Source organism: Brucella sp. NBRC 14130, assembly GCF_040371715.1.
In the GTDB taxonomy this organism is placed as follows: Bacteria; Pseudomonadota; Alphaproteobacteria; order Rhizobiales; family Rhizobiaceae; genus Brucella; species Brucella intermedia.
Genome location: NZ_BAABTE010000001.1, coordinates 338,765 through 392,409 on the forward strand (window position 1 = coordinate 338,765; position 53,645 = coordinate 392,409).

Below are 53,645 nucleotides of genomic sequence, written 5' to 3' on the forward strand. Positions count from 1 at the left end.
CTCGCGAGCCGCGTTCCTTGACGATGCTCGAGTCCTTCGCGGGCCCTTGCAGACGGCTATATTCGCCAAACAGGCTGGTATCGATCTTGTCGGTTGCCTTCCACGTGATGGCACCGCCGACACCAGCGGACTTGAAGCCGCTACCCGGATTATATTCTGAAAGTCCCGACGCTGCCGCTTCCTCGGCATCCACGCCGTAATAAGTCTTGAAATAATCCTTGGACGCGAAGGTCGCACGTGGACCGCCCGACACACGAACGGTCGGCGTAACGTCATAGAACGCATCGGCAGCGATATCGCCTACGACGCCCTTATGCGCACGAATACCTTGACGCACTTCGCCGCGCACGCGCAGCCAATCGGTTGGATAAACGTCAACAAACGCGCCCGCCTCACCGCCAAACTTTGTGTCTTTCAGGCCATGGATATCGTCATCGCGTTCGAAGAGAAGCTTGCCTGCAAGCCCCACGCGGAAACGATCATTGTCGATCAAGGCGAAGGATACGTTGTCATTTCGTGACGAGAAACGCGTCGCTTCTCCCTGTCGACCCAGCGAGATCAACGGCTGTGCGGAAAAGCGATATTTGTTGGAACCCTCGAACTTTGGAGCAACGAGACCAGCCGCACCGACCTTGAGATACCAGTCACCGGACCAAAAATGCTTGCGGGCTGGCTGCGCGGTTTCCGCAGCATAAATATCGGGCTGCTGCACGTCTGCTGAAAACGCAAACGGGCTGCTCATCAGGAATGCGGCACCTGCAACAAGTGCCCGAGGAACAATACGTGCCACATTAAACTCCAACAAAAAGCGCCCCAGTTAGTTTTGAGGCATTTTTCTCTTTTGGTCGAGAATAAGTAAAATTTGATTTAAATTTTAAGTGGAAAAAGCAACCACAAATTCGCTTCACGCGAAAGAAAGCAAGCGATCCAGTTCAGACAGCGGCTTCGCCCCCGCAAGAAGAGCTCGTGCCTCGGCATCGTCCCGCTTCATCTGATCGATAAGCGGATCAAGGCCATCGAACTTTATCTCGCCCCGCAGGAACCCGAAGAACGATACACAAGCGGTCTCGCCATATAGATCGTCTGAAAAATCGAAGAGAAACGTTTCAAGTAGCGGAGAACCATCGCTGTCGACAGTGGGACGCCGACCGAAACTTGCAACACCGTCGTGAAGGTCGCCGTTCGCACGCCGGAACCTGACGGCATAAATTCCATGCTTCAAGCCCGCCTGGGCATCGATTTGCATATTGGCAGTAGGAAACCCTAGCGTTCGCCCGAGCTTCTTGCCGTGGATGACTTCACCGCAGACCATATAGCGATAACCGAGAAGTCCCGCCGCCTGAGCGACATCGCCTTCGCAAAGCAGATTTCTTATGCGGGTCGACGAGACAAGATTATCGCCTTCATCCGTAAAGGCATCGACAAGCGTAACCGTAAACCCGGCAGTTTCTCCCGCCTTCTGAAGGAATTCCGGTGTTCCACGCCGTCCCTTACCGAAGTGAAAATCATACCCCGTGACCACACAGCTTGCGTGCAATCGTTCGACGAGAATGTGCTCGACGAAATCTTCCGCCGACCGGGAGGAAAACTCAACGGTGAAGGGCTGCTCAACGACAGCATCAAACCCCATGAGACGTAGGATTTCGGCCTTTCTGGGTGCTGCTGTCAAACGATCGATCGGCGCATCCGGCTTGAAAAAGCTGCGTGGGTGCGGCTCGAAAGTCAAAACAACGGCCGGCAAGCCACGTTTTTCGGCAATCTCCAGCGCGCGTTCGAGAACGGCCTGATGACCGCGGTGAACTCCGTCGAAATTGCCGATTGCCACCACACAATTGTGCAGGTGTCCCGGCAGGGAATCCGTTCCAGAAAGGCGCTGAAAGCTGGATTTGGTCATTTTGATCTGGTCTTTGACTGGTCGTAGGAGGTTGCTCTCATTCAAACAAGAGCATTCAGCGCAGCAACCGGGCGGTTGCCATGCTTCTGGAGAAACGCCTCCATTCGGGCAATGTCAACGGTGCCGTCGGTCGTATAGTCTGCTGCATGAACTCCACCGGAGATGTAAAGCACATCCAACCCGAAATCCGCAGCCCCCTTAACATCGGTGAGAACCCCGTCACCAATCCCAAGAATTTGGCTTTTCTCGACTTTCGTGCCGCGAATTTCTTCGGCAAACCGCAAAGCGGCCTCATAAATGGGGCGATGTGGTTTTCCGGCTATGAGGGTTCGCCCGCCAAGCTGACCATATTCGCGCGCGAGAGCGCCAGCGCACCAGATCAGCCGCGAACCACGTTCAACCATGATATCCGGATTGGCACAGATGAACGGAAGATTGCGCGAGCGCAACCGGACGAGCAATTCCTTGTAGTCGTCCGGCGTTTCGCTTTCGTCATCGTAAAGCCCGGTACAGACGACGCCCGAAGCTTCAAATTCTTCGACCAGTTCGACATCGAGACCGTCATAGATGGTCAGTTCGCGCTCGCAGCCGATGTGAAACACCTTGCGCGGACCTTCTGCAATCAGATCGCGGGTTACATCACCGGACGTGACTACGCGATCATATGTATCCGAGGGCACACCAAGGCCAAGCATCTGCTTTTCAACATCGGGATGCGGCCTTGGAGAATTGGTTACAAGAATGACCGTAACACCCTTGGCGCGTGCGCGTTTCAGTGCCTCGATTGCAGGCGGATAAGCGGCCACGCCGTTGTGTACCACACCCCATACATCGCAGAAGAGCACATCGTACTGGTCGGTCAGATCGTCGAGGCGTTCAAGCTGCTTCATGGTTTCCTCTTGATAATTCGTCTGTAAGGCGAGAACCGCTAGGGCCGTTTGATGGATTGCCAGCGCTCCATCTAGCGTAGCCAACCACATCTGTCACGGCCTTTAGGCCCGAATCCGACAGCTAAAGCGCGTCCAATTATCCCAGGGGATTCTTCATCGTTCATTTACCCTGCTTCGTGACCGACTGTTAGAAAGATGCTGGTAGGAGCAAGCACAACTTTCCATTTCATCAATTGCGAACACAACCGTCGGCGGGGGCCAAAATGAAGAACTGGATCACGAAAGCCGGCAGGCTTCAGGCGCGCGTTTTTCGCTGTTTGCCTCAATTGACCATCCTGCGCTTCGGGAAAGACGAGCGCGGGAATTTCGCCATGATCGCGGCTTTGGTGCTCGTCCCCCTGCTTCTGGCCGGCATGGTTGCGGTTGACACCGCAAACCTCATGCGCGTGCGCAACAACGTGCAGGCTTCGCTGGATGCCGCCGCTTTGGCTGTAGGCAAGAGGTTCTCCACGGGCGAAAGCCATACGGTCGTACAGGACTACGGTGCCCGAATTTTTTACGCCAACGTCACCGCGCTGAGCGCAGACGCAATCAATTTCCAGATTGCCTTTCCCCAGGACAAGACGACGGACCAGCAAGTACAGGCCACTGCCGCATTCACCTACAAATCCCTATTTGGCGTCGTCGCCTCCCGCCTTACAGGCGACAATTGGGATAAACACCAATATACGCTCACAGCGTCTGTCCGGCTCAAGAACACCATCGAAGTCGCTCTCGTCCTCGACAACTCCAAATCAATGGATGAAACAAGAAGCGGATCGTCAAAAAAACGCATCGATCTTCTAAAGGATGCCGCCTCGCAACTTGTGGAGACGATGGCCTCACAATCCGCGCTCATAACCTATGTCGAAAAACCAGTGCAATTTTCACTGGTTCCTTTCGCCGGTTCTGTGAATGTCGGCCCACAATATCTCAATGCGGCCTGGATGGACCCGGAAGGCAAATCTTCCGTCAATCTTGAAAATTTCACCCTGCCCGTCACGATCGACGCTAGCCGCAAGATAGAAGAAAAGCCCGCGGGCAGCGGACGATATTACAAAGTGGGAACCGGCTGGGGAGACCGTAACAACAAACCTTTTTCACGGGCGGAGCTTTATGCTGACCTCACACGGAGATCAAGCGAGCCGTGGCTCGCCTGGCAGGGGTGCGTCGAATCTCGTCCCGGACCTTTTGCGCTGGATGTAACGCCACCTTCTGACAATAATCCAGATACGTTGTTTGTGCCAATGTTCGGTCCGGCTGAATATTACAACGTGGATAGCAGGGGAAATGTAATTTCCACAGTTTTGAACAGCTGGTGGCAAGATGATATGTCTCTTGCCTACTCACCCCGACAAAGCGACTTGAAAAAATACTATCTGCGCGATTCCCTCGACAAGATCTATCGGAAGGGAAGATCGGAAGGCGGTGGCCCTAACTATAGCTGCACAACATTACCCCTCACGCCTTTGACTGACGTTACAACCGAACAAGGGATGAAAACGGTCCAGACGGCAATCAAGGCAATGGTGCCGAACGGCGGTACGAATGTCCCCGAAGCCATGGCCTGGGGCTGGCGAACCATCGTCCAGGGCGCCCCGTTCACAGAAGCCCGGGCCTCAACGGAACGAGGCAATGACAAGGTGGTGATCGTACTCACCGATGGTGCCAATACTTATTACAAATATGACGGCCTGGCTGGCTCAGGGCCCGACCGTGCCGGAAACCTGTCCTATTACTCGACACATGGCTATACCGCCCGCATAACCAAAAAATATAGCCAGAGCCGCCTCTTTCAGGAAAGCGGCGTTTCAGTTTCCCAAAACAACACGACATACACCAAGGCTTTGAATGCCCGCTTTGCCAAACTCTGCGACAACGCCAAAGCCGCCAATATCATTGTCATGACGGTCGCGCTCGATCTCAACGAAGCAAACAGCACGGAGAAAGCACAAATAGACTTGTTGAGATCGTGCTCTTCAAACTCACGCGTGCGCATGGAAGGCGGCAAACCGGCTAAACTCTTCTGGAATTCGACCGGCGGCGAACTGAGCGAGACCTTTCGGCAGATTGGCGATGAACTGTCAAACTTGCGTCTCGTCGATTGATAACAGCAAAAGCATCACCATATGCGGGTATCGGCTACGACTGCCCATGGCGGTTCTGCGTTAAGGATGGTGCAAATTAACCATCATTCGCCTGTCAAATTCCTCAGGCAATCTTGACAAGATCAGACGCGCCTTCTATCTCAGAACCACGTTAGCACTCTCACACGGTGAGTGCTAACAAGCGCGGATCGGTTCGATCCGTTATCAGGGTTCAACGTCTATAACACCAAGGGTTATACCATGGCTGATATCAAGTTCCGCCCGCTTCATGACCGCGTCGTCGTTCGTCGCGTTGAATCGGAAGCCAAGACCGCTGGCGGCATCATCATCCCTGACACCGCCAAGGAAAAGCCGCAGGAAGGCGAAATCGTCGCTGTTGGCGCTGGCGCTCGTGACGAAGCAGGCAAGCTGATTGCTCTGGAAGTCAAGGCTGGCGACAAGGTTCTGTTCGGCAAGTGGTCGGGCACCGAAGTCAAGATCGGCGGCGAAGACCTGCTGATCATGAAGGAATCCGATATTTTGGGTATCGTTGGCTAATCAAGCCTCGGGCGGTTTCGCCCTTACCTGAAACCAATTCACCATAATCTGACCGGGACAATTCCCAGGAGAGTAAAATGGCTGCTAAAGACGTAAAATTCGGCCGCACTGCGCGCGAAAAGATGCTGCGCGGCGTCGATATCCTCGCTGACGCTGTTAAGGTAACGCTCGGCCCGAAGGGTCGTAACGTTGTTATCGACAAGTCCTTCGGCGCTCCGCGCATCACCAAGGACGGTGTATCGGTCGCCAAGGAAATCGAACTGGAAGACAAGTTCGAAAACATGGGCGCACAGATGCTGCGCGAAGTGGCTTCCAAGACCAACGACACCGCTGGCGACGGCACGACGACCGCTACCGTTCTGGGCCAGGCTATCGTTCAGGAAGGCGCAAAGGCTGTTGCTGCCGGCATGAACCCGATGGACCTGAAGCGCGGCATCGATCTCGCAGTTTCGGAAGTCGTTGCTGAACTTCTCGGCAAGGCCAAGAAGATCAACACCTCGGAAGAAGTTGCCCAGGTTGGCACGATCTCCGCTAACGGCGAAGCCGAAATCGGCAAGATGATCGCCGAAGCGATGCAGAAGGTCGGCAATGAAGGCGTGATCACGGTTGAAGAAGCCAAGACCGCTGAAACCGAACTCGAAGTCGTCGAAGGCATGCAGTTCGACCGCGGCTACCTGTCGCCTTACTTCGTCACCAACCCTGAAAAGATGGTTGCTGACCTCGAAGACGCATACATCCTTCTGCACGAAAAGAAGCTCTCGAACCTCCAGGCTCTTCTGCCGGTTCTGGAAGCTGTCGTTCAGACCTCGAAGCCGCTCGTCATCATCGCTGAAGACGTCGAAGGCGAAGCTCTTGCAACGCTCGTCGTCAACAAGCTGCGCGGCGGCCTGAAGATTGCTGCTGTCAAGGCTCCTGGCTTCGGCGACCGCCGCAAGGCAATGCTCGAAGACATCGCGATCCTCACGGGTGGTCAGGTTATCTCCGAAGACCTCGGCATCAAGCTCGAAACCGTCACGCTCGACATGCTCGGCCGCGCCAAGAAGGTCTCGATTTCGAAGGAAAACACCACGATCGTCGACGGTGCAGGCCAGAAGGCTGAAATCGACGCTCGCGTTGGCCAGATCAAGCAGCAGATCGAAGAAACCTCTTCGGACTACGACCGTGAAAAGCTTCAGGAACGTCTTGCCAAGCTCGCTGGTGGCGTTGCCGTCATCCGCGTCGGCGGTGCAACCGAAGTTGAAGTGAAGGAAAAGAAGGACCGCGTTGACGACGCGCTGAACGCAACCCGCGCTGCGGTTGAAGAAGGCATCGTTGCTGGCGGTGGTACCGCACTCCTCCGCGCTTCGGCCAAGATTTCTGCCAAGGGCATCAATGCCGACCAGGAAGCCGGCATCAACATCGTTCGTCGCGCTCTGCAGGCTCCGGCTCGCCAGATCACGACCAATGCCGGTGAAGAAGCTTCGGTCATCGTTGGCAAGATCCTTGAAAATGCCTCTGAAACCTATGGCTACAACACTGCCTCCGGTGAATTTGGCGACCTGATCAAGGCTGGCGTTGTCGATCCGGTCAAGGTTGTCCGCACCGCCCTGCAGAATGCAGCATCGGTTGCCGGTCTCCTGATCACGACCGAAGCCATGATCGCCGAACTGCCGAAGAAGGATGCAGCTCCGGCTGGCATGCCTGGCGGAATGGGCGGTATGGGCGGCATGGATTTCTAAGAAATCCACGTCCTCGTTTCGATGGAATGTGAGAAAGGCGGCCCTTGGCCGCCTTTCTTTTTACGTGACGTAACTATTTGTGATTTATGAAAAATTTACTTTGCTTGCGCTTTGCCGCCGCGAAGCGGTTATTTCAGAAACTTCTGATTGACACTCTACCACCAATCATGATCAATCCGAGATGACATAGAGACGGACTTCCTGTTTGCCCCCGCACTATGGAAGTCCTGTCTCAGGCAACAGGAAAGACAGGCTTCGGCCTGTCTTTCCACTTGCTCTCCTTCACAAGTCCAGCCTCTATTCTGCAGCGTCGCTCTGCGTCTTCACCGATGTGAGGGCGTCATATCGGGCGCGCGCCATCACCACTTTTGCTTCATTGGCTATTGCCCATTCACCCAGCGCACGCACAGGCCTCAACAGGTCACGCCCCATTTCCGTCAGTTCATACTCGACCTTGGGCGGAATTGTCGGAAAGATGGTACGATTGACGAAACCGTCCCGTTCCAGATTGCGCAGGGTGGTTGTCAGCATCTTCTGGGAAATGCCCTCGACGGTTCGGCGCAATTCATTGAAACGCATCGGGCGATTGCCGAGATAACTCACCACGAGCACAGTCCATTTATCGCCAACACGCGACAAAATCTCCGTTACGGTCCTGCATGCATTGGTTTCCTTGAAGTCACCGGGTTTCATAAAAGTGCCTCCTTGCGTGGGAATTTGGTCACTTATATAGCGTCGGTCTCCAATGGTTACCACTGCAATAAAGGTGTCATCAATGTCCAAGCTCAAAGTCGCCGTTATCATCGGCAGCACACGTGAACAACGTTTTGCGCCCGTTCCAGCCCAGTGGATTGCCAGGCTCGTTGCCGAGCGGCCGGAACTGGACGTGGAAGTTCTCGATGTCGCGGATTATCCGATGGGTTTCTATGGCGACACGTCCACCACGACCGCTCAGGCAGAAACAGCCGACAAATGGAAAACGAAACTGCGGGAGTTCGACGCCTACGTTCTTACGGCCGCTGAGTATAATCACGCGCCGACCGCCGTTCTGAAGAATGCCATCGACTACGGCGACTGGATACAGAAGCCCATGGGCTTCGTTGGCTACGGAGGCGTGGGCGGCGCTCGCGCTGTCGAGCAACTGCGGATGATCGCCGTCGAAATGTCCTCCATGTCCGTCAAAACGGGCGTCCACATCCTCTTCCCCGACTATCTTGCGGTCGTGAAAGGCGAGAACAAGCTGGATGATTTCCCTCATCTGGCGGAAGCGGCCAAGAATATGCTGGACCAGTTGATCTGGTGGGGCAAGGCACTAAAGGTCGCTCGCGGCTGATAAGGAACAAGGCAAGCCGGAACACGGAATTCCGGCTTGCCGCGGGCATCGTGTGCCCTATGATTATTTCCGATTACAACGGAGTGATAATCATATGCGCAAGGAACTTCCCATCGCCACGGCGCCGAAAGATGGCCGAAAGATAACAGTCGTCTGGACCGACGACGACGACCAGCGCAACGAGTCGATCGCACAGTATCGAACACTTGCCCAACTGCAGGCCGGGGGCGGTCAATGGGATGAGGCGGATACCGGGTGGTGGACGTTCACCGACAGCAAAACCCAGCGTAAGATTGAACCGACCGCCTGGATATCCGAAATGGATGACGACGAAGACAGCGATACTTGACAGTGCCGACGGTCAATAAAAATTGACTTTTTTCGTCATATTTTATCAAATGATTGCGCTTTAAAGTTTCACGAAGAAACATGAGCCGCCACCAAATGGCGGTGTTATATTCGTTGTGCACGGCTCGGTTCCGAGTCCACGTCAGCCGGAGACCAGAAATGACCGCTACTCGTACCGAAACAGATACTTTCGGACCGATTGATGTTCCTGCCGACCGCTACTGGGGAGCTCAGACCCAGCGTTCGCTGCAAAATTTCAAAATCGGTGGAGAGCGCATGCCGCTGCCATTGGTTCATGCGCTGGGTGTCGTCAAGCGGGCGGCAGCGGAAACCAATATTGCACTGGGAAAGCTCGATCCGGTTCTTGGTCAGGTGATCGCGGTGGCCGCCTCGGAGGTGATCGAAGGTAAACTTGACGATCATTTCCCATTGGTCGTCTGGCAGACCGGTTCGGGCACTCAATCAAACATGAATGCCAATGAGGTCATTTCAAACCGGGCTATCGAGCTCCTCGGTGGTGAAATGGGGTCGAAAAAGCCGGTCCATCCCAACGACCACGTTAATATGAGCCAATCGTCCAATGACAGCTTCCCGACAGCGATCCATATCGCCACAGCAGTTGAAGCGGTCCATCGGCTCTATCCGGCGCTGGAACATCTGACCAACGCGCTCAAGATCAAGGAAGAAGCGTTCAAGGATATTATCAAGATCGGCCGAACGCATACGCAAGATGCAACCCCGGTCACACTCGGACAGGAATTTTCCGGTTATCGTGCTGCATTGGAATATGCGCGCCACCGTATAGAACAATCGCTTGCAGACGTCTTTCTGCTCGCCCAGGGCGGGACAGCAGTCGGGACGGGGCTGAATGCACCAATCGGCTTCGACACAGGCTTTGCTGAAGCCGTGAGTGAAATAACTGGCCTTCCCTTCAAGACGGCGCCGAACAAATTCGAAGCCCTTGCCAGCCACGGTGCGATTCTTGACTTCCACGGCAGCTTGAACGCCTTGGCGGCGGATCTCTTCAAGATCGCGAATGATATTCGTTTCCTTGGCTCCGGGCCGCGCTCTGGCCTCGGTGAACTGTCACTGCCGGAGAATGAACCGGGATCCTCCATCATGCCGGGCAAGGTTAACCCGACCCAGGCCGAAGCTTTGACGATGGTGGCAACACAGGTGTTCGGCAACCAGGCGACAATTACGGTTGCTGCCAGCCAGGGGCACTTTGAACTCAATGTGTTCAAGCCGGTGATCGCATATAATGTCCTGCAGTCGATCCGCATCCTAAGCGACGTGATGGTGTCGTTCGCCGATCATTGTGTGGATGGAATCGAGCCAAACCTGAGCCGCATCAAGGAACTATTGGATCGTTCGCTGATGCTCGTCACTGCGCTTGCTCCAGCTATCGGTTATGACAATGCGGCCAAGATCGCCAAGACCGCACACAAGAATGGAACGACCTTGCGGGAAGAAGCGCTGGCGAGCGGTCTCGTGTCGGAAGAGGATTATGAGCGCCTGGTGCGCGCAGAGAGAATGATTGCGCCGGAGTGAATTGGTATTCATACTGTAAACAAACTGTCGAGGATTAGACGGCTTTCCTTGACAGTCCGCAGTCGTTAATTGATGGCCCAGTTCAACAGGAGATAGCCCCGCATGTCCTCTATCACCCCGCAGTCCAACGGCGTTGTTACGCTCGTCGCCCGCATCTTTCTCTCGATTCTTTTCATCATTGCCGGCTACGGCAAACTGACCGCCATTGCCGGCACCGCAGGTTACTTCGCTGGCCTCGGCCTTCCGCTTCCCACCGTTACGGCTGTTGTCGTCGGTCTGGTTGAATTTGTAGGCGGGCTCGCAATTCTCTTTGGCTTTCAGACTCGCATTGCTGCGGCCGTTGTCGGCCTCTTCACCATCGGTGCGACGCTCGTTGCCCATATGGACTTCTCGCAGGGCATGAACGCCATGATGGCGCAGAAGAACCTCGCAATTGCTGGCGGCCTGTTCATTCTTGCCCTGCACGGCGCTGGCGCCCTCTCGATCGACGCCAAGCGCGGCTGATCGACATTCTCATCGCAATAAAATGAAAAACCGCGCCATCAAAATGGTGCGGTTTTTCTTATTTCAAAATCGTGTTGCGAAGAACTAGAGCGCATCCCGAAAAGTGGGAACCGGCTTTCGGATAAGAGGCGCGATAAAACAAACAGAGAGAGCATTTCCAACGATTTATGAAAAACAGGAAATGCTATAACTGGTCAATCCTTTACGGATGCGCGTCGCAACGTCCGTGACGCGTGCGTTCTCCCGGCTTCGGCGTGCCGATACGAGGCACGCTTGCGAGCGCAGGATAATGCCGTCTTCAAGAACCTTCAGCCTATTGGCCCGCAACGTGGAGCCAGTCGACGTAATATCGACGATCATATCGGCTGAGCCCGCAGCCGGAGCGCCTTCAGTCGCACCAAAGCTTTCTACAATGCGGTAAACCTGAATGCCGTGTTTCTGCGAAAAGAACTGCTGCGTCAGCCGCCAGTATTTGGTGGCGATACGAAGGCGGCGACCGTGGCGCTGGCGGAAATCTGCCGCCACATCGTCCAGATCGGCCATGCTGGTCACATCACGCCAGACTTCCGGTACGGCCACGACAACATCAGCGTGACCGAAACCCAGTTCGGCTTCGATAGCCACGCGCTCTTCCGAGTGCGCCAGCGTCTCACGAACGAGGTCCTCGCCAGTCACGCCAAGATCCACGCTGCCATATCCCAGCTCACGGGCAATTTCAGAAGCGGAAAGGAACAGAATATCCAGATCAGGCTCGCCCTCGACACGGGCGCGATAATTGCGCGAGTCATCCGGCAGGATCACCTTGTAGCCAGCTCTTTCAAGCACAGCGAGCGTCTGCTCCTTCAACCGCCCCTTGGACGGCAATGCCAGCGTCACACTCATTTTTTCTCTCCCGCCAGCATCTGCAACCGGTCGAGCCAAATGGAAAAGCCGACGCCGGGAATGTTTTCAGAGGCGCCAAGCATGGTCAGAAGCCGGTCGTAGCGGCCACCACCGGCAAGAATGCCATCTTTCTCGACGCCCGCAGCCCGGATTTCGTAAACGAGACCGGTATAGTAATCGAGTGGGCGCCCGAAGGACGCATCATAGACAATGTCTCTGGTGGCAATGCCTGCATTCGCAATGGCGTCACTGCGTGCTTCGAATTTCTGCAGCACCGCAGCCAGATCCAGAGCGTGTTCCGAAGCGAATGCTCGCAGGGTAATGGCTGCGGAATCGAGCGAGACGCGCATTTCAAGAAACTGCTTCAGAAGATCGAGCGCCGATGCCGGGAGGCGCGTAGCCGCCAGGTCTTCCTTTTCGATCAACCGCCGCGCGATCTCAGCAGGGGAACGACCGGCACCGGGCGAAATTCCAGCTTCGAGCATTTCTGCTTCCAGCATGCGCGCAAGCCCGGATTCGTCGCCTTCCGCCACAAGAACCGCAAGCGTTTCCGGTAATGGATCGCGTCGCTGTGCGCCCGTCAGTTCAGCGAGCACCTGCCCCATCGAACCCGCATCGCCGAAGGAACGCAACAGTTTCTTGCGCCATCCTTGCGGCAGGCCCAGCGCTTTCAGCATGCCGGCAAAGACCGACTGGTCTCCCAGAACAATCTCAAGCGCAGCTTCGGGAGCGGCCGCGCGAACGCAGGCCAGCGCATCAGCGATGGAACGGGCATCGGACGTCGCTTCGTCGGAAGCCCCCAGATCCTCTATACCGGCTTGAAGAAATTCGGCTGCCCCGTCACGACGCTGACGGAACACTTCGCCGAGATAGGCGTAACGCTTGGGCGTGGCTGCGTTAAGCTCGATGTGATTGCGGCAAACAGGAATGGTAAATTCCGGTCGCAGGCACAGACTGTCGCCGTTTTCGTTTTCGGTCAGAAAAATACGGCGGCGCAAATCCTCGCCCGCCATATCCAGAAATGGATCAGCCGGCTGAATCAGCGGAATTTCGACAAGTTCGGCTTCACGCGCATCGAGGGCCGCGCGAAGAGAACTGAGAATACCGGGCGAGTTTGATCCAGCCATGGCTTTCGTCACTTCGACTGTTCGGCGCGATCCCGCGCCTGACTGGTAAGGATTTCGCGGACTGCCTCGACAAGCCCTTCTTCCTTGACCGTGATCTGCGCCGGGCGGCTCTCGCGCCAGGTCACATTGTCTTCGATCTCAGCAGACAGGCGCTTGCCCTCAACCAGATCCTTGATCTGCACCTCACCGGCCTCGCGTTCCTGCGAGCCCTGAATGATGACGCAGGGAGCCTCGCGGCGATCCGCATATTTCATCTGCGCCTTCATGCCGGAGCCGCCGACATACATTTCGGCGCGAATGCCCGCCTGACGCAGATCGGAAACCATCTTCTGATAGCGGCCAAGGCTTTGTGAGTCCTTGTCCATGACCAGAACAACCACGGGACCGACGACATCGGAAACGTCCAGCTTGCCCAGATTCTTCAAAGCCGTCATCAGACGCGAAACACCGATGGAGAAGCCCGTTGCCGGCACCGGCTCACCACGGAAGCGCGACACCAGACCGTCATAACGCCCCCCGCCGCCTACGGAACCGAACACGACCTTCTGGCCGTCTTCGTTGGTCACGTCGAACAGAAGCTCGGCTTCGAAAACCGGGCCCGTGTAGTATTCGAGCCCGCGCACGACAGACGGGTCGATCTTCACGCGGCCATCATAGCCGCCCGCCGAGAACAACGCCTGCATGTCGGCAAGTTCTGTCACGCCTTCTTCACCCTTGGCGTTACCCGCCACAACCATGTGGAGATTGGCAATCGTATCAGCCCCGGTCGCGCCGCCGGCAGCAGTGAATGACAAGATTTTTTCAATCGAGGCGTCAGGGAGTTCAGCACCCTTGGTGAAATCGCCGCTTTCATCGAGACGCCCCTTGCCGAGCAGAAGGCGAACACCTTCCGGGCCGAACTTGTCGAGCTTGTCGATAGCGCGCAGCACATTGAGACGCTTGGAGGCACTGCCCTCGCCTTGCAGCCCGATAGCGTCCAGCACGCCGTCGAGCACCTTGCGGTTGTTGACGCGGATCACATAATCTCCGCGGCGAATGCCCAGACGTTCCAGCGTGTCGGCCATCATCATGCACATTTCGGCATCAGCCGAGACATTCGGTGCGCCGACCGTATCGGCGTCGAACTGCATGAACTGGCGGAACCGACCCGGACCCGGCTTCTCGTTGCGGAACACCCAGCCATTGCGGTAGCTGCGATAAGGCTTTGGCAGCGACTCAAAATTTTCAGCGACGTAACGCGCAAGCGGCGCGGTCAAATCATAGCGCAGCGACAGCCATTGGTCGTCATCATCCAGAAACGAGAACACGCCTTCGTTCGGACGGTCCTGATCCGGCAGGAATTTTCCGAGCGCATCCGTATATTCCACAAGCGGCGTTTCCACCGGCTCAAAGCCATAGAGGTCGTAAACTTCGCGGATGGTCGCCATCATCTTTTCGGCGGCGCGCAAATCATCCGGCACCCGATCGACAAACCCGCGCGGCAACCGCGCCTTCATCTTGTCCGCTTTATCGGCCATTTTTCCCGCCTGATCGCTGATTTGTACATATATGCCGATTGGAGCCGGCACCAATTCTGTTGCCGGTTTCCTAACCGATCAAGTCCGTTGCGGCAAGTGCGGGGAATATGTTCAGCGTGTCGCAATGGCGACTGCAGCTCCCGCCATCATCCCAGCGCTGGTCCTGTTGGCAATCCGCATCATGCGCGGGCTGCGAAGAAACCGCCGGGCCTGCGCTGCGAGCACCACCCATGCGGTATCGACCGCCGCAAGAACGACAAACATGACCAGCAACAGTTCGGCCCAGCCAACCAGCGAGACATGGGTGATGTCGACCACCGTCGGCAGGATGGCAAGGTAGAAAACCATGATCTTCGGATTGCCGAGCGTGATTGCCATTGCGCTAAGGAAGAGCTTTCCGGCCTCCCCCTGACGGGGAATGGCATTCTCATCTGCGACTTCGTCAACTGGCGCGACCCACATCTTCCACGAAAGATAGATCAGATAGGCCACGCCGACATATTTGAGGATGAGAAACGCTGTGTGGAACGTGTTGGCCAGTGCGGCCAGTCCCCAGACGGCCAATGAAAGCCAGATAGCATCACCGAGCCACAGACCGAACATGAATGGAAAGACGCCCTTGTGACCGCGGCTGATGACACGTGCCACCAACGCTCCGACATTCGGCCCGGGCGTCCCCGCCGCAACAACCAGAATGCCGGCAAATGCCAACAACGACACCAGATCCATGACCATCTCCCATCTTCAAAGGTGGATGTTTCTCGCAGAAATGAGGATGCTTAGCAATTGGCCGCCTTAACTGGGTCTTTTGAAACTCTGTCGCAATTTTTCAATGTGCGCTCGGCAATGACAACCTTCAATGTGGTCGTTCACCAGCCCCATGGCCTGCATGAAGGCGTAGACCGTGGTTGGCCCGACAAATGACCAGCCGCGCTTTTTCAGATCCTTGGATATGCGAATAGATGTCTCGGTCTTTGGATTGGCGATCAGGGTCGGATAGTCCACGACAACGGGGCGATCTTTTGCACCCGGCTCGAAAGACCAGAAATAAGCTGCCAACGACCCTTTTTCTGCAACCAGTTCAATTGCGCGTTTGGCATTATTGATCGTCGATTCAATCTTGCCTCGGTGGCGCACAATGCCTTTGTCCGCCAAAAGGCGCTCCACGTCCGCCTGCCCGTACCGTGCAACCCGATGGAAATCAAAGCCATCGAAAGCAGCGCGAAAATTCTCCCGCTTTCGCAAGATTGTCAGCCACGACAACCCGGACTGGAAACCTTCGAGACAGATTTTCTCAAAAAGTCGAAAATCGTTTGAAACAGGAACGCCCCATTCATTGTCATGGTAGGCAAGATAGTCAGGTAACTCGCCCGGCCAGAAGCAACGTGTCATTCCATCGGCACCGACAATCAGACCGGTTCTTGCCTCGGCAACATCATTCATTGCTCTGCCTCCCAAGTTTTATCGATAATTAATTATGTCGCGCAACTTGCCACTAACCACAACTTTAATTGGAATGGGCGCCAGGCGAAACACGCGGCCGAAATTTACCTTTACGATTCCATTCCGGCGCACAATCCCCACACGAGCATGAGGGCCGCTCTCCTGACAACCGATGTCAGGAGCTGCAAGGGGCAACTGCGCCATAAAGAGTTTCCGGCGCAAAGAGACGGATTTGGATCATGAAACCACGTCATCTTCTTTTAATCGGATCGCTTGCGGCGATTGCCGTTTCCATTGTCAGCACTAGCATGGCGTTTGCCAATGACCGCTATGCCACCCTCCCGCCGGTACGCGTGAGCCCTGATCTTTCCGCTCCGTGGGTTGCCCAGTTGCATGGGCAACCTGCCCGCATCAAAGCCGTGCCGCAAAATCTGCAGCCAGCACCGCGCGTTGCCAACAGACAAAAGCAGAGAGCGAAATCGAACTATCGCCAGGTTTCATACCAACGCCCGGCTGCAAACCCTGCCACCACGGTGCGAAAGCACCAGATCGACCCGGCTTATCTGCCGCAGACTGTTTCCTATTCGGGAAAAGAAAAGCCGGGCACGATCGTCATCGATACAGGCAAGCGCTTCCTTTATCTCGTGCAGTCGGACGGCAAAGCCATGCGCTATGGTGTCGGTGTCGGAAAGCAGGGATTCAGCTGGAAAGGTTCCCAGCGCATCAGCCGCAAGGCTGAATGGCCTACCTGGACACCCCCGAAGGAAATGATCGCCCGCGAGCGCAAGAAGGGACGCATCCTGCCCGCGCGCATGGAAGGGGGGATCAATAATCCTCTTGGTGCGCGCGCCCTATATCTCGGCGCCACGCTCTATCGGATCCACGGGACCAATCAACCCTGGACCATCGGCAAGGCCATGTCTTCGGGCTGTATTCGAATGCGCAACGAAGATGTGACCGATCTTTACGAACGTGTGCCGGTCGGCGCGAAGGTCGTTGTCCGTTAGAACAACCGTCATTTTCAAGCTTCTCGCGACCGCCTTTTCACCGGGGCGGTCGCATTGTTTTCATAAATCTGAAACGACCAAATTTTCTGCACAGAAAGAATGATCGCAGATTTGGAAACATGATTGAAAGGGCTTTTCCTTTTCCCGCGAACACCCATATGCTGACCATGGCAAAGTCCAGAAAGATACGAAAAGGACTGCCACATGGCAGTCCGTGCCGGGGGAAGACCCGGCACGCAGGTCAAATAGCATTCCAGCGCATCGAAGGATCAATCCTGCGCCGGGTGCTTCGAGGGAAAGGATAAAACATGACCGTACCGATGGTTAAACTGAACGACGGAAATCACATCCCGCAGCTCGGTTACGGTGTCTGGCAAGTGGGCAACGACGAGGCGGTCGCCGCTGTCAGCGAAGCATTGAAAGCAGGATATCGCCATATCGATACCGCTGCCATTTATGGCAATGAAGAGGGCGTCGGCAAGGCGATCAAGAATTCCGGCATCGCGCGCGGCGACATTTTTCTCACCACGAAACTGTGGAATAGCGAGCAAGGCTATGAATCGACGCTGAAAGCGTTCGACACGAGCCTGAAAAAGCTCGACACGGATTATGTGGATCTCTATCTCATCCATTGGCCGACGCCTTCAAAAGACCTCTTCATGGAAACATGGCGTGCGTTTGTGAAGCTGAAAGAAGAGGGTCGAGCGAAATCCATTGGCGTGTCCAATTTCCGCACAGCCGACCTCGAACGCGTCATCAAGGAAAGCGGCGTAACGCCGGTTCTCAACCAGATTGAATTGCACCCGCAATTCCAGCAGGACGAGTTGCGTCTGTTCCACGGCAAGCACAACATCGCAACGGAAGCATGGAGCCCGCTCGGGCAAGGTAAGATACTGGAAGATGCCACGCTGAAGGCCATCGCTGAAAAGCATGGCAAGTCGGTTGCGCAAATCATCCTGCGCTGGCACATCGAGACCGGCAATATCGTCATTCCGAAGTCCGTGACACCCGCCCGCATCAAGGAAAACTTCGATATTTTCGATTTCCGCCTCAACGGAACCGATCATGATGCGATTACGAAGCTGGATAAGGCCGACGGCCGGATAGGCCCGAACCCGAGTACATTCTCGGCTGGCTGAACGGGCGAAAAAACCGGGCGATTGCCCGGTTTTTTTATGCAGAGATCTGCGACAATCCTTGCGGCTTCGGGCCACCATAGGCCCAGTCAATCAACTCTACCGTGTGAACGATGGGCAGTTTGCTGCCCGTAGCAATCTGCGTCATGCAGCCGATATTGCCGGTGGCGATAAGATCGGCCCCCGTCGCCTCGATATTTCTTACCTTGCGGTCCCGAAGTTTTACGGCAATCTCCGGCTGCAGGATGTTATAGGTGCCCGCCGACCCGCAGCAAAGATGCCCCTCGAGCGGCTCTTTCACCTTGAAACCTGCCCTTGAAAGCAGGTCTTTGGGTTGGCGTGTAATTTTCTGCCCGTGCTGCATGGAACAGGCAGAATGATAGGCCACCGTCAAGGCTTGGGATACGTCCGGTTCCGGCAATTCGATGCCGGCGAGATATTCGGTGATGTCCTTGGCCAGTGACGACACGCGCGCAGCTTTCTCCTTATAAGCAGGGTCCAGCCGAAGCATGTAACCATAATCCTTGATGGTCGTCCCGCAACCCGAAGCCGTGACAATGATTGCATCAAGCCCGCCTGCTTCCAGTTCGCGGGTCCAGATATCCACATTATGACGTGCCTGCTCAAGCGCCTGCTCTTCGCGCCCCATATGATGGACCAGCGAACCGCAGCATCCCTCCCCCTTCGGCGTCACCACCTCGATGCCGAAACGGTTCAGAAGACGCAAGGTCGCAGCATTGATGCCCGGATTGAGTACCGGCTGCGCACAACCATTGAGGATTGCCACGCGGCCACGCTTCTCCCCTTTGGCAGCACTGATGGCTTCGACCCTGGAAGTCTCGGGCAAATTCCGCGGTGCGAGATCGAGCATTGCCGCCACCGGTCGCAAAGTCTGGCTTTTGCGCAGCAGCGGCGCGAAAGGCTTGCCGAGCTTTGCAAACTTCAGCGCGGCGCGGAAGCGGCCCGGATAGGGCAGAACCTGCGCCAGCACCCCACGCAGGAAGCGGTTCATGAACGGGCGTTTATACGTTTTTTCGATATGCGCGCGCGCATGATCGACCAGGTGCATATAATTGACGCCCGACGGGCAGGTTGTCATGCAGGACAGGCAGGAGAGGCATCGGTCCACATGGCGCACGATTTCCTCATCCGCCGGACGGCCATTTTCCAGCATATCCTTGATCAGATAGATGCGCCCACGCGGACTGTCGAGTTCGTTGCCAAGCGTCACATAGGTCGGGCATGTGGCGGTACAGAATCCGCAATGCACGCATTTGCGCAGGATTTTTTCCGCTTCACTGACACCGGGATCGCGCAATTGCTCGGGGCTGAAATGGGTCTGCATGGTTTCAAGCTCCGGCCTGACGGGGATGCATACGCCCCGGATTGAGGATATTTTCTGGATCGAACTGATGCTTCAGCCGCTGCGAAAGTGCGGCAAGTGCGGCCGGTTGAGGTTCAAACACTTCAACGCTTGAACGAACACTCTCCGGCGCACGTACAAGCGTCGCGTGGCCACCACCATATTTGGCAATGAGTTGACGCAGTGTTTGCGCTTCGGGATCGGCTTCCATCCGCATCCAGATCAAACCGCCCTGCCAGTCGTAGAAGGCATCGACCCCGGCATAGCGACGGAACTCGTCCACCATGCACCAACCCAGCATCGGAGCCATCGAAACCCGCCACACAGCGCGATTGTCTCCCGCATTGGCATAAGGCAGGACATCACGCACCTCGCGCCAAAGCTGGTGCGACTGCGCTTCATTGAGCACGTCAACCACCCCGCCGAGCAACGCCTGCAACTGGCGGCTGCGATGCTCAACCGAAGGCGCAAAGCCTTCGAGCCGCAATACAGTTGCCGCCTCCCAGCCCAGCTTGCCATCCAGAAAGCGATTGGCAACCGTCGGCGGCAGATGCGCTGCGGAAGCGACTTCCTCCCGCGACCCCATGGCCATCGCCATCGCGCGCACCGCCTGTTCATCAGTCAGACCACGCACGGCAAGCGTTGCCGCTGTTTCCGGTTTCGGCAGAACTTTGAACGTTACCTCGGTGGCAACGCCCAGCGTGCCCCAGGAATTGGCCATCCCCTTGGACAGGTCATAACCGGTCACGTTCTTGACCACCCGTCCGCCGGATTTGAACAATTCGCCGCGTCCGGACACCACACGCACACCGAGCACATGATCGCGCGCAGCACCTGCCTTAAGACGGCGTGGACCCGAAAGGTTGGCGGCAAGCGCACCACCGATCGTACCACGGCCACTTTCACCCGACAGCAGCGGGCCGTAGTCCATCGGCTCGAAATGAAAACACTGGTCGTTGTCGGACAGAAGTTTTTCGATCACGGCCATCGGTGTTCCTGCCTTGGCGGAAAGCACCAGTTCGTCCGGTTCGTACAAGGTCACGCCCTTAAGTTCAGACACATCCAGCACATGACCTGCATCGACCCGATGGCCAATGCCACGCTTTGAACCGTGGCCAATAATCTCCAGCGGCGTAGAACCGGCCAAAGCTTCTTGCACCGCGTCAACAACGCCCGCTTCGTCCTGCGGCTTGAGAATAGTTCTATCACTCATGAACCAGACCTCAGATCAGAATCGCGGAATGTCAGGGAAAGCCAGTTCCCCACGATGTACATGCATACGGCCAAGTTCGGCACAGCGACGCAATTGCGGAAAGACCTTGCCGGGATTGAGCAGATGCTTGGCATCAAAGGCACATTTGACCCGCATCTGCTGGTCGAGATCGATTTCGTTGAACATTTCCGGCATCAAATCGCGCTTTTCTATGCCGACCCCATGTTCGCCGGTGAGAACGCCGCCGACTTTCACACATAGCCGCAAAATATCGGCACCGAAATTCTCCGCGGCTTCCAGCTCGCCCGGAATATTCGCGTCGTAAAGGATCAACGGGTGCAGATTGCCGTCGCCCGCATGGAACACATTGGCGACACGCAGTCCGTATTTCTCCGACAGGTCGCGCATACCCGACAGCACTCGCGGTAGTTCCTTGCGCGGGATCGTGCCGTCCATGCACAGATAATCCGGCGAGATGCGCCCCACTGCCGGAAACGCCGCCTTGCGCCCTGCCCAGAAAGCCAGACGCTGCTCTTCCGACTGAGACAGGATACAGGTTGTCGAGCCATTTCTGAGCGCCAGCGCTTCGACCCGCCCAATCAGATAGTCCACCTCAACGGGCGGCCCATCCAATTCGACGATCAACAAGGCTTCGACGTCAAGCGGATAGCCCACCCGCACAAAATCTTCTGCGGCTTTGATGGCTGGTCTGTCCATCATCTCCATGCCGCCCGGAATGATGCCTGCGCCGATGATATCGGCCACGCACTGCCCGGCCTGTTCGCTGGAGGGAAAGCCAACCATCACCGCCCGCGCTGTTTCGGGCTTTTGCAGGATGCGTACCGTAATTTCGGTCACGACGCCGAGCAGCCCTTCCGAACCGGTCATCAGGCCGAGGAGATCGTAGCCCTCGCTATCGAGATGCTTGCCACCGAGCCGGATTACCTCGCCCGTAATCAACACCATTTCGATCCCGAGCACGTTGTTGGCCGTGAGCCCGTATTTGAGGCAATGCACTCCACCGGCATTTTCCGCGACGTTTCCGCCGATGGAGCAGGCAATCTGCGATGATGGATCGGGCGCGTAATAAAAGCCCTCATGTTCGACGGCCTTGGTGATACCGAGATTGGTCACGCCGGGCTGCACCACGGCGACACGGTTAGGATAGTCGATTTCCAGAATGCGGTTGAAGCGTGACATGACCAGAAGCACGGCATCCTGCAACGGCATGGAGCCACCGGAGAGCGAAGTCCCCGCCCCTCTCGGCACGACACGAACATTGTTATCGTGACAATAGCGCAGAACCCGCGCAACCTGATCGACGGTTTCAGGGAGCACGACGACCAGCGGCAGCGAGCGATGTGCCGTCAGACCGTCGCTCTCGAACACACGCATCGCATTGATCGCATCGACAACACCTTCGCCGGGCACTATGCCGCGCAGGTCCGCGACGATCTGCTCACGCTTTTGCATGACGGACGCGTCCGGCTCCGGCATTATGAGTCCGCTCATATTCTCCTCCACCACTTATGCGGTCAAAGTGCACTCCACACCATTTTCGTCAAGTGGTAAATCATTTTTACCACTTTAGCCGATGGTTAAACAGTTTCCACGCCGCGGCATAATTACTTGCCTAGTTTCCCAGCGCTCGGCTAGATGCTTTTAAAACCCAAAGCTTTAGCAAATGCAGCAGGAAGTGGGATAGCAGAGCATGATGAGCAGTCTGGCAGATATGGAAATCTTTGCCCGCGTCGTGGCAACGGGCAGCATGTCAGCCGCCGCTCGTGATCTGGGCCTTTCCCCAGCGGTGGTTTCAAAACGCCTCGGACGTCTGGAAGAGCGGCTCGGAACCCGCCTGCTTCAACGTACGACGCGCCAGATCGCACTTACCGAGGCCGGTCAGGGCTATCATGAGCGCGTTCTCGCCATTCTCTCCAACATCGAGGAAGCGGAAGCCTTTGTCGCCCGCCGTTCCGCCGACGCACGGGGTACATTGAAAATTTCGGCCCCGACGACTTTCGGTCGCATGCATATTGCGCCTTATCTCGTGCCCTTCATGCGCGCCAATGCCGATCTCACCGTCAATATGCAGCTCACCGACGAAATGGTGGACATTGTGGGGGATGGTTACGATCTTGCTATCCGGATCGCGGAACTTTCCGATTCAACACTCGTCGCACGTCGCCTAGCGCCCGTGCGCCGCATTCTCGTTGCATCGCCCGGCTATATCGCAGAACGCGGCACGCCACAGACGATTGAGGACCTGCAAGACCACATCTGCCTTGCCCCGCACAACAACGACCCCTGGCGGCTGGAAGGCCCCAAAGGGCCGATCGTCATCCGTCCGGTCGGGCCCTTGCAGACCAATTCCAGCGAAATGGTAAGGGAGGCAGTGCTCGCGGGCCTTGGTATCGCGCAGCGCTCAACCTGGGACATCGGGCCAGAACTTGCGGCCGGAAAGCTGGTACAGGTTCTGCCCGACTATGCCGCTTCTCGCAACGTAGCAATTCATGCCGTCTATCCATCGAAACAGTTTCTTCCAGCAAAGGTCCGGCTGTTCATCGACTACCTTGCCGATCTTTATGGCCCCGTTCCCTATTGGGAGAGCGGGACATCCCACCACGAAGCAGCAAAAAAATAGACCAGCTTTCATTCGTCGGTTAATAAGCCACGTGCTTTATATCAGCGTGCCAGCATATAAAGCTGACTAAGCTTTTGATTCAAAAGACTTAGCTCCCTCCGCACTCCGTTATTCAAGCGAATCGGATGCCCTCCTCCTGCTATCCTGATTTTCTGGGAAAAATGATGAACACACCTGTACGCTTCATTCTTGCAATTATCGTCGCCGGGATCGTTGGCTGCGGCTTCATGTTTTATGACAAATCGCGTGGCGCCGAATGGGTCGTTTCCCCTCAGCAGATCGAACAGGCTAAAGCCGAAGGCAAACCCGGTGTGGAAAGCCGTCCCGGCACCGTGACCGTACTGCCCATCCGTAGCGAGACCGCAGACGCACTTCCATTCAAATGGGCGATGTATGGCGTGGTCGCAGGACTTTTCGTCCTCGTAGCAACACGCAAGCGCAATAAAGCCTGATCATTTTTCGATGACAAAGCACGAAAGCCCGGTTGTCTTATGAACCGGGCTTTCAATTCCAATATATTCCGTTGCCGGATATGGGGCTAACGGCTACTTTGCCGCCGTTACAGAGAGGCTTCAGAGGGCATGGCGGAAACGGTTTTTTCACGCATACAGGCAAGCCGCACAGCAGATGATGTTGTGCACCAGATCGAAACGCTTATCCTCGAAGGCGTTCTGCGTGGCGGCGACCGGCTTCCCGGTGAACGCGAGCTGGCGCGCCAGTTCGATATTTCGCGCCCAATCCTGCGCGACGCTCTAAAGAGACTTGAGACCGCAGAACTTCTGATTTCCCGCCATGGAGGAGGTACGTTCGTTGCTGATGTGATCGGGCAGGTATTCAGCGCGCCTGTCGTGAAGCTGTTTGCCGATCACCGCAAGGCGACAGCGGACTATCTCGAATATCGTCGCGAAATCGAAAGCATTGCCGCCGAATATGCCGCGCTTCGAGCCACACCGGCAGACAAGGCGCTTTTGACCGAAATCATGGAAGCCATGGAAAAGGCTCATGGCGCTAGTGATTTCGACACGGAAGCGCGCCTAGACGTTGAACTGCACAATGCCATTGGCGAAGCCGCTCATAACATCGTTCTCCTGCACACCTTGCGGTCATGCTATCAACTGCTGAAGGATGGCGTTTTTTACAATCGCAGCCTTATCTACAGCTATCCCGGCGTCGCCGACATGTTTTTGTCGCAGCATCGCGCCATTTACGATGCAGTGATGGCCGGCAATCCGCAAGCGGCCCGGGAAGCGGTTCAAAAACACATCCGTTTCGTGGAGCAGGCGACACATGATCGCGAGCTTCACGAAGAACGCGAACGTGTCTCGCGCCTGCGCTACCGGCAGCGGGCCGGCGTGAAGACAGCCAAAGACGTGAAGGATGATAACGGCGAATGAGTGTTGTTTTCAAAGATGCGAAAGGGCCTGACGGTATCCGCCTTTATGCAATTGGCGACATACATGGCCGCCTGGACTTGCTTCTGGATATGCATGGGCTGATCCGTGCCGACCTTGATCGCCGGCCCGTTCACGACTGGCGCATCATTCATCTGGGTGACTATATCGATCGCGGTCCGAAATCGAAGGAGGTGCTGGATTTCCTGATCGATGCGTCGGAACGGGACGAGCGCGTGATTTCGCTGCTTGGCAATCACGACGACGGTTTTCTCACTTATCTGGCAACGGGGGACATCGCCGGGATATTCGCGCTGCATGGCGGCATTGACACCGCTCGGTCCTACGGTGTGGAAATTGATTTTAACGATGCGGTTTCAGCCCGCCATGGTCATGCCGCGCTCGTCAAAGCCGTTCCGCAAAGTCATATAGATTTCATCCGCACCATGCCCCGCTCGGTCGGTTTTGGCGATTTCTTCTTCTGCCACGCCGGCATCAATCCCGCTGTGCCGCTCGATGCACAAGATCCCGAAGAGCTGATCTGGATTCGCACAGCCTTCCTGAAATGGACTGAACCATTCGAAAAAGTCGTCGTCCACGGACATACCCCACAAAGCGCCATCGACATTCAACCCAACAGGGTCAATCTCGACACCTATGCGTGGAAAAGCGGACAGCTTTCGGCCATCGTGATCGATGGCGCGGAAAAGCGTTTTATCGAAGCGAGATAATGCACTTAGGGCGCATCCCGAAAACTGTGAAACGGCTTTCGGAAAAGACGCGCGTCAAAAAGAGATAAAACGCCGACCTGATCCAATCAGATCGAAACGCGATCTAGTGCGCGCTCGAAATGCCGTACCCGTCGGTCGACATAGCATTGTCGCCTGCGTCGACGGTGAATATGCCGACTGCCATGAACACAATCGCGGAAACCATCAGAACGGTGAGAAGAGCGGCATGCTTGGCGGTCATATTCGGAAACTCTTTCGACGGGGCCGGACAAAGTTCGTTAGACGAGCCGCCACTTGCGAGCATGGCGATCAGCCTTGCCCATTCGGTCGCTGCCCGGGGAGACGGCGTTCAGTTACACCCGAAAAAAGTTACCCGCAACTGAACGGTTCCAGCCGGATCACCGCTTTTTTCGGGGAAGCACTGTTTGGCTGAACGGTGTGGCAAAGCGGCAACGCAAAACTGCGACTTAAGGTTAAAAGGCAGTTACGATGCGTCTAGATTTGGCTAACCCAAGCTTTTGCTAATACAGCGCCTGCAGCATCTGCCTTTATCCCCAATGTCTCTGCAAGGACTGGGTACTGCTCAGTCCACTGAGGTGCGAAGCCTGATATCAAGCCGCCAAGCTGATCGTTCCACTCTGCCACAAGCTTTGTGTCTGCCTCGAAATGGAACTGCGTACCGTAGACCGCACGCCCGATGCGATAGGCCTGATGAGGTGTCATATCGCTGGTGGCCATGTGGATGGCATTCCCGGGAAGCGAAAACGTGTCGCGGTGCCAGTGAAAGATTGGAAAGGCCTCACCCGCCGCGGACAGGACTGGATCGCTTTTACCCTCTTCCGTGAGCTGAACCTCCCGCCAGCCGAACTCCATGGGTCGATCCAGAATGTTCTCGCCGCCATATGCGCGAGCTATGAGCTGGCTGCCCAGACAAATGCCGAGAACGGCCTTATCGCTGCGGCCAAACTTGCGTATCAGTTCAAGCAAATGCGGGAAATAAGGACATTCGTCATCGGCGAGCGCATTCTGTTCGCCACCCAGAACGATCAGGGCCCGATATCCATCGTCGGCCGCCGGTAGCGCATCCCCATCGTAGGGATGACGCAGATCGATGGAAAAACCCGCATCTGTCAGTATGGGTTCAATCTGCCCCAACCCGGAGCCTTGGTAGTTTTGAACGACCAGTACACCCATGAGAATCCCCCACCGACTTTCACATTCGGTAACATGGAAATGACCCGGACAACAGCGGGGTCATCGATCAGTTCACTATCGACACGCTGACTGTCCGGCCCGCAACAAGGTGTACACCATCAGGCACGTCTTCAAGCTTCACACGCACCGGAACGCGTTGCGCCAGCCGGACCCAGTTGAATGTTGGCGAAACATTCGCCAGCAGGCTGGATGAGTCGCTGCGCTCGCGATCCTCGATACCTCCCGCAATACCTTCGACCTTCCCCTTGAGCTGAACCTTGCTGCCCATGATATCGATCACCACCGGATCGCCTACCTGGATACGTTCGAGCTTGTTTTCCTCAAAATAACCGGAGACGTAGTAGGAATCCGTGTCAACGAGAGCCGTCACAGCCGAACCTGCGGAAACATAGTCACCCGGTTGAAGCGAGAAGTTGGTCACCACGCCGTTTACGGGCGCTTTCACCGATGAACGGTCCAGATTGAGCGCTGCAAGATCGCGATCCAGCTGCGCCTGCCGATAGGCAGCTTCTGCCTGCTGAGCCGTCGTTTCAATCTGTTCCAGTTTCTGACGCGTCACGGTCGTATCGTTAAGCTGGCGATAGCGAACCAGATCGCGGTTGGCCATGTCGAGCGCCGCCTTGCTGCTATCGATCTTGGCTTCCGCCGTTTGCAGGGCGAGCTTGTAACGGGCCTGATCGATGCGGAAGATCACATCGCCACGGTGGACCGCTTCATTATCATGAACGAGCACTTCGCCAACCAGTCCAGAAACATCCGGCGCAACACGCACAACATCCGCACGAATCTTGCCGTCGCGCGTCCAAGGCGCGTTCATGTAATAGTCCCACAAATGCCAGCCAAGAAGCCCCGCCATCGTGACCATGACGAGGGTTACAAACACACGGCCTGAATGTGCAAAGAGCTTTTTCATAGCGGTCCATTGAGAATGACGGCTGCTGAGCCGAGAATGCAAAAATACATGGCAGCATCGAACAGGGGCCGGTGCCATACGAAACGGTAGAAGCGGGCGCGCGCCAGAAGGCGTTGCATAATCGTGTTTGCGAAATAGGCTCCGAGCGCCAGCACGCCGAGGGTCGGAATGTAAATTCCGTAAATGTCGAGTTCAGGTTGCATCACAAATCACATTGTTGTTCTAGGCTGCTTGCGGAAGTTCCATCAGCGGACGCGGCGGCAAGGCAAAAGGCGGCGCTTTCGGGAAAAGGTTGAAGCGCAGGGCGACCAGCGCCATTCTTGTGCGCTTGGCATTTGCCGGCGATCCGCTTTCGATGATGGTCGTGATCGCTTCGTCGATGGAGACGAGCAGATTTCTGTCGATCTCATCAGCCTCCTGCGGCTTGCTGGCCAAGGCTCTGTAATGCGCACCGACACCGTCCAGCACCGCATCAACAGCCGCCCGGCAGTTTTCGGGCAGCTTGGAACGATATTGCTGAAGATCGATCGTGTTCATGCCGTTTCGCAGGTCGCGCAGCAAATCGACCTTCGCGACATCAGCCGCCGCAACCAGCGCCAGGCGAGGTGTCATCATGCCGATGCGGTCGATCATGCGGAGCAGCAGGCGGTTCATGCGCTGGCGGCGATGTCGTCCCGGGCGGCGTTCGGCGGCAAGCGCGATGTCGTTCCAGCCCGCCTTGATCAGGCGGCGAACGCTCCATTCCGCCCCCACCGATCGTACAATCGAAGTTACCGCCGCGGCGATCACGATCCCCAGAACCGTGGCCAGATTGGCGTTGGCAAAACTCACAAAATCGTGGGTCAGATGGCCCTGCAGCATGAGCATGTTCGGCAGATTTACGCAAAGAACCATTCCCAGCAAAAATTGCGACGGAATGGCAAGCAGCAGGCCTGCCGGAATGAGGAAAAGCCCCAGCACCAGAACCAGCGGGAAGAAGCCGTCCACAAGCGGCAGAAGCGCGAATTCAAAAATGAAAGCAGCCGCAATGACGATCAGAAGCAGCCAGTTGAACTTGCGCATGACTGGCACAGGATCGTCCATCGTTGCGAAGATGCAGCAGAAGATGCCCGCCATCATGGCTGCGGCGCTGCCTTGGGACCAGCCGCTGGCGATCCAGAAAGCGGTTGCCACGCAGGTGGCCAGAAAAGCCGAAAAGCCTGACAGAAGCGCCATGCCGTAGTCGCGATGCATGGGGCGAGCTTTCAGATGGGCGTCATAACGGCGCCACCGTAGCGAATGCCGCGAACCCGACAGGATATCCTGACGCAGTGTGATACAATCGCTCCATATCTGGACCAGATCGCGAACGCGCGCAGCCACGTTGAAAGGCAGCAATTCGCCCCAGCTTGTCGCATCTTTCCCGTGCCGGTCAATGTCTTCGATCAGCCGTAACAGGACGGCGCGGCGTTCCTCCGTCAGGTTCTCGCCGCTTTCTATCCAGTCGCAAGCTTCGTCCAGGAGCTTTTGCACCGCCGGATGCCAGAGCTTCTCGTTTTCACCGGGCTTCAGCGCCAGCACGTCGTGCAGGCTTGATATGATCGGAAGAACCGCCACCATGCGCTGCTGCAACACATGAAGCAGCGCACCGACATTCCTGATCGACGAGGTGTCATAGGCAACATGCGTGGTCAGATTGCGCAGCTCCAGCGCATCGGCCGCCAAACGCTGCCGATCCCGAAGGAATTCGGGCGTCGCGCCTTCCCCCCGCAAGCTCGCGAGCGCGAGCTTTGAACCATCCCGCAGCCAGTTATCGATACGACTGACGAGCACCGGACCGCTATGGCGCGGAAAAACGAGACGATTGACGACAGCGGCACAAATGATGCCGATCGCGATTTCCTCCACTCGTCCCACGGCGTAGTCGAAGGTGGTTTCCGGCACGGAAACAACGGCAAAGCTGGCGATTGCCACCGTATAACCGGCAAGCATGAACAGATAGCTGCGCGGTGTGCCGTCAAGCAGGCTGATTGCAAGGCAAAGCCCCATCCAGAGGCCGATGGCCAATGTCAGAATTTCAGGCGAATTGACGAGATGCGGCACGAACAGAATGGTCACCGCGCCGCCAATAATCGTACCGATGAGGCGATAGAACCCCTTGGACGTGGTGGCCCCAGACAAGGGATGCGCCACGATATAGACCGCCGCAATGGACCAGTAAGGATTGGGCAGATTGGCCACCAAACCGATCCACAGCGCAAGCATGCCCGCAGCGAAAGTCTTCAATGAAAAGACTACATCCCAAAATTTGGGGTTTGTTTCGGCTGGTTTCGTCATGGCTTGTGGGGGCACCGGTTGAACGCACTGCGTCTTTCCGGTCAGACGGCCGATCAGAAAGACTATGTTTGAAATTTCTCATTCAGCTTGCGCAAGACTTCCATGGCGACATCGACCGCATCGGAGTCGAAATCGCCGAGGAAAAGAGCGCGAAGACGGGCAGCAGACTTTTCCACCTTGGCGGCAAGAGCGCGGCCATCCCCTGTCAGTTGGATGAGCTTGACGCGACGATCGGCATCATCGGCAATCCGCTGGATCAGGCCATCCTTTTCCAGCTCATCGACGACCCGGACAATCGTGGCGCCCTCAATACCGACCCTTTCGGCCAGTACACCTTGAGGAATACGATCTCCATGCCGCAAGAGGGTCATCAGCGGTATGGCTTTCGCGTCGGAAAGACCATGTTCCGCCATCGCCGCATCGAAAGCTTTCCGCCATCCTCTGGCAGTACTGGCAAGAAGCGGCGCGAATTCGACCCACGCTTGTTTCATCACATCAATTCCATTCAAATAGATAGCTTCATACCTATATGGATACAATCTAGTTAAATGCAACTTCCCTGATATTTCCCATCAATTGTTTGTGTAGGAATGCTCATCGATTGCCTCGACATGCGTCGCCAAAGCGCTTGACCGCCGCCCCTGCCCTCTGCCATCGATGCTGACATGCGCGCAAATTACAAAATGCAGAGACTGTACGTCGAAAACGACCTCCAATCTGGCAGCCAGATCGAGGTTGCCTCGCAGGCCGCACATTATCTTACCCATGTCCTGCGATTGAAGGAGGGGGATGAAATCCTCGCCTTCAACGGACGTGACGGTGAATGGAAATCACGACTGAGGCCGGAAGGTAAAAAGCGGCTTTTTCTCGAACCTTTCGATCAAACGCGTCCGCAGCCCCCAGCAAGTGACCTGATCTATTGCTTCGCCCCGCTGAAACAGGGACGGCTGGATTATATGGTGCAAAAAGCAGTGGAGATGGGTGCGGGCGTTCTGCAACCGGTCATTACACAGCACACTCAGGTACCGAAACTCGGAACCGACCGTATCAGGGTCAATGCGATAGAAGCCGCGGAACAGTGCGGCGTTCTTTCCTTGCCGGCATGCCGCGAAACCATTCGCTTTGACCGATTCATCGAGCAGTGGGACGAAACCCGTCACCTGATCTTCTGCGATGAAGGACACGAATCGGACGATCCGCTGACCATCTTGCAAGCCATGAAGCCCGGCCCTGCCGCATTGCTGATCGGTCCGGAAGGTGGTTTTTCCGAAGACGAGCGCCAGACACTCCGAAGGCTCCCATACGTGACGGCTATTCCCCTCGGCCCACGAATCCTGCGCGCCGATACCGCTGCCGTCGCAGCCATGGCTTTGGTGCAATCCGTGCTCGGAGACTGGCGCAATGCAGGATGACATTCTCGAAACCCGATGTTCAATGGAATTGACTTGCGTGATTTGACAAATTTGTCCAATCACGCTGAAACGCGAAAAATCGACTAGGGACAGACTGCATGGCGCGCGATACGACGGACGAAACGGCACTGACGGGCGTTGAACAACTGGCAGGTTATCTGGCTGGCGGATGCAAGCCCAAAGACGCCTGGCGCATCGGCACCGAGCATGAAAAATTTCCATTCTATACAGCCGACAACAGTCCGGTTCCCTATGAGGGTCCGCGCGGTATCAAAGCCATCCTCGAAGGCATGCAGGCCAAGCTTGGCTGGGAGCCCATCATCGATGAAGGCAACATCATCGGTCTGGTAGAACCAACCGGACAGGGTGCGATTTCGCTTGAGCCCGGTGGCCAATTTGAGCTTTCCGGGGCACCACTTTCCACCATTCATCAGACATGCCGTGAGGTGAATGCACATCTTTCCCAGGTTCGCGAAATTGCAGAGCCGCTCGGCATCCGCTTTCTTGGCGTTGGCGGCAGCCCGAAATGGACCTTGGCCGAAACGCCCATCATGCCGAAATCGCGCTACAAGATCATGACCAACTACATGCCGAAAGTGGGGCATGAAGGTCTGGACATGATGTACCGCACTTCAACCATTCAGGTGAATCTGGATTTCAGTTCCGAACGGGACATGCGCCGCAAGATGCAGGTATCCATGAAGCTGCAATCTGTGGCGACAGCACTTTTCGCCAGTTCTCCATTCACGGAAGGCAAGCCGAACCGCCTGCTGTCCTGGCGTTCGAATATCTGGCGCGATACCGACAATCAGCGTTCGGGCGTTCTGCCTTTCGTCTTTTCGGAAAATTTTGGTTTTGCTGACTATGTCGAATGGGCGCTTGATGTTCCGATGTATTTCATCCTGCGCGACGGTCATTATCATGACTGCACGCATGTCACGTTCCGGCAGTTCATGAATGGAGCGCTGAAAGGCGAAGTAAGTGACCCGCTACCCAACATGGGCGACTGGACCAACCACCTTTCCACTCTTTTCCCGGAAGTGCGCCTGAAGCGCTTCCTGGAGATGCGCGGAGCCGATGGTGGCCCCTGGCGCCGCATCTGCGCACTTCCCGCCTACTGGGTCGGCCTGCTCTACGACGAAGAAGCTTTGACGGCGGCCGAGCTTCTGACCAAGGACTGGACCTACGAAGAAGTTCTCGCGCTGCGCAACGAAGTTCCAGCCAAGGCACTGAATACAACCTTCCGCGGCAAGCCGCTGGAACAGGTCGCACGCGAAACTCTGAAAATTTCCAGGCTCGGCCTTTTGAACCGCAACAAGCTCAACAGCGATGGCCATGACGAAACGCATTTCCTCGCACCGCTTGAGGAAATCGTTGCGGCTGGCATCACAGACGCCGAGCGCATGCTGAAAGCATATAACAGTGTATGGGCAGGGTCGGTCGACCCAATCTTTCTGGAATATGCCTACTGAGCGTAGGCCTCGACCACATCCATTAAAAAAGGGCGCGTTATTCGCGCCCTTTTTTTCAGCTCACAACCTGCTGGCCTTTGCTGGGATCCGGTATCACGACGATTGTGCTGCCATCGCGCACATTGTTGTAAAGATCGATTACATCCTGATTGAGCATACGGATGCACCCGGACGATACCGCCTTGCCGATGCTCCAGGCTTCCGGTGATCCGTGAATGCGATAAAGCGTGTCCCGCCCATCCTTGTGAATGTACATCGCTCGTGCGCCAAGCGGGTTCTTGATCCCCGGAGGCATTCCGCCATTGGCGATGCTGTAAGGCTCCAGGGCGGGTTGACGCGCGACCATCTCATCCGGCGGCGTCCAGCGCGGCCATTGGCGCTTGTAAGCGATCTTTGCGCGTCCCGCCCAGGCAAAACCATCGCGCCCGACCCCAATACCATAGCGCATGGCCCGGCCATTACCGAGAACATGGTAGAGATACTTGTTCGGCGTATCGACGATAACAGTGCCTTTCACTTCATCGGTTGGATAATCGACCTCCTGCCGCCAGAATTTGGGATCGACCTTGCTCGTATCGACGGCCGGGATCGGGAATTGTTCGTCAGGCAACGCCTGGTACATCAGCGGTACCGGTCGCGACGGCGCAGGTTGAGGCAGTTTTTTAACCGGTTGAGACGGCTCTGGCACCGTCGAGACACAGCCCGACAATGCAAAGGCGCTGGCGCCTATGAGAAAGCCGCGACGGCTGAAAGCAGCCTTCGCGAAGCCATTTGTAAGGTCGTCCTGGGATTTTTTACGCGACATCCTGAATCTCTAGCAATGACAGATGCGCGAGAAAAAGATGCTCAAGCTTAAGTCAGCCTTAAGGCTGCACAAACCCGGCACAAAGCGGAAAATACAGCGAGCGACTGTTGCTAAAATAGCGATCCCTGATTACCGGATCCGGGAGATTGAACTTTCTTTGTTTGAACGGGCTTTGCGGGCTCGCTCCCGCCCCCCTCATCCGCAATGACAGCCACGTCACCATCGCGAAACCGTATCGACAAGGCGTCACCCGCCGATACGGTTGCAGCCTGCTTTATCGGCTTCCCTTCTGCGTCGAAGACAACCGCAAAACCACGCTCCAGCACGCTTTCGTAAGAAAGCGTGCGCATGAGGCGCTCCAGTTCCTGCCCGCGCCGTTTGGCTCTTTCGATGAGAATTCGCACCGCCTGGTCACGACGGCGGTCCAGCTGTTCCATGGAATTGGTTGCAAGTTTCGTGCGCCGCAGTATCGGCTCTGCCGATAGACGATTTGCCCGATGTGTAAAGGTCGTTCGGCGCTCCCTCAGGAATGTCTCAAGGGCTCGAGGCAATCTTTGCCCGAGAACGGAAATACCGCGTTCCAGTTCCGTAAACCGACGTTGCAGAAGGCGCGGCGATAGCTGTCGCACATGCCCTTCAAAGTGTACCCGCTTCTTCTGCGTGTTGACGAAAAGAGCACGGGTGAGACGCGAAGCCGCTTCATCGAACCGCCGACGCGGCAAAGCCAGCAACTGGTCAGCCGATGGGAGAGCGCGCGCCGCCGAACGGTGGCTTCGCCGTTTCAGATCGATAAAACGGGAAATAGCCGAGGAAAGCCGTGCGGATTGCCCCGCCAGCGCCGCCAGCAGGTCGGCCTTTACCGGCACGGCCATTTCCGCCGCACCGGTCGGCGTGGGGGCGCGAATGTCGGCTGCGAGATCGATCAAGGTCCAGTCGGTTTCGTGGCCGACAGCCGAAATCACGGGTATGTGCGATGCGGCAACAGCCCGAACGACGATTTCGTCGTTAAACCCCCAAAGGTCCTCAAGACTGCCGCCACCGCGCGCCACGATGACCACGTCGGGCCGCGGAATTGCCCCGCCCTCCGGCAAAGTATTGAAACCATGTACTGCGGTGGCCACTTCCGGACCGCTTGTTTCGCCCTGCACACGCACGGGCCAGACGATGACGTGCAGCGGATAACGGTCTGCAATCCGGTGAATAACGTCGCGAATGACTGCCCCGGTTGGAGAAGTAACCACCCCGATCACACGAGGCATGAAAGGGAGGAGTTGCTTGACGGCGGGATCGAAAAGGCCTTCCGAAGCCAGCCGCCGTTTGCGTTCTTCCAGAAGCGCCATCAGGGCGCCCGCGCCGGCGGGTTCCATCTGTTCGATGACAATCTGATACTTTGAAGAACCCGGATAGGTCGTGAGCTTGCCAGTGGCGATGACCTCCATTCCTTCTTCAGGACGGAAGCGCAGCCGACTCATCGAGCCGCGCCAGATCACGGCCTCAAGACGCGACCGATCATCTTTCAACGCGAAATAGGCATGGCCCGACGAATGCGGACCACGATAGCCGGAAATTTCGCCGCGCACGCGCACATGCCCGAACACATCCTCGACCGTGCGCTTCAACGCGCCGGAAATCTCGGACACGCTATATTCAGCGACATTGGACGATGCGCCGGTAAAACTCGAATCGGAACCCATGCTCATCCCATCATAGGCAACCAGGTGGCATGGCTGGTCAAGAAGCCATGCGGCGATTTACTGCTTCGTCACCAGCCTGGCAGCAATTCGTTGGCTCGCACCCTCCTCGTGCGGACCGCAGGAAACGGCGATATTTCAGCCGAAGCCATCGCGCCCGGTTGCGGTGACGATATATTGTCTAGACTTTCAATGATGTGCTGCGCAAGTGCATCTACGACAGCGTTTTGTTTTGTATGGCCGCGCATGATGCCGATGCCGAATTCCGGCAGCATTCCAAACCCGTCAGCTTCGCCAAGAACACGCATACCCGGGCGGAGCGCGCACTCCGGAAGTACCGAAACCGCAAGCCCGGAAAGAACTGCCGCCGCCAGCACTGTCGCAGACCAACTCGTGATTATGATGCGATAATCACGCCGGGCCGCTTCCAGCACATCGATAGCGGCATGACGCCAGATACAGGTTGGACGCCCGACAGCCAGCGGCAATACGGCTTCTTCGTGCACCGCGTGGTTGGCGGACGTAACCCAAAGCAAGGGCTCCGTGCGAACCACCTCGGACCGGCGTTTGTCATCGCACTGGGTGACTAGGGCAATATCCAGCGTTCCACGACGGATCATTTCGTCCAGATTGACGGTGGGTTCGCACACAACCGACAATTCGACGCGCGGGTTCGATCGTGCAAACCGCGCCATGATTTCCGGCAGAAAGCGATCGGCATAATCGTCCGGTGTGCCGATGCGAACGTGGCCTTCCAGTTGAGTATCGTCGAAGGCCGCGATGGTTTCACCATTGAGCTGCATCATGCGGCGTGCATAGAGCAATAGCCGCTCCCCCTCTTCGGTAAGACGATTGGTCCGTCCGTCGCGTTCGAACAAAGGTTTGCCGATGCGCTCTTCCAGACGGCGCATCTGCATCGAAACGGCTGATTGCGTCTTGAAAACAGCGTCCGCGGCACGCGTAAAACTGCCCATGTCCGCGATGGCTATGAAGGTCTGCAACTGATCGAGATCCAGAGGCGTGCTCATTAGCGTGATCCATCACTATTATTGAAGAATGACATTAAAAACATTCGCTGGAACAATCAATTCGATTGTTGGATAAAGCCGCCATCGTAAAGGAAAAGGAGCCGCGCAAGCGAATGACCCTGACGATGAGGATAACCTAGCCCCGCTAAATCAAAGGAGAGCGGACATGACAGCGACAAGCAAGATAACGACCACGCATTTACCGGCAACGAGCGCCTCGACCTCCACGCTCACGCAAATGGTGAAAGCCGTATTCACGTCGATCATGCGTCGCTGGGCGTTTTCCAAGGGTCGACGGCAATTGCTGAACCTGAGCGACTTTGACGATCACATGCTACGCGATATCGGGCTGCGCCGTGAGGATATCTACACGGCAGTGCATTATCGAGGCATTGAGGATCCTACCCAGGTTCTAAGCGAACTAGCAGACGCACGTCTGCGGATCAAGGCAACACGCCGGATATGCTGAACCGGTAGTCTCTACATCTGGCAGGCGCCACCTTCACATGCCGGGCCCCCTCCCGGCCAGCCTGCCCATTGCCCGGCCGCTCCTCCGCTGGCCGGGCTTTTTTATGTGGCTGCTTGGGAAGGACACTTCTCTGCAAGCCATTTCGCAACGGTCCGAACACTCGAAATAAGCAATCGCTGGATAACTGAAATCGCTTTGATTTTTTTCAAAGAAAAGTGTTGCGTTCGGTGTTTGAGTTCGCTAGATGGGGGCCGTCGCGAACGAGTACACGCTTCTGTCGCGCTTGCGGGCCTCCAAGTTGAAGGCGTATGCAAATCCCTGCTGGGGGATAGTTTAAGGGTAGAACAGCGGACTCTGACTCCGTTAGTCTTGGTTCGAATCCAGGTCCCCCAGCCACTTTAAAATCAATGACTTAGCTGTCATTTTCCCTCATTTTCATGTTGCATAGCCCTGAAATTCGATGCAACATAACGCATTGATTTGTAACAGGTTGCACTACGTTCAGGCGGCAGAACGCGACATGAGCGCGACATGAAATTTTGATTCCTGCCCATCGCCAGTAAGGTCGGCGATGGGCTTCTGATTTCCATCGGGCGGAATCTGCTAGGCGTGAATCTCCATGAGGCTTCCTTCACCCCAAGTGCACGTCCTAGCTCGCAATGCCACCCATTCATCTATATCAGTTTGCTCGTATTTAACTGCCCTGCCGAGCTTAAAATAACGCGGACCGCCTCCAAAATGGCGAAGTTTGTCGAGAGTTGATTTAGATAGGCCTGTGTACTGCGCTACTTCCTTAACGCCCATAAATTTCTTAGATTTCTGTTTAGTGTCTTGCAGAACGATTGGGACATCTGCAGCAAGACGAGCAATTTCCGCAGTTCCCGCTTCACCGTCCATCAGCATGGAGATATTGTCGCGAGGCTTATAGAGAAGAACAAGGCGGCGCTCATAAAGATTTAGGTTCTCAGGTGCGCATTTAATATAAGTAAATTCTGTAAATCGCTTTCCTGCGGCCATATGCTGGCCGATTCTGGCTATGATATTCTTGCTTTGACCTATGTATGTAACTTCTGCATCATCAATTAAAAAATAAACCCCACATAACACTCCAGTGTCGCCGTCGGCATGGACACGGTATCGGTTGCGAGGTATTGCCGGGACGCCAATGATTTTCTTGGATTTGTGCGGGGCCATATTATTCTCCTCTAGGTTATTGCCCCGCCAACCCGACCTGGCGGGCGGGGCATTTCTTTACAGCTTGATATGAACGGTATGCGAACCGCGACAGAGCGCGTCTACAATTACCGACTTGAATTCCGGGCTTTTCACCAGATCGTCGTAAAGCTCTTCTGGATCGAGACGCACCGTCAGATGCTCGATAGTTTTTGCCAAGTCCGATCGCGGGCTTGTCGCCTCTGCGATGCTTTCAGTCCAGCTTTTGCAGGCTTTGGAGAATGTTTCGCCAACATGCTTGCGCGGATCGAACAGTGGCACTTCGGTGTGCACGTCATCCTTGAAGGAAGACTTCGCGACCTTCGCCGAAAGAGCCAGAACATCGCGCCGGAGCGTACCGATCCTCGAATCCAAGAACTGCATGAGTTCGCCAACACCCTTGTTGATAGCTTCGTAATCGATCTCAGCAGTCTTCATACAGACGCTGCCGTCTTCGTCGACCTTGAATGGTTCAATCGGCTCAGCCGTAAACGTCAGCTTTCCGCCCATCCATTCCTTATACGTTCGATATCCATCAACAGGGCCAATCGCTATGATCTTGGCAATCAGGTCTTGGATGGTCTGCTTTTTTTGTTCGTTCTTCATAGTCATTCCTCGTTTTGGTGGCGATTGACACATGGCGTGGTGAAGGCCATATGCCGGTTGTCGGGGTGGTACCCGGAAGAAACGCCAAGACTGGTGGCTTTTAGTCTCCTCGTGTCCTTGGCTAGTACGGAGGACGGGGTGTTTCGGGGTGGTGCCTGAAACTGTACCCCGTCCTTTTTTGTCTCCGGCCCGAAGGCCGAAAACAGCGCGTAATCCTCGTGCTTTTGGTCTGCCGAACGGTTGGTAAGGCCGCCGGGAATGGGAGCGCTTACACGCTTCCCTTCTTGCCGCCATCGGGACGGCAAGGGATGGAGCCCGCCGCAGGAATCGAACCTGCATCATCCATTACGGTTAGCGCTTTAGAAGAGCGCACCGGTATGCGAGCAATCTTGTTAGCGTCGACAGTAGCGCCATAATTCGCGGACAATCGTTCTGGCTGCCATGCCGACGGCCACGCCAAGGAAGTAGGACGGCAGATCAATCATGGCTTCCTCCCCTTCCCCTTCACGCGGATTGCCAGCGCTTGCAGGTACGCGGGCTCCTTTTTCGGCGGCCTCACGTTTTCCTTCAGTGTTCGCTTCTCTGCCTTACTCATGCCGCCACCTGTTCCGGCTCGCCGTCCTCGGATAGCTCTTTCTGCCAGGCCGCAAGGGCGCGGTTCATCCGTTCAGTGGCCGAAACCAGCTGGCGGGCAAGAAAGTCCTGCCTCACGTCGTCCTTGTCGAACAGATCGCCGATAATCAGCGAAAGGGCCGTGGCGTCGTTGATGGCCTGTACGAGGCGTTCTTGAGGGCTCATGATGCTTCCTTAAACCTGATGCCAGTGATGTTCCTGCGCAGGATATCTGCGCGCAGGGTGATTTCGTTCTCGCCGCCGTGGCACAAATCCCACGCTTTGATTTCAGGATGGTACTTTCCGAGAACGTAGGACTTGCCGCCCATGAATACCGTCGCCCCTTCGTGGAAGAGGTCATCGCCAAAGTCCGGAAGTGGCGGCGCAGCCTTCACAACTGCTGGCCATGCGTCGCTTAGCGCCTCGCACAATCGCCGGTAATTGTAATGTAGCGGGTTAGTCGCCTTGCTAGCGATATGCCCCTCAGTCAGAGCTTCAATCACGTCGATTGCGCATGAAAGCTGACCCAGAGCATCGTCCATCTCGAAAAAGGTCTGTCTGGCCGTTTCGAGTGCGTTCACGTAACTTTCAAGCCCGGTCATGACAATTCTCCATCAATCAACCGGCCGCCGCGAATGGGAGCGTCAATAACCATACCGACGACGATCACGCTGTTGCGGCCAATACCGCCGTGGGGCGACTTAAAGCGCTGACCGAGCGCCGTTCTGGCGCCGAACGGACGAAAACCGATGTGTTCCTGTTCGACGTCCATCAGGCGAATCCGTCCGTCGTGTTCGATGATTACGGCGCGCCCAGTTTCGTCATAGCGGTTGATATCGACCCAGACGGCTTCGCCATCGATAACCATGGCGCAAAGGTTGCGGGGCTGATTCTGGCTATGTTCGGGGCGATGGACGATCGGCGGCATGTTGCTAGAGATAGGCAAGCCGGTGGCGTTTGCTGGCACTGCGTGCTGCATGAAGGTCTCCTCGATTTTGAGTATTGCTGGATGGCGGTTACTTCACTTCAAACGAAGCCACGCCCAAATCTGTCTTGGTGTCATCGACCCAGATGCGAACCACGTCCTGGCAAACACACTCTTTTGCGGCGCGCCGCGCCGCGGTCAGCGCCCAGTCCTTGCGGCCCACATGGTGATATGCGTCCTCGATGGTGCCGTCAGCGGTTTCCATTCTCAGTGCGTACCGTGTCATGATGATCTCCTCGATTAACGGTCTGGTAACTATGTGAACGGGTTCGCGTTGCGCCTGCGTTTCGTTTTCGCTACTGTGTTCACATTATTCATTAAAAACGCGTTGTCAACGCGAATTCGCTACACGGTGTCGAAAATGTTACCTGTTCAATGTCGGATGGCTCGCGTTGCACTAAATATTGGGGTTCGCGAACTGGCGGAGATGGCCAAAGTCTCCACGAACACGATCACGCGCTTCGAGACGCTTGATAGGACTGATTCTGAAACGGCAATTACACCGTTAAAGCCGCGCACCATCGAAGCTATTCAAGCCGCTCTCGAATCGGCTGGCGTCATTTTCATCGACCAAAATGGAAATGGCCCTGGTGTTCGGCTACGTGACCGCCAAGCATGACGCGTAAGGTCATACATCAAGCGCTGAGTCCAGATGGACAAACCCGGTTGGTGTTTTTTCAACGGACTGACGGCGCAATCAGCTGCATCGCGGAAAAATTCTGGATTGATGATGTGCCTGAGTACAACTACCACGCAGAATACTGGGCTGCGTTTACCGACAACGGCTCGATATTTGACAGCCTGGAAACAGCTATTCGTGAGCTCCGAGTACAGTATCCGTGGCTGACGTCGACGAATGGGTAGCAGGCAGCTCTGCGCGAGAAAGACGGGGAGTGACTATTGCGCGACAATTGCAACCGTTCTAGCGTCGGCCAACGAACGGAGGGGCATAATGTCAGTTGCTGCGCTTATATTTGGTCTTATTTCTATCGTGACGGGCGTAATCGTTATCATTAATGGGCTGGCGGATCACAGCGGGTTAATCACGATAACGTTTTTATCCTACGGATTCTCCGCGATCGCGTTCGGGATATTCATGATGTGCATGGGACGAGTGATCGAGCATTTGGGCGCGATCCGAGCCGCCCAAGAGCGCATTGCTGAGAAGTTGGGGAACACGAATTGAAAGTTGGTGCAGCGTTATCAACGTATCGATGGTTTTCCTAGCATTGACGATAACGAACCGCAGTTGAAAGCTGCAGTTAATATGACTGCAGAGCCGTCCTTTGCAACGCAGCCCGAACCGAGTTAACAGCAGCTCCATTGCAGCCTTATTTGCTTTCGTCTCATAGAAGGCGCATCATAATTATCATGACAGTAATTGAAACGGGCGCTGTCGTTCAGGTTTCAAATGCCTGACCCGCAACAAAGGAGGACGAAATGTCTTCCATCGCGTTGAATTCCAGAAACATCACTATGATTTCGCGACTTCTAAGGGAGGCTCGCAAACCCGGCGACACACAAGATTTGCGCACTGATGCTGCACGTTATCTGGCGCGTCGATTTCAGGAGGGAACACGTGACGAAGGCCGGCTACAGATCGCCCTGACACAATTTATCAAAAAACATCGAAGAATGGCAAATGCCGTCGATCGTTGCGATGACGAAGGCGACGCAGTAAAAAGCGAAAAGTAATGGCCCTTTCATTTCCAAACCCCAGCAGAAGTTTCGATGATCTTGAGGTGGGCGTGCGATTTGTCGGCTACGATGGAATGACCTCCGTCCCATTTCTAATCGATAAGCCCGCCCTGGAGAAGAATGGCGTCATTGCAGCGACGGAATCATCGCTTCTTGCCGCCTTCGACGCCTCACGGAAACTGATCTACGATGCTGCTCGCGAGGTCTATTCACAGGCTCGGCAAACTTCCTATCGCATCACCGTGGACGACATGAAGTAGCTTTTTATGCAATGATTGAGCCGATCTGCCGTCGCAATTCAGCCTCAGTTGCTTTGCTCAAATTTAAAGCGCATGGTGCATGTCTCGACAGCTTTTGAAACGGGCGCTGTCGGTTGCGAGTGCATACTCCAGCCCCAATACAAGGAGGACGAAATGTCTTCCAAAATTATCAAACCCTACTTTGGACCTACCGACTTTCGAATGATGCGTGAAATACTGCGACGCGCCGGCTATCGGCTTTACGATACCGCAGAAAACCGTGCCGCTCACATATCCGCAGCAAGGCTACTCATTCAGGAATTTCAATCTGGGCGCTCACCATCGCGAGCGATGTCGCAGCTTTCTCGGCAACATCCCCGTGAGAATGTGGAAGTATCTCCAGCGGTAATTTGAACCATCCCTGGCTTGGTCGGGTATGCAAGAATTAGTTAATTCCTCAAAAACAGGAAGTTTTCAAAATGCCCCGTGGTCAAAAAAGAAGTAACCGAGAAATAAGAAAGCCAAAAAAAGATAAGGCAAAGGAGAAAACTGCGTCGACAGACGTTGTTGCAGGTCGCTTTCCTACTCCTGCCAATGACATGATCAAAACCAAACGGCATTAGTTATAGCTGTGTCTTCCACTTTTCTTGGTGAGGAGACACAGCCGTATCGGGGTACAAGCATGCCAACGTCTACATTTAGTTCAATAGGCAATTTGTATTGCGAAGGAAAAAGTCTCGGTTCTGTTGGCTACAGTATTTCCGTACTCACGGAAGGCGAGAGGACGTTTACAAAAGGCGTCATGTGGGCAAGCATGGACATGCTCCGGCAGGCTTATTCAAGCGAGCTCGTTCAGTTATCGTCGGAAAAAGGCGATGGTTTGCTGAGGGTGGACGTACAAAACGTCGGCATTCACGGAAGTGCAGACTTCATTCTTGTGGGAAAGCATACGTTTTAGCGCCACGCATGACTGCTTGGTAATTAATAGACGTAGGAGCCGAGCACCCAGACGACCAATCCGATATCGATGCATATTATGAAGAACGCGATCAGATACACGCTCACTTTACGATCCAACGATTTTTGGACTGACAGTTTCTCCTCGCCAGATTGATCACGTGTCATTGAGACGATACCAGCCCCGACATACCCTCACGAAATATGCCTCTCGGTCCCGAAGCGACGTTGCCGCATGAGAGCTCAAATAGCTTTTCAACCAAGGTATATGCGTCGAGGGCATGTGTTTGGCTAAACATCTCGCGCTGAACGGTTCGCGGACCCTGTTTTCTATCCGCACAATATTCCGGATTGCGGGATAGAGCTGGTTACGGCGGGACCCAATCCTTCGCTCTCTCACCTCAATGCCTGATATTGGGGAACGCAAAATATCAGCCATGGGCCAACCTCAATCGGAGCCGCTTTCGAGGAGGCCATCGCAAGACCAAGGATTTTGCAGTGACTTGCGGGATCGTATAGCCGCCCTCATTCTCCCAGGCTTCCAGTTCTCTTTGATTGGATTGTGATAGCCGTTGGGCGCGGATTGCCAAAAGTATGTCCAGCATCTGCACAGGATCATGGCTTCCGTCGCTGAAAATTTCACAAAGGTGTTTGGCGGCTTCCAGGCGAGTCTCTGGCTTTTCGCAACCCTCCAGCGAATATCCGGAACGTTGCAGGAAAGCACGAAGCGACGGAAAATCTTCAGGGCCAAAGTAGGATAGATGTGAAGCGGAAGACATCGCGTGTCCCCCTTCATTTTTGGGGCGGGAGATCGTTCTCTCCCAACGACAGCGCCCGTTTCAAAAGCTGTGCATAATAAACAGTGCGCCTTTTCGAATTAAAGTGCAAGCAAACACGTGATATTTATTTAGAAATAATCGGCTCAAAACTCCTATCATATAATCATGATCCGAAGAAAATCAACGCGTTGCCTTATACCCTTGCATCTTCTCGATTTCGTGAATGAATTGTTCGGCATACTGCGCTGTATTAACGTAGTTCTGTTCATTGGGGCCAAGAATATGATGATGCGTGAATACTGCTTTAAGTCGATCCAGAAATTTGGGTTCGGTCTCGGCTAGATGCCCGATGAGAACCTGAAGTATCTGCTCATGTGCAAGAACCTTTCGTTCTAGAGCTGTGGTGTCATTATCCATTGCGTTTGCTCCTCGGTAAAGAATGGCGCGGCGACCGGGAACGTGAGAATCCACCGCAAGAACGCCGAAGAATGTTCGCAAGCTGCGTCCAATCCTTTGATGGAGAGGTCATCTGTTCATGAGCATTTCTGAGATCACTTCTGCTGGCTGTCGTGTCCTCATCGTGCCATGGACGTACAGAAACAGTTTCCAATCCAATGTTACGATTACGTTGTTTTTTCATGATAGCCTCCTCGTTCGGTTTCCCCGCTATATTAAAGCGCCTTGGCGAGTTCGTTGCCGCACGCAGTAGCGAGCGCGGTGTTGGGTTGCTCTGTTCCCAACGGTGTGGCCCAACCTGACTTCTCAATAAGAGTACGGCGAGAGTAAGCTGGGGCAGCCTTAAACTCAGCCAGGATGTTCACAACAGCCGGATCGTTTCTTGATTTTTCAAGACAGTAAGGTGTCAGGGCAAGCGCCACCCCGTCGGATATGTTGGATGCAATCCGGCGCTCAGAAGTGCCTTTTGTGACCCATCCACCTACGGAAAACCCGATAGCAATTGCTGCAATGGCACCAACCGATGCGCCGCCGAGTGCGGGCTTTAACCATTCAAACTTGTTCATGATGGTATCCGATCTTCAATGATCGAACGCACATAATTATGCGTTGGATTTTGATTATAGCACCAACGCAATCAACTTGCGCGCGAATTCTTTATTCATGTTAATTCTGAGTTGTCTTGCGGCGCCGAAGTGAATTTTTATGCCTACATAATTTTCCGAGCCGAGCAGGCGTCCACTGCTAGTACCCACCTTTTCCAGGCGTGGCCTTACTGGTTGGGAGATTTACGGGCTATTGGTGTGCTCGTTATTGGAACATAGCCGCCGCCAGTTTGTTGTGCTGAAAATGATTAAGGCTTTGGGTGCATGCCAGAACGACCAAACATTTACCAAACCGCTAGACGGTTTGCCACCGGCGTGAAGCGTCGTGATGTTCCCTCACAAGCAATCGCAGATGCATTGAAAGACGGATTGATGACAACATCCTCCAACAATAATGAAAACACAATTTCGGAGCTTTTGGCGCGCTTGGAGGCTGCGGAGAGAAAACATCGCGAGTGAATCGCGGCTTGATTTTCTCCTTTCGAGGAATAAAATTTGCTTGCCGATGACAACTGACTTCCAACCCCGCACCTTGATGCTGCGGGGTTCTTTTCAGGTAGAGGTCAGCCCAGCGCGGACGAAATCCTTGCGTTTGCGTCAGGACATTGGATACACTGCCCCTAAGTCACCTTAATTGTTCGCTTGCTATCCAGGCACTATCCGTCCACCATGGGTTGTCAGCGATTTAATTGATTACGGGCTTCGCTGACACGGGTTGAATTGCCCTTGCCCGCAATTTGAAAGGAGGACGCTATGTCTTCCATTATCTATAATGGCGATTCTCACTCAAACCATCGCATTCTAAAGCAGATGATTATTAAGGCCGGCTATCTCACGTCCAGGATGAAGCCCCTACCAGGACCCCATTATAATGAGTCAGCGTTAATTCTGAAGAGTTTTATGGCTGGAGTAATGGGCGACATTCAAACGATCCCAGGTCCGCGGACGGAAGCGTCTTCCGCTTATGGCACGGCTTAACCATTATTGTTTGGTGGGGCCCAAATAGGGCCTCTCAAATAATAAATTGAAATCGTTATACCCCCCCTTAAACCGACGGGAATATTAAGATATTTAAGTATTTTTATAATTTAAATTAGCTGAACCATATTAAAAATTTGACAAACATTATTAAAATTTCTAAAAGATGACATCGAGATTTTCTTGTTGAGCTTAACTTTCTGCACGATTAGCGCCGTGCATTGACGAAAACTCCCTTTAAAAAATCGTTTCATCTCTGCGTTTGCTTCAAATGCGGCTATCAATATTTCTATGAAAGGGGTTCCAATGAACACCGGCACAGTTAAATGGTTTAATACAGCAAAGGGCTTTGGGTTTATTCAGCCTGAGAATGGCGGTGGCGATGCGTTTGTTCATATCTCTGCGGTTGAACGCGCAGGTATGTACTCGCTGACCGAAGGCCAGAAGCTTACTTATGATCTGGAGCAGGATCGCAAGTCCGGCAAAATGTCGGCCTGCAACCTGCAAGCCGCTTAAATCGCTGATTTTCTTTCCTTTGACCACGGATGTACTGGCACTGTCGAAAGAAGTTGACTTAGGGTCGGGCCATTGCCCGACCTTTTTTATTTACCTCTAAAAAGGATTACAACAATTGCCCCAAGATCCACGCGGCTCCTTTACGAAACATACTCTTTTCAAGCCCGTCCCTTCCTCTCGGGAGTCGGTCGCTTCACGCACCAATAAAGCCGCGCGTACTATTCTCGACGCGGAAGCAGACGAGCGGGTTGCCAAGACGCTGCGCTTGCGAAAACAACGCCAAGAGATGGAGAGCATTATGCCGCCACCCTCAAAAAAGGGCTTGCGCAATAGCCGGTAGCGTTGAGCTTACACAACTTCGTTATGACCCGATTTGCAATATTTGACGGATTTCCGGGATGATTAGGTTCATGCGCATATACATCACCGCGAGCTCTTTTGGTGTTGACCAATGCCGTGCTTCTAGCAATCGTTGGACATGTGCAAAAATATCTGACATACACGCGTCACGAGAACAAAATAGCAACATTTCTCATGGAGATTTGAAACGATTATGGCCATTAAGTTTACGAGCACTCCTGACCGCCCTGCAGAACCTAAAACTGGCAGTCTCTCAAAAAAGAAGAGCCAGACCAAGGCGGACAATAATCCGGAGTTGGACCTTAACACCGACGGAAAGTAAAATTAAATGACCAATGCGCGGCTTATCGTGGTTGCAGCATTCGACCGCAATGCAGACGGCGAGTTGGTTCCGGCGTTCGAACCCATGGCATTTGAAACAGAGAGCCGTGCGTTACGTGCAGCGCAATCGCTGGAAGGCAAACATGTCGGTGTAGTCGCGTGGAGCCGCGAAGCAGATCCCCACGTTGGAGAATATGGACCGCCTGCTGTTCTGTTTCAGTGGGGAGATATACCTTACATGGAATAAGGCTTCATGACCCGCCCAGCGGGGGCTGGGCTTGTTAGCAGTACCCATTTGAAAGACTCTCCGGGAAGAAATTGATCTTGTTCAGATCGTATCGTAGTATTGGGCGGCGTAATTGCCGCTCTCGTCTTCACGTGCTTTATGGTGTAGCGACTTCCTCGTTGAAACGCTTTATGTGTAAGCCAAAACCGCCCAAACAAAGACCGGCGCGATCTTTGCGGATAGATGAAATATCTAGAATGGGATCTCGTCATCCAGGTCGCGGCTGAACCCACGCCCGAACTCGGGGGCTGATTTCTTTTTCTCTTCCGCGCGAGGCGGAATAAGCGCAGCTGGTTTTTCGACTGGTGGCAGTCGTCGGCGTTCGTCTTCGTCAATTTTTTCTTTTCCGATAGTCTGCATGATCTGATTAATCATCTTGACTGACACGTCATAAGTGCCCGCCAAAGCACCAGGAACTGCGAGGATTTCTATCGCCACCCGCGCCACTGCAAGAATGTTTATTCTGCTCTTTTCAAGATCCTTCTCGAATTCATCCAAGCGTGCACGAAGCCGCGCACGCGTACGCTCGTCCCATTCTGAGCGTTCCAACGCCTCTCGTAGATGATGCAGCTTTGTTCGGATGTTCTCCTTGGCGGCAGGCGATAAACCAACGGTTTCTTGACGCTTCGCAATGCGGCTATCCAGTAGCAGCTGCGTCATATAATGATCTAGATCAGCAACAAATTGTTGATATTCATTTTGGGAAAAATTTTTGATTTGAGGAACATCCATTGTGGCAAACGGTTCAACTCGAAACCGTCTAGCGGATGCTATTACGACGTTCATAAAACCGTGGCGAGCCTCTTCAATTATATGCCAATCGCTTTCGTCATTTCCGTTTAATTGATTCAAGCGTTCTTGCAGACGTCTGCGAGATATCCGGACGAACTCTAGAAATGCTGCATTCTCATCTTCAGGAAGTTCATCCAATTCGTCTTGGCTGATGAAATCGAATATCTGCATTATTCCCGCCTTTCGCTATTCAAGGTGGCGGGCGCGGACGATATTGGCAAGCCCGGCGGCTTACATCTGCATGATTTTCCGCAGGAAAGAGACACTTCTCGGAGTTGACGACTTTCCCCCGGCGTGTAACTTCAAACCGTGGGTTGGGAGTGACGAAATGAACGCGGAACAAATTTATGTTGTGATCGGAAGGCTCGTTGAAACACCGCCTTTTGGAAAGACGACGCTGGAAATACAAAAATGGATTGGCATGGCTCATGCTTACGCGGAGGAGATGAATGACCCCATCTCAGCGGGCAAAATTGGAGCCATGGCAAACCTTGTCACAATCAGCGGCCCCAACACCGTAGTTGTTCATCAGGTACTTGGCGTACTCTATAAGATGTTGGCAACTGCTGAGGTCAAAGCTCCATCATCAGCTCAAGGAGCGTTCATCCCCGCTGGGAACAGCTTCGATGCAATGGCCGCAGTTGGGAAGATCCTGAGCGAAGCGTCGACATCAGCATTGATTGTCGACCCTTATATGGATGAGAAAGCGCTGACAGATTTTGCATTACTTGCAAAAGAATGCGTCGCAATCATGCTTCTCACTGACAGCGCTAGCGTCAAACAGTCTCTAGCTCCAGCGGCGAAACGTTGGAAAACGCAATACGACACTACGAGACCGCTAACGTTAAAGACAGCCGCCAACCCTCGTTCACTGCATGATCGGTTGATTATAACCGACGACGCAAAGATCTGGACACTCACTCAGTCATTAAACGCATTTGCCGCGAGATCGCCAGCATCTATAGTCAGAATCGACGGTGACGCTGTACCGCTGAAATTAGCGGCTTATCGGGACTTTTGGTCTAATGGCATAGAAGTGAACTAACGACCTCAGTTCTGACTCTAATCTTTTGCTGTCCTTTGGCTCTAGCGCTGGCCGCACATCACGGATACGGTTCTCCATCCGAGACATGGGGAGTAGGCAGTTATGCGGAGAGAGCCCCGAAGGTCCGTAAACAATAAAGGGCCCCTGCGATTGCAGGGACCTTCAACTAGTATCTAGATATATTACTCTTCAAGGAGATGAGCAAGATCACTTGGGGGAACAACTCTTTTTAGTTCGACGCTTCTAACTTCATTATCGACACTTTTAATTCTTAGCTCAACCCATATACTTTCGCGCTTTCCGAGCGAAGAAAACACTGTCTCTCTGTCAGCCACCTCTAACAGCCGATCAGCGAATTTTATTTTATACTCATCATCACCATCTTGTTCTTTCAAAGTTACGACCATCGTTGTTGGATCATCAGTATTTATATCCGTAACGCGAACGTTTTTAATAGCGAAAACAATATCTGCTTTATTACGAGGGCTCGTCCTGAGGGCTTTAGCTTCATCTTGCCCGACATGCACATCATTAATGACAGAGCCGTTTGTTTTTGAGGCAGCCTTTAGTAGTGCCTCTTGGCTAGATGTTGTGAGATCGGCGGCCTTCTTGCCAACCTCCCCGCTTTCCTTCATTGCGCCCAGAACAACTTTGAGCGTTTCAACTTGTTGCGCTGATGCAAAACTCAGTTTTTCGATCGTTGAAATATGCTCCGAACTTTTCAGCTCGGCCAGTTTGATTTCTTTTTGCATCTCCAAGAAGGATGATGTTCCCCATGCTGTCGCTGTAATGAGTGCAATCCCCAGAACAACGATAGCGATCTGTCTTCCCGACATTTTGGTCACCGCCTGAGGTATAGATTTCAAAACGACTTCTCGGATATCAGCATAGAGGTCCGAACTGCCTCCTTTAACGACAACCGCCAAGTCAAGCTCCCGGCGCTCATCCTCCGATATGTAGTTTGCGTTGGCAACACCGCTTTTCGATAGAGCCGCCAGCTGATAGATGTGTTTTTGAATTTCAAGAAACGCCTCCATGAAAGGTGGCGTTATCGATGAATCCTCCGGAGGATTTGGTAAGTAAACCTGTAATTTGTACCAGTCGCCGAATTCGAGTTTTTCTATGTCGAAATCGCTGTACTTATCCTTGTTATTTACAAGCTCAAAAAACAGGTCCCTAGCCTGCTCTTCACTCTCAATACGCATTATGATGCCCGCCCCGATAAATGGTTCGGATTGTCTAGCGATTGAAGAGGCTATCTGTCAAGTTTACCTCGTTCAGATGCAGCGGGCCGCTGCGCCTAGCCGAATAATCATCCAGACGAAGAGTTGCCGGAGGCTACCGCGTTTTTTGCGGTCGTTTTAACACAACAGTTATTAGAAACGATTGGTCGCCAACGCCTGTCCCTCACCTCGGCACCTCGACAAGCTGAAATGATGCATCGGGGAAAAAGCCGTTGCCGATTTCCAAGCTGTTCGGCAGCATGCGCATATTCATGACGGGGTTTTTGAAGCGTACCGTAGAGCCGACGCCGATATATGAAGGCAGAAACGGCTCGATCTTCACCTGCATATTCGTGCTGGCTGCTGCGGCATCAGTGGCGATGCGAGCGATGAAGTTGTAATCGCCGGTGGACAAGCCTATCAGGTCGCCTTCGGTCAATTTCAGACCAGCCACCACGCCGTTGAAAGTCAGCGTGTTTCCGTTAATCGCGGCTAGCGTCGCAGTGCCTGCAATAGCTGGGTTGTCAGCGTCGCCCCAATAAGCTTGCGGGATACATGCGTCTTTCGGGGTATAGTGAACCGTGACCATACCGCCGCGGCACCGATCTGAAAATGCCTCAAGTCGTCGCCGGTCAGCCGGGCTCAACGAGATTATACTGGCGGTCCACGACCAATATGGATCGCCATTCTCGATGAACGAAACAGCCCGATCGCCGTATCGTGAACTTGAAACCGACCGATTGAGCTTCAGAGGACTCGCTTGGTAGTTCAAGCCTTCGGGAAGGGTTTCGGCCATATTAGAACTTCCCGACGGCCGGGATGCATTCCCGCACTGGCAATGGATCGGTTATAAATGCCTTCGTGGCCGTGCCTTCCATCACCCAAAACTGCACACCTGGAAAGCGACGTGCCATACGCTGGGCGAAGTCCTCCGCCTCCTCATGTGACAAGAACCCGACGATCGGCGTCTTTTCATCATCCTGCAATACGCGAATTTCGCCACCCTGCGCCGGTGCGGGCGTAACAAAATAGATATTCATCCATTTCTCCAAAAAGAAAAGGACGGCCCGAAGGCCGCCCATGTTTAATTCAGCGCCGCAGCATTCCGCGGCTATTTGCTTGTTTGACGCCCTGCGAAACTGCATTCGCAAACTGTGGTGATCGCTGCCAGGCCATCATGCCCTTCGCGAGCCCTTCCTGCACCATTGCCGCGACTTCGGCATTGCCGGTTGCTCCGTTGACGGTCACGTTGATGGTCGGCCCACTCACCGAATTATCGGTGCGCGAGTTATCGACGCTGGAATTGCCAGACAGCTGCGCAACACTGGGGATGTTTGGAACAGGAATCGACGCTGAAGCTATTCGCGGTGCAGAAAAGCCAACGCCGCCGCCGTCACGTAGCTGTGGAAGTTTACCGGCGTTCATGGCTTCCAGAACTGGCAGCCACTTCTGGGTCGCGGCAGCGTTCATTATGAACTCGCCATTCGACCCCCACAGAAGCACCTTGTCATCACGAGGTCCGCCAGGGCCCCGAATGCGACCGCCACTGTCGTAGCCGGGGATCTGGCCGCCGTCTTTCAGCCCGATCAGACTGCCGATGCTGTTGAAGAAGCCGCCAAATGCACCACCTGCCATACCATTTGAGGACGGTTTGAACAGTGCGTCAAAGCCAGCGTTTAGGAACAGATCGGCCAATCTATTGCCGATGTTCTTCAACGCGTCGGCCAAACTGTTTGCACCAGTTATTGCGCCGATCGTGCTGCTTTTGAACGACTCGTAAAAGTCATTGGCGGCCTGCTCTGATCGACGTTGCCGGTCTTCAACTAACTGTAAAGCAGCCGCTTCCCGTCCATAGGCTTCAGCAACCTGGTCGATCTGGGCCCGCTGATCCGCCGAAATTTTTATGTTCGACAAATCTTTCTGGCCTTTTTTGATCGCTTCGTCCTTCAGCTTCGCCAGAGCGGCCTGCTCAAGATCCATTGCGATCCGGCGTTTCTCTTGCTCGGCAGTGGACTTTCCGACCATCTCGGCTTCCGCCGCTAAAGCCGCCGTGCGATCCTTCACAGCCTGAATATCGCTGTCGATCTTCTGATCGGTGGACTTCTTAACGTCCTTCGGCTTTTTGCCTTCCTTGGATCGAGCCTTTTCACCAGCCAGTTCGGCGTCAGCGATGCGCTTCACCATATCTTCATCCGGCTTCGTGACGCCTTCAGATTGCAGTCGCTTGCGTACATCAGCCAGCTTAGTTTCAAGTGCGAGTTGGTCCTTCGTCAGACTGGCGCGACGGGTCGCGTTCTTTTCGAAATCGGCAGCGGCAGCGTTTTCTTTTTTCCGCTGGACGATATACGGATCGTTGGCGGAGCTTGTGGCCTTTGCTTCGTCTGGAACCCCAACCGGGTAGGCAGCGGCCATAGCCTTGCGGGCTTTTACGGCAGCGTCATACACACCGCCCAAGGTGACGATGGCCTGCTCCATTGTAGAGAGAAAGCCACTGATACTGGGGTTAGCGTTAGACAAGTTATTGATGGCGGTAACCGCTTCACCGGCACCAGTTTTAGTTTCAAGGAGCTTATCAATTATTCCTTGAAGTTGTGCCTTTTGCTGGTCGTCAATAATGTCCTGCTGGCGCAAGTTTTCCAGTTGGTCGCGAAACTCCAGAATCCGCTGCTCGGCTTCTTGGATGCCAGGCATCTCGCCGACTCGGGTTGACATAGCTTGGAGGCCGGACATGCGTTCAATGGATTCTTGAACCCGCTCAGTCAATTCAACGACACCCTTACTGACGTAAGTATCATTGATGGCCTGAAGTCGATCTTTCGCCTTATCGGCGGTAATTGCGAAGTTTTGAAAATCGCTGATGAGGTTTGCAATTTCACGACGCGCAGATTTATCAGCATCGGACATTCCGACGTTCTGCAGGACGTTTTTGAGCGGCGCCGTAGCGTTTGCGGACAAAACGTCCAGCTCATCGCCCTGCCCGAGAAGGCTACCCCAACGCCCGCCGCCATTTCGCAGCCGCTCCAACTCACTGGCGATATTTTTAAGCTTCCGCACCTTCTCAGGGTCGGCGAGTTTATCAAGCGACTCGGCCGCTTTATAAATCCCGTCCGCGGCCTTCGGCGCAACCAGCCCGAGCTTTTCCATCTCTGCGCGAAGAGTGTCGGAATTCTTTCGAGCTTCCATGGCGCTGACCGTGTAATTCCCAACCGCCAGCACGAGCGCGCCACCGATGATAGCACCAAGCGGGCCAGCTGCCGCTCCGAGCCCGCCCATCGCCTGCA

61 protein-coding genes and 1 tRNA gene (2 of these 62 running past the window's edge) are annotated in these 53,645 nt (G+C 54.7%); 27 read left to right on the plus strand and 35 right to left on the minus strand.

What is annotated here, in order from left to right; translation table 11 throughout:
- The 3 genes from ABWW28_RS01630 to ABWW28_RS01640 all read right to left on the minus strand — a co-directional run.
- Positions 1-805 carry the 5' portion of a MipA/OmpV family protein gene (locus ABWW28_RS01630; RefSeq protein WP_006468498.1) on the minus strand. Its footprint begins 56 nt before the window's first position, so only the first 805 of its 861 coding nucleotides appear in the window; the start codon lies at positions 803-805; its stop codon lies beyond the left edge, outside the window.
- 99 nt (positions 806-904) lie between these two features.
- Entirely contained in the window at positions 905-1,894 is a 990-nt protein-coding gene (locus ABWW28_RS01635; protein ID WP_006472509.1) for a bifunctional riboflavin kinase/FAD synthetase, read from the minus strand.
- Positions 1,895-1,935: 41 nt separating this feature from the next.
- Positions 1,936-2,784, minus strand: a complete 849-nt coding sequence (locus ABWW28_RS01640; protein ID WP_006472508.1) for a TIGR01459 family HAD-type hydrolase — start codon at positions 2,782-2,784, stop codon at positions 1,936-1,938.
- A 263-nt stretch (positions 2,785-3,047) separates the two neighbouring features.
- Here ABWW28_RS01640 and ABWW28_RS01645 point away from each other — a divergent pair, with 263 nt between their 5' ends.
- The 3 genes from ABWW28_RS01645 (at position 3,048) to groL (ending at position 7,186) form a co-directional block, all read left to right on the plus strand.
- The gene (locus tag ABWW28_RS01645; protein WP_006472507.1) at positions 3,048-4,931 is read left to right on the plus strand and encodes a VWA domain-containing protein; all 1,884 of its coding nucleotides are present in this window, start codon (positions 3,048-3,050) and stop codon (positions 4,929-4,931) included.
- Positions 4,932-5,171: 240 nt separating this feature from the next.
- Positions 5,172-5,468 (plus strand): co-chaperone GroES, encoded by a 297-nt coding sequence (gene groES, locus ABWW28_RS01650; RefSeq protein WP_006472506.1) that lies wholly within the window; start codon positions 5,172-5,174, stop codon positions 5,466-5,468.
- A gap of 77 nt (positions 5,469-5,545) precedes the next feature.
- Complete coding sequence (groL, locus tag ABWW28_RS01655; protein WP_006468493.1) at positions 5,546-7,186, plus strand: chaperonin GroEL; 1,641 nt, start codon at positions 5,546-5,548, stop codon at positions 7,184-7,186.
- Between the two features lie 297 nt (positions 7,187-7,483).
- Here the strand turns inward: groL and ABWW28_RS01660 are convergent, their stop codons facing one another.
- Entirely contained in the window at positions 7,484-7,879 is a 396-nt protein-coding gene (locus ABWW28_RS01660; RefSeq protein WP_006472505.1) for a winged helix-turn-helix transcriptional regulator, read from the minus strand.
- An 82-nt stretch (positions 7,880-7,961) separates the two neighbouring features.
- Here ABWW28_RS01660 and ABWW28_RS01665 point away from each other — a divergent pair, with 82 nt between their 5' ends.
- From ABWW28_RS01665 to ABWW28_RS01680, 4 genes are all read left to right on the plus strand, one after another.
- A complete protein-coding gene (locus ABWW28_RS01665; protein ID WP_353390091.1) occupies positions 7,962-8,519 on the plus strand; it encodes an NADPH-dependent FMN reductase in 558 nt (185 codons plus the stop codon).
- A gap of 94 nt (positions 8,520-8,613) precedes the next feature.
- On the plus strand, positions 8,614-8,868 hold the full coding sequence (locus ABWW28_RS01670) for a hypothetical protein (protein WP_006472503.1): 255 nt from the start codon (positions 8,614-8,616) through the stop codon (positions 8,866-8,868).
- Positions 8,869-9,026: 158 nt separating this feature from the next.
- Positions 9,027-10,418, plus strand: coding sequence for a class II fumarate hydratase (gene fumC, locus ABWW28_RS01675; protein ID WP_006472502.1), 1,392 nt, complete (start codon positions 9,027-9,029; stop codon positions 10,416-10,418).
- Positions 10,419-10,520: 102 nt separating this feature from the next.
- The gene (locus ABWW28_RS01680; protein WP_063882501.1) at positions 10,521-10,922 is read left to right on the plus strand and encodes a DoxX family protein; all 402 of its coding nucleotides are present in this window, start codon (positions 10,521-10,523) and stop codon (positions 10,920-10,922) included.
- A 165-nt stretch (positions 10,923-11,087) separates the two neighbouring features.
- On the opposite strand, the gene hisG is transcribed toward ABWW28_RS01680, so the two are convergent.
- The 5 genes from hisG to ABWW28_RS01705 all read right to left on the minus strand — a co-directional run bounded on the left by hisG (position 11,088) and on the right by ABWW28_RS01705 (position 15,891).
- Positions 11,088-11,804, minus strand: a complete 717-nt coding sequence (gene hisG, locus ABWW28_RS01685) for an ATP phosphoribosyltransferase (RefSeq protein WP_353390095.1) — start codon at positions 11,802-11,804, stop codon at positions 11,088-11,090.
- A complete protein-coding gene (locus ABWW28_RS01690; RefSeq protein ID WP_063882505.1) occupies positions 11,801-12,931 on the minus strand; it encodes an ATP phosphoribosyltransferase regulatory subunit in 1,131 nt (376 codons plus the stop codon). The genes hisG and ABWW28_RS01690 overlap by 4 nt, the downstream gene beginning before the upstream one ends.
- Before the next feature lie 8 nt (positions 12,932-12,939).
- Positions 12,940-14,448 (minus strand): histidine--tRNA ligase, encoded by a 1,509-nt coding sequence (gene hisS, locus ABWW28_RS01695; protein WP_063882507.1) that lies wholly within the window; start codon positions 14,446-14,448, stop codon positions 12,940-12,942.
- 111 nt (positions 14,449-14,559) lie between these two features.
- On the minus strand, positions 14,560-15,177 hold the full coding sequence (locus ABWW28_RS01700) for a LysE family translocator (protein WP_063882543.1): 618 nt from the start codon (positions 15,175-15,177) through the stop codon (positions 14,560-14,562).
- 66 nt (positions 15,178-15,243) lie between these two features.
- Positions 15,244-15,891, minus strand: coding sequence for a DNA-3-methyladenine glycosylase I (locus tag ABWW28_RS01705; protein WP_063882509.1), 648 nt, complete (start codon positions 15,889-15,891; stop codon positions 15,244-15,246).
- Positions 15,892-16,130: 239 nt separating this feature from the next.
- Between ABWW28_RS01705 and ABWW28_RS01710 the strand changes: the two genes are divergently transcribed.
- Both ABWW28_RS01710 and ABWW28_RS01715 read left to right on the plus strand, forming a co-directional pair.
- Positions 16,131-16,898 (plus strand): L,D-transpeptidase, encoded by a 768-nt coding sequence (locus ABWW28_RS01710; protein WP_063882512.1) that lies wholly within the window; start codon positions 16,131-16,133, stop codon positions 16,896-16,898.
- A 308-nt stretch (positions 16,899-17,206) separates the two neighbouring features.
- Positions 17,207-18,037 carry an aldo/keto reductase gene (locus ABWW28_RS01715; protein ID WP_006468481.1) on the plus strand — a complete coding sequence of 277 codons (831 nt, stop codon included), beginning with the start codon at positions 17,207-17,209 and terminating at the stop codon, positions 18,035-18,037.
- Between the two features lie 34 nt (positions 18,038-18,071).
- On the opposite strand, the gene glcF is transcribed toward ABWW28_RS01715, so the two are convergent.
- Genes glcF through ABWW28_RS01730 form a run of 3 tightly spaced genes read right to left on the minus strand, consistent with a single transcriptional unit; the run spans position 18,072 to position 22,122 of the window.
- Positions 18,072-19,379: a glycolate oxidase subunit GlcF gene (gene glcF, locus ABWW28_RS01720; RefSeq protein ID WP_112669378.1), complete on the minus strand. Its 1,308-nt coding sequence runs from the start codon at positions 19,377-19,379 to the stop codon at positions 18,072-18,074.
- Positions 19,380-19,383: 4 nt separating this feature from the next.
- Complete coding sequence (glcE, locus tag ABWW28_RS01725; RefSeq protein ID WP_006468479.1) at positions 19,384-20,610, minus strand: glycolate oxidase subunit GlcE; 1,227 nt, start codon at positions 20,608-20,610, stop codon at positions 19,384-19,386.
- A 15-nt stretch (positions 20,611-20,625) separates the two neighbouring features.
- On the minus strand, positions 20,626-22,122 hold the full coding sequence (locus ABWW28_RS01730; RefSeq protein WP_006472494.1) for an FAD-linked oxidase C-terminal domain-containing protein: 1,497 nt from the start codon (positions 22,120-22,122) through the stop codon (positions 20,626-20,628).
- Between the two features lie 199 nt (positions 22,123-22,321).
- Between ABWW28_RS01730 and ABWW28_RS01735 the strand changes: the two genes are divergently transcribed.
- From ABWW28_RS01735 to ABWW28_RS01750, 4 genes are all read left to right on the plus strand, one after another.
- Positions 22,322-23,251 (plus strand): LysR family transcriptional regulator, encoded by a 930-nt coding sequence (locus ABWW28_RS01735; RefSeq protein ID WP_006468477.1) that lies wholly within the window; start codon positions 22,322-22,324, stop codon positions 23,249-23,251.
- A 164-nt stretch (positions 23,252-23,415) separates the two neighbouring features.
- Positions 23,416-23,703, plus strand: coding sequence for a hypothetical protein (locus ABWW28_RS01740; RefSeq protein WP_176587964.1), 288 nt, complete (start codon positions 23,416-23,418; stop codon positions 23,701-23,703).
- A gap of 129 nt (positions 23,704-23,832) precedes the next feature.
- On the plus strand, positions 23,833-24,645 hold the full coding sequence (locus ABWW28_RS01745) for an FCD domain-containing protein (RefSeq protein ID WP_006468475.1): 813 nt from the start codon (positions 23,833-23,835) through the stop codon (positions 24,643-24,645).
- Entirely contained in the window at positions 24,642-25,373 is a 732-nt protein-coding gene (locus ABWW28_RS01750; RefSeq protein ID WP_063882516.1) for a metallophosphoesterase, read from the plus strand. The genes ABWW28_RS01745 and ABWW28_RS01750 overlap by 4 nt, the downstream gene beginning before the upstream one ends.
- A 103-nt stretch (positions 25,374-25,476) precedes the next feature.
- On the opposite strand, the gene ABWW28_RS01755 is transcribed toward ABWW28_RS01750, so the two are convergent.
- The 6 genes from ABWW28_RS01755 to ABWW28_RS01780 form a co-directional block, all read right to left on the minus strand.
- Positions 25,477-25,614 (minus strand): hypothetical protein, encoded by a 138-nt coding sequence (locus ABWW28_RS01755; RefSeq protein WP_006472492.1) that lies wholly within the window; start codon positions 25,612-25,614, stop codon positions 25,477-25,479.
- A gap of 254 nt (positions 25,615-25,868) precedes the next feature.
- A complete protein-coding gene (locus tag ABWW28_RS01760; protein ID WP_006468472.1) occupies positions 25,869-26,567 on the minus strand; it encodes a type 1 glutamine amidotransferase in 699 nt (232 codons plus the stop codon).
- A 67-nt stretch (positions 26,568-26,634) separates the two neighbouring features.
- Positions 26,635-27,501, minus strand: coding sequence for an efflux RND transporter periplasmic adaptor subunit (locus ABWW28_RS01765; protein ID WP_006468471.1), 867 nt, complete (start codon positions 27,499-27,501; stop codon positions 26,635-26,637).
- Positions 27,498-27,704 carry a DUF1656 domain-containing protein gene (locus ABWW28_RS01770; protein ID WP_006472491.1) on the minus strand — a complete coding sequence of 69 codons (207 nt, stop codon included), beginning with the start codon at positions 27,702-27,704 and terminating at the stop codon, positions 27,498-27,500. Before ABWW28_RS01770 ends, ABWW28_RS01765 begins: the two co-directional genes overlap by 4 nt.
- A 19-nt stretch (positions 27,705-27,723) precedes the next feature.
- On the minus strand, positions 27,724-29,817 hold the full coding sequence (locus tag ABWW28_RS01775; protein WP_176587965.1) for an FUSC family protein: 2,094 nt from the start codon (positions 29,815-29,817) through the stop codon (positions 27,724-27,726).
- 62 nt (positions 29,818-29,879) lie between these two features.
- Positions 29,880-30,308, minus strand: a complete 429-nt coding sequence (locus tag ABWW28_RS01780; RefSeq protein ID WP_006472490.1) for a MarR family winged helix-turn-helix transcriptional regulator — start codon at positions 30,306-30,308, stop codon at positions 29,880-29,882.
- A gap of 174 nt (positions 30,309-30,482) precedes the next feature.
- On the opposite strand from ABWW28_RS01780, the gene ABWW28_RS01785 reads away from it, so the two are divergent.
- Both ABWW28_RS01785 and ABWW28_RS01790 read left to right on the plus strand, forming a co-directional pair.
- Entirely contained in the window at positions 30,483-31,229 is a 747-nt protein-coding gene (locus ABWW28_RS01785) for a 16S rRNA (uracil(1498)-N(3))-methyltransferase (protein WP_006468467.1), read from the plus strand.
- A 98-nt stretch (positions 31,230-31,327) separates the two neighbouring features.
- Positions 31,328-32,701, plus strand: coding sequence for a glutamate--cysteine ligase (locus ABWW28_RS01790; RefSeq protein ID WP_006468466.1), 1,374 nt, complete (start codon positions 31,328-31,330; stop codon positions 32,699-32,701).
- Positions 32,702-32,756: 55 nt separating this feature from the next.
- Here the strand turns inward: ABWW28_RS01790 and ABWW28_RS01795 are convergent, their stop codons facing one another.
- The 3 genes from ABWW28_RS01795 to ABWW28_RS01805 form a co-directional block, all read right to left on the minus strand.
- Entirely contained in the window at positions 32,757-33,506 is a 750-nt protein-coding gene (locus ABWW28_RS01795; RefSeq protein ID WP_006468465.1) for a L,D-transpeptidase, read from the minus strand.
- A 110-nt stretch (positions 33,507-33,616) separates the two neighbouring features.
- Positions 33,617-35,200: an exodeoxyribonuclease VII large subunit gene (xseA, locus tag ABWW28_RS01800; protein ID WP_025092081.1), complete on the minus strand. Its 1,584-nt coding sequence runs from the start codon at positions 35,198-35,200 to the stop codon at positions 33,617-33,619.
- Between the two features lie 68 nt (positions 35,201-35,268).
- Positions 35,269-36,225 carry a LysR substrate-binding domain-containing protein gene (locus tag ABWW28_RS01805; protein WP_006468463.1) on the minus strand — a complete coding sequence of 319 codons (957 nt, stop codon included), beginning with the start codon at positions 36,223-36,225 and terminating at the stop codon, positions 35,269-35,271.
- A 166-nt stretch (positions 36,226-36,391) separates the two neighbouring features.
- Between ABWW28_RS01805 and ABWW28_RS01810 the strand changes: the two genes are divergently transcribed.
- Both ABWW28_RS01810 and ABWW28_RS01815 read left to right on the plus strand, forming a co-directional pair.
- Positions 36,392-36,694, plus strand: coding sequence for a DUF1127 domain-containing protein (locus ABWW28_RS01810; protein ID WP_006468462.1), 303 nt, complete (start codon positions 36,392-36,394; stop codon positions 36,692-36,694).
- 322 nt (positions 36,695-37,016) lie between these two features.
- Positions 37,017-37,090 (plus strand) — tRNA-Gln (locus tag ABWW28_RS01815).
- A gap of 207 nt (positions 37,091-37,297) precedes the next feature.
- Here ABWW28_RS01815 and ABWW28_RS01820 read toward each other — a convergent pair.
- The 6 genes from ABWW28_RS01820 to ABWW28_RS01845 all read right to left on the minus strand — a co-directional run bounded on the left by ABWW28_RS01820 (position 37,298) and on the right by ABWW28_RS01845 (position 40,335).
- Positions 37,298-37,888 carry a helix-turn-helix domain-containing protein gene (locus ABWW28_RS01820; RefSeq protein WP_353390110.1) on the minus strand — a complete coding sequence of 197 codons (591 nt, stop codon included), beginning with the start codon at positions 37,886-37,888 and terminating at the stop codon, positions 37,298-37,300.
- A gap of 57 nt (positions 37,889-37,945) precedes the next feature.
- Positions 37,946-38,512 (minus strand): hypothetical protein, encoded by a 567-nt coding sequence (locus ABWW28_RS01825; protein ID WP_353390113.1) that lies wholly within the window; start codon positions 38,510-38,512, stop codon positions 37,946-37,948.
- A gap of 591 nt (positions 38,513-39,103) precedes the next feature.
- Positions 39,104-39,310: a hypothetical protein gene (locus tag ABWW28_RS01830; RefSeq protein ID WP_100650057.1), complete on the minus strand. Its 207-nt coding sequence runs from the start codon at positions 39,308-39,310 to the stop codon at positions 39,104-39,106.
- Positions 39,307-39,726: a hypothetical protein gene (locus tag ABWW28_RS01835; protein WP_353390116.1), complete on the minus strand. Its 420-nt coding sequence runs from the start codon at positions 39,724-39,726 to the stop codon at positions 39,307-39,309. Before ABWW28_RS01835 ends, ABWW28_RS01830 begins: the two co-directional genes overlap by 4 nt.
- Positions 39,723-40,103, minus strand: coding sequence for a hypothetical protein (locus tag ABWW28_RS01840; protein ID WP_353390119.1), 381 nt, complete (start codon positions 40,101-40,103; stop codon positions 39,723-39,725). The genes ABWW28_RS01835 and ABWW28_RS01840 overlap by 4 nt, the downstream gene beginning before the upstream one ends.
- 37 nt (positions 40,104-40,140) lie before the next feature.
- Positions 40,141-40,335, minus strand: a complete 195-nt coding sequence (locus tag ABWW28_RS01845; protein WP_353390122.1) for a hypothetical protein — start codon at positions 40,333-40,335, stop codon at positions 40,141-40,143.
- Between the two features lie 135 nt (positions 40,336-40,470).
- Between ABWW28_RS01845 and ABWW28_RS01850 the strand changes: the two genes are divergently transcribed.
- The 6 genes from ABWW28_RS01850 (at position 40,471) to ABWW28_RS01875 (ending at position 42,460) form a co-directional block, all read left to right on the plus strand.
- Complete coding sequence (locus tag ABWW28_RS01850) at positions 40,471-40,728, plus strand: transcriptional regulator (RefSeq protein ID WP_171053469.1); 258 nt, start codon at positions 40,471-40,473, stop codon at positions 40,726-40,728.
- Positions 40,725-40,973 (plus strand): hypothetical protein, encoded by a 249-nt coding sequence (locus ABWW28_RS01855; protein ID WP_353390125.1) that lies wholly within the window; start codon positions 40,725-40,727, stop codon positions 40,971-40,973. Before ABWW28_RS01850 ends, ABWW28_RS01855 begins: the two co-directional genes overlap by 4 nt.
- Before the next feature lie 88 nt (positions 40,974-41,061).
- A complete protein-coding gene (locus ABWW28_RS01860) occupies positions 41,062-41,295 on the plus strand; it encodes a hypothetical protein (protein WP_353390128.1) in 234 nt (77 codons plus the stop codon).
- Between the two features lie 254 nt (positions 41,296-41,549).
- A complete protein-coding gene (locus tag ABWW28_RS01865; protein WP_122066533.1) occupies positions 41,550-41,804 on the plus strand; it encodes a hypothetical protein in 255 nt (84 codons plus the stop codon).
- Positions 41,804-42,067: a DUF1488 family protein gene (locus ABWW28_RS01870; RefSeq protein ID WP_176026436.1), complete on the plus strand. Its 264-nt coding sequence runs from the start codon at positions 41,804-41,806 to the stop codon at positions 42,065-42,067. Before ABWW28_RS01865 ends, ABWW28_RS01870 begins: the two co-directional genes overlap by 1 nt.
- Positions 42,068-42,220: 153 nt before the next feature.
- Positions 42,221-42,460, plus strand: coding sequence for a hypothetical protein (locus tag ABWW28_RS01875; RefSeq protein ID WP_176026435.1), 240 nt, complete (start codon positions 42,221-42,223; stop codon positions 42,458-42,460).
- 974 nt (positions 42,461-43,434) lie between these two features.
- Here the strand turns inward: ABWW28_RS01875 and ABWW28_RS01880 are convergent.
- The 3 genes from ABWW28_RS01880 to ABWW28_RS01890 all read right to left on the minus strand — a co-directional run bounded on the left by ABWW28_RS01880 (position 43,435) and on the right by ABWW28_RS01890 (position 44,804).
- Positions 43,435-43,782: a hypothetical protein gene (locus tag ABWW28_RS01880; RefSeq protein ID WP_176026434.1), complete on the minus strand. Its 348-nt coding sequence runs from the start codon at positions 43,780-43,782 to the stop codon at positions 43,435-43,437.
- Positions 43,783-43,962: 180 nt separating this feature from the next.
- On the minus strand, positions 43,963-44,199 hold the full coding sequence (locus tag ABWW28_RS01885) for a hypothetical protein (protein ID WP_122066536.1): 237 nt from the start codon (positions 44,197-44,199) through the stop codon (positions 43,963-43,965).
- Positions 44,200-44,453: 254 nt separating this feature from the next.
- Positions 44,454-44,804 (minus strand): hypothetical protein, encoded by a 351-nt coding sequence (locus ABWW28_RS01890; RefSeq protein ID WP_176026433.1) that lies wholly within the window; start codon positions 44,802-44,804, stop codon positions 44,454-44,456.
- Positions 44,805-45,107: 303 nt separating this feature from the next.
- On the opposite strand from ABWW28_RS01890, the gene ABWW28_RS01895 reads away from it, so the two are divergent.
- The 3 genes from ABWW28_RS01895 (at position 45,108) to ABWW28_RS01905 (ending at position 47,265) form a co-directional block, all read left to right on the plus strand.
- Entirely contained in the window at positions 45,108-45,302 is a 195-nt protein-coding gene (locus ABWW28_RS01895) for a hypothetical protein (protein ID WP_353390134.1), read from the plus strand.
- An 825-nt stretch (positions 45,303-46,127) separates the two neighbouring features.
- Positions 46,128-46,337, plus strand: coding sequence for a cold-shock protein (locus ABWW28_RS01900; protein WP_010661715.1), 210 nt, complete (start codon positions 46,128-46,130; stop codon positions 46,335-46,337).
- A gap of 688 nt (positions 46,338-47,025) precedes the next feature.
- Positions 47,026-47,265: a hypothetical protein gene (locus tag ABWW28_RS01905; RefSeq protein WP_109989349.1), complete on the plus strand. Its 240-nt coding sequence runs from the start codon at positions 47,026-47,028 to the stop codon at positions 47,263-47,265.
- A 231-nt stretch (positions 47,266-47,496) separates the two neighbouring features.
- Here the strand turns inward: ABWW28_RS01905 and ABWW28_RS01910 are convergent, their stop codons facing one another.
- A complete protein-coding gene (locus ABWW28_RS01910) occupies positions 47,497-48,267 on the minus strand; it encodes a hypothetical protein (protein WP_176026432.1) in 771 nt (256 codons plus the stop codon).
- 157 nt (positions 48,268-48,424) lie between these two features.
- Here ABWW28_RS01910 and ABWW28_RS01915 point away from each other — a divergent pair, with 157 nt between their 5' ends.
- A complete protein-coding gene (locus ABWW28_RS01915) occupies positions 48,425-49,141 on the plus strand; it encodes a phosphatidylserine/phosphatidylglycerophosphate/cardiolipin synthase family protein (protein WP_176026431.1) in 717 nt (238 codons plus the stop codon).
- A 182-nt stretch (positions 49,142-49,323) separates the two neighbouring features.
- On the opposite strand, the gene ABWW28_RS01920 is transcribed toward ABWW28_RS01915, so the two are convergent.
- The 4 genes from ABWW28_RS01920 to ABWW28_RS01935 all read right to left on the minus strand — a co-directional run.
- Positions 49,324-50,346: a hypothetical protein gene (locus tag ABWW28_RS01920; protein ID WP_176026430.1), complete on the minus strand. Its 1,023-nt coding sequence runs from the start codon at positions 50,344-50,346 to the stop codon at positions 49,324-49,326.
- A 202-nt stretch (positions 50,347-50,548) separates the two neighbouring features.
- The gene (locus ABWW28_RS01925; RefSeq protein WP_353390140.1) at positions 50,549-51,160 is read right to left on the minus strand and encodes a hypothetical protein; all 612 of its coding nucleotides are present in this window, start codon (positions 51,158-51,160) and stop codon (positions 50,549-50,551) included.
- A 1-nt stretch (position 51,161) separates the two neighbouring features.
- A complete protein-coding gene (locus ABWW28_RS01930) occupies positions 51,162-51,404 on the minus strand; it encodes a hypothetical protein (RefSeq protein ID WP_353390143.1) in 243 nt (80 codons plus the stop codon).
- A 49-nt stretch (positions 51,405-51,453) separates the two neighbouring features.
- Positions 51,454-53,645: the 3' portion of a tape measure protein gene (locus ABWW28_RS01935; protein ID WP_353390145.1), read on the minus strand. It continues 1,066 nt past the right edge of the window; 2,192 of the gene's 3,258 nt are visible here — the last part of the coding sequence; its start codon lies beyond the right edge, outside the window; it ends in the stop codon at positions 51,454-51,456.

Bases quoted from the DNA above. Each gene is read 5' to 3' on its own strand.
- ABWW28_RS01715 (WP_006468481.1), top strand. From the start codon at position 17,207: ATGACCGTACCGATGGTTAAACTGAACGACGGAAATCACATCCCGCAG.
- ABWW28_RS01750 (WP_063882516.1), top strand. From the start codon at position 24,642: ATGAGTGTTGTTTTCAAAGATGCGAAAGGGCCTGACGGTATCCGCCTT.
- ABWW28_RS01735 (WP_006468477.1), top strand. From the start codon at position 22,322: ATGATGAGCAGTCTGGCAGATATGGAAATCTTTGCCCGCGTCGTGGCA.
- ABWW28_RS01705 (WP_063882509.1), bottom strand. From the start codon at position 15,891: ATGAATGATGTTGCCGAGGCAAGAACCGGTCTGATTGTCGGTGCCGAT.
- ABWW28_RS01875 (WP_176026435.1), top strand. From the start codon at position 42,221: ATGTCTTCCAAAATTATCAAACCCTACTTTGGACCTACCGACTTTCGA.
- ABWW28_RS01700 (WP_063882543.1), bottom strand. From the start codon at position 15,177: ATGGATCTGGTGTCGTTGTTGGCATTTGCCGGCATTCTGGTTGTTGCG.
- ABWW28_RS01830 (WP_100650057.1), bottom strand. From the start codon at position 39,310: ATGAGCCCTCAAGAACGCCTCGTACAGGCCATCAACGACGCCACGGCC.
- groES (WP_006472506.1), top strand. From the start codon at position 5,172: ATGGCTGATATCAAGTTCCGCCCGCTTCATGACCGCGTCGTCGTTCGT.
- ABWW28_RS01880 (WP_176026434.1), bottom strand. From the start codon at position 43,782: ATGTCTTCCGCTTCACATCTATCCTACTTTGGCCCTGAAGATTTTCCG.
- ABWW28_RS01795 (WP_006468465.1), bottom strand. From the start codon at position 33,506: ATGTCGCGTAAAAAATCCCAGGACGACCTTACAAATGGCTTCGCGAAG.
- hisS (WP_063882507.1), bottom strand. From the start codon at position 14,448: ATGGCCGATAAAGCGGACAAGATGAAGGCGCGGTTGCCGCGCGGGTTT.
- ABWW28_RS01890 (WP_176026433.1), bottom strand. From the start codon at position 44,804: ATGAACAAGTTTGAATGGTTAAAGCCCGCACTCGGCGGCGCATCGGTT.
- ABWW28_RS01900 (WP_010661715.1), top strand. From the start codon at position 46,128: ATGAACACCGGCACAGTTAAATGGTTTAATACAGCAAAGGGCTTTGGG.
- ABWW28_RS01920 (WP_176026430.1), bottom strand. From the start codon at position 50,346: ATGCGTATTGAGAGTGAAGAGCAGGCTAGGGACCTGTTTTTTGAGCTT.
- ABWW28_RS01665 (WP_353390091.1), top strand. From the start codon at position 7,962: ATGTCCAAGCTCAAAGTCGCCGTTATCATCGGCAGCACACGTGAACAA.
- ABWW28_RS01855 (WP_353390125.1), top strand. From the start codon at position 40,725: ATGACGCGTAAGGTCATACATCAAGCGCTGAGTCCAGATGGACAAACC.
- ABWW28_RS01670 (WP_006472503.1), top strand. From the start codon at position 8,614: ATGCGCAAGGAACTTCCCATCGCCACGGCGCCGAAAGATGGCCGAAAG.
- ABWW28_RS01820 (WP_353390110.1), bottom strand. From the start codon at position 37,888: ATGGCCCCGCACAAATCCAAGAAAATCATTGGCGTCCCGGCAATACCT.
- ABWW28_RS01785 (WP_006468467.1), top strand. From the start codon at position 30,483: ATGCGCGCAAATTACAAAATGCAGAGACTGTACGTCGAAAACGACCTC.
- ABWW28_RS01790 (WP_006468466.1), top strand. From the start codon at position 31,328: ATGGCGCGCGATACGACGGACGAAACGGCACTGACGGGCGTTGAACAA.
- glcF (WP_112669378.1), bottom strand. From the start codon at position 19,379: ATGCAGACCCATTTCAGCCCCGAGCAATTGCGCGATCCCGGTGTCAGT.
- ABWW28_RS01870 (WP_176026436.1), top strand. From the start codon at position 41,804: ATGGCCCTTTCATTTCCAAACCCCAGCAGAAGTTTCGATGATCTTGAG.
- hisG (WP_353390095.1), bottom strand. From the start codon at position 11,804: ATGAGTGTGACGCTGGCATTGCCGTCCAAGGGGCGGTTGAAGGAGCAG.
- xseA (WP_025092081.1), bottom strand. From the start codon at position 35,200: ATGGGTTCCGATTCGAGTTTTACCGGCGCATCGTCCAATGTCGCTGAA.
- ABWW28_RS01915 (WP_176026431.1), top strand. From the start codon at position 48,425: ATGAACGCGGAACAAATTTATGTTGTGATCGGAAGGCTCGTTGAAACA.
- fumC (WP_006472502.1), top strand. From the start codon at position 9,027: ATGACCGCTACTCGTACCGAAACAGATACTTTCGGACCGATTGATGTT.
- ABWW28_RS01710 (WP_063882512.1), top strand. From the start codon at position 16,131: ATGAAACCACGTCATCTTCTTTTAATCGGATCGCTTGCGGCGATTGCC.
- ABWW28_RS01805 (WP_006468463.1), bottom strand. From the start codon at position 36,225: ATGAGCACGCCTCTGGATCTCGATCAGTTGCAGACCTTCATAGCCATC.
- ABWW28_RS01895 (WP_353390134.1), top strand. From the start codon at position 45,108: ATGCCAGAACGACCAAACATTTACCAAACCGCTAGACGGTTTGCCACC.
- ABWW28_RS01825 (WP_353390113.1), bottom strand. From the start codon at position 38,512: ATGAAGAACGAACAAAAAAAGCAGACCATCCAAGACCTGATTGCCAAG.
- ABWW28_RS01845 (WP_353390122.1), bottom strand. From the start codon at position 40,335: ATGACACGGTACGCACTGAGAATGGAAACCGCTGACGGCACCATCGAG.
- ABWW28_RS01760 (WP_006468472.1), bottom strand. From the start codon at position 26,567: ATGGGTGTACTGGTCGTTCAAAACTACCAAGGCTCCGGGTTGGGGCAG.
- ABWW28_RS01810 (WP_006468462.1), top strand. From the start codon at position 36,392: ATGACAGCGACAAGCAAGATAACGACCACGCATTTACCGGCAACGAGC.
- ABWW28_RS01765 (WP_006468471.1), bottom strand. From the start codon at position 27,501: ATGAAAAAGCTCTTTGCACATTCAGGCCGTGTGTTTGTAACCCTCGTC.
- ABWW28_RS01660 (WP_006472505.1), bottom strand. From the start codon at position 7,879: ATGAAACCCGGTGACTTCAAGGAAACCAATGCATGCAGGACCGTAACG.
- ABWW28_RS01690 (WP_063882505.1), bottom strand. From the start codon at position 12,931: ATGGCTGGATCAAACTCGCCCGGTATTCTCAGTTCTCTTCGCGCGGCC.
- ABWW28_RS01840 (WP_353390119.1), bottom strand. From the start codon at position 40,103: ATGCAGCACGCAGTGCCAGCAAACGCCACCGGCTTGCCTATCTCTAGC.
- ABWW28_RS01745 (WP_006468475.1), top strand. From the start codon at position 23,833: ATGGCGGAAACGGTTTTTTCACGCATACAGGCAAGCCGCACAGCAGAT.
- ABWW28_RS01910 (WP_176026432.1), bottom strand. From the start codon at position 48,267: ATGCAGATATTCGATTTCATCAGCCAAGACGAATTGGATGAACTTCCT.
- ABWW28_RS01730 (WP_006472494.1), bottom strand. From the start codon at position 22,122: ATGAGCGGACTCATAATGCCGGAGCCGGACGCGTCCGTCATGCAAAAG.
- ABWW28_RS01780 (WP_006472490.1), bottom strand. From the start codon at position 30,308: ATGAAACAAGCGTGGGTCGAATTCGCGCCGCTTCTTGCCAGTACTGCC.
- ABWW28_RS01770 (WP_006472491.1), bottom strand. From the start codon at position 27,704: ATGCAACCTGAACTCGACATTTACGGAATTTACATTCCGACCCTCGGC.
- ABWW28_RS01680 (WP_063882501.1), top strand. From the start codon at position 10,521: ATGTCCTCTATCACCCCGCAGTCCAACGGCGTTGTTACGCTCGTCGCC.
- ABWW28_RS01645 (WP_006472507.1), top strand. From the start codon at position 3,048: ATGAAGAACTGGATCACGAAAGCCGGCAGGCTTCAGGCGCGCGTTTTT.
- ABWW28_RS01835 (WP_353390116.1), bottom strand. From the start codon at position 39,726: ATGACCGGGCTTGAAAGTTACGTGAACGCACTCGAAACGGCCAGACAG.
- ABWW28_RS01850 (WP_171053469.1), top strand. From the start codon at position 40,471: ATGTTACCTGTTCAATGTCGGATGGCTCGCGTTGCACTAAATATTGGG.
- ABWW28_RS01885 (WP_122066536.1), bottom strand. From the start codon at position 44,199: ATGGATAATGACACCACAGCTCTAGAACGAAAGGTTCTTGCACATGAG.
- glcE (WP_006468479.1), bottom strand. From the start codon at position 20,610: ATGAGTGATAGAACTATTCTCAAGCCGCAGGACGAAGCGGGCGTTGTT.
- ABWW28_RS01740 (WP_176587964.1), top strand. From the start codon at position 23,416: ATGAACACACCTGTACGCTTCATTCTTGCAATTATCGTCGCCGGGATC.
- ABWW28_RS01860 (WP_353390128.1), top strand. From the start codon at position 41,062: ATGTCAGTTGCTGCGCTTATATTTGGTCTTATTTCTATCGTGACGGGC.
- ABWW28_RS01865 (WP_122066533.1), top strand. From the start codon at position 41,550: ATGTCTTCCATCGCGTTGAATTCCAGAAACATCACTATGATTTCGCGA.
- ABWW28_RS01640 (WP_006472508.1), bottom strand. From the start codon at position 2,784: ATGAAGCAGCTTGAACGCCTCGACGATCTGACCGACCAGTACGATGTG.
- ABWW28_RS01775 (WP_176587965.1), bottom strand. From the start codon at position 29,817: ATGACGAAACCAGCCGAAACAAACCCCAAATTTTGGGATGTAGTCTTT.
- ABWW28_RS01905 (WP_109989349.1), top strand. From the start codon at position 47,026: ATGACCAATGCGCGGCTTATCGTGGTTGCAGCATTCGACCGCAATGCA.
- ABWW28_RS01930 (WP_353390143.1), bottom strand. From the start codon at position 51,404: ATGAATATCTATTTTGTTACGCCCGCACCGGCGCAGGGTGGCGAAATT.
- ABWW28_RS01755 (WP_006472492.1), bottom strand. From the start codon at position 25,614: ATGACCGCCAAGCATGCCGCTCTTCTCACCGTTCTGATGGTTTCCGCG.
- ABWW28_RS01925 (WP_353390140.1), bottom strand. From the start codon at position 51,160: ATGGCCGAAACCCTTCCCGAAGGCTTGAACTACCAAGCGAGTCCTCTG.
- ABWW28_RS01635 (WP_006472509.1), bottom strand. From the start codon at position 1,894: ATGACCAAATCCAGCTTTCAGCGCCTTTCTGGAACGGATTCCCTGCCG.
- groL (WP_006468493.1), top strand. From the start codon at position 5,546: ATGGCTGCTAAAGACGTAAAATTCGGCCGCACTGCGCGCGAAAAGATG.